The organism is Parabacteroides sp. Marseille-P3160, from assembly GCF_900162725.1.
Classification (GTDB): Bacteria; Bacteroidota; Bacteroidia; order Bacteroidales; family Tannerellaceae; genus Marseille-P3160.
This window is the reverse complement of record NZ_LT799418.1, coordinates 3,569,707-3,615,309: the sequence shown is the minus strand read 5'-3', so window position 1 is coordinate 3,615,309 and position 45,603 is coordinate 3,569,707. Positions and strand designations below refer to the sequence as shown.

Here is a 45,603-nt window from a genome sequence, read left to right as displayed (position 1 = left end):
GATTGAAACTAAACCGGGCTGCCGAAAGAACGAATCAATAACCTTAAAATACAAAAAAAACTATGGCTATTTCATTTACTATCCAGCACATCCCCGACCTTAAAAAAGGAGAGGGACATTTTTTATCCGTCGCGCACGATTTCTCATCCGGTACATACGGCACAGACACTATCTGCACACAAATTTGCGCCCGTTCCACACTTTCCCCGGCCGACGTCAAGGCGGCCCTCGATTCCCTTGCCTGGGTCATCCAACGCGGCCTAAGTGAAGGCTATCATATCAACCTGGAAGGAATCGGTTACTTTTCGCCTTCGCTCCGCACGAAAACGAAGGATGGAAACAAACGTGTAATAGAGGTTGACGGTATTAACTTCGGATGCGACAGGCGATTACTCGACGGCGTCCGCCATGTCGAGCTCAAACGCGATTACCGCCAGGAAAAAGAGCTGAGAAAGGCCGATGAAAAAGATTGGACGGAAGACGCCCTTGCGTTCGCAAAGCAACTCGGTTACCTCACGCCCAACCTCTACCGCTCCCTGACGGGCTGTTCCTGGAGGCGAGCCGCCAAAGCCCTGGCAGATTATGTCGGCAAAGGCCTCTTAGTCAAGGAAGGCCGCGGTAGCCGCACGCTCTACCACTTGCCCCCGGGCGGCGAATAACTTTGCGAAAACAGAATTCACTTTTTTTGTGAATTTCCGAAATAAATATTAACTTTACAAAGCAGAATAGCAAATTTGCTGAAAAATTGAGTAAAATCCGCAAAATAGCGACCGTACTTTAAGCCCTGATTCATTATAATATTCTTATCTTTGTGGCAGATAGAAAATCGATTATGAGACGAACAGCATTTATCGGACTACTTCTAATGGTGGCTTTCGGAATGGAAGCGCAAATGAGCTATGGCGTCCGGGCCGGCTTGTCTTACTCTTCCTTGGTGCAACGTATCGACGGTGTGTCGGAGTCGGGGAGCCGGATGGGATATAGCGTGGCCGGCGGGGCGATGTACCAGTATCACCGCCATTGGGGAGTCCAATCCGAGCTTGCTTTCACCAACCAGGGGGGGAGTTACTATTCCGCAGAAGAGGGTTTGGGGAGCAAGGCTGTCTTGAACAAATACAGGTATTATTCCCTGCAGGTCCCGATACATCTGACCTATCTTTTCTCGTTTTCAGGCGTGCGTACCGGGATCTTTGCCGGCCCGGCCGTCGACTTTTCGTTGTTCGGCAAGATGAAATCGAAAGCCCTGGAATCGGATATCGATTTCGGAATCGAAAAAGAGGATGACCTGAAAAGGTTCGATCTGGGGATGAGCGCCGGGCTGTTTGCCGAACGCCGCAATGTGTTCTTCTCCATCCGGGCCTTTTGTGGCCTTTTGGACCGGAATGCCGTCAGGAAAGCGGATGAATCGAGGCTTTATCAAAGCAACGTAACCTTCTCCCTCGGCTATGTCTTTCCGTCCCGCTAAGGATAAGGCCCCCTTTCAGAATACATGAACTCGTATAGATACCATTACCCTGAGAAATGAAGCGGGGGGGCCGTAGTAAAGGTTCATATCAGGTGAAAATTTTCGCCTATGTCTCATTTTTATAAAGATATCGTGTTTGAATAAGAATCGTTCTTTTTCCGCGTAGAAAAAGAAAGGAAAAGTTTTATTTTTCAAAGAAAAGCCATACCTTTGCAATCCGATTATTGTCAAATGTTTCTAAGAGTTTAGTTCTTAACGAATTGTTTGCTTCATGTGTCCGAGGCAATCAGGTCGGTAAGATGGTTTTTGAGTATTAATTATAAATAGTTTTAAGCAGTGGATACTTTAAGTTTTAAGACCATTTCTGCAAACAAAGCAACTGTGAACAAAGAGTGGGTGGTTGTCGATGCGACAGGCCAGTCTTTGGGACGTATCGGCTCGAAGGTAGCTAAGCTACTGAGAGGCAAGTACAAACCCAATTACACTCCTCATGTTGACTGTGGTGATAATGTGATAATTATCAATGCAGAGAAAGTCGTTCTCACGGGAAATAAGTGGAACGATCGTGTATATTTGACGTTCTCCGGTTATCCCGGCGGACAGAAATCGTTCTCTCCGAGCACATTGAATGCCAAAGGAGAAGATCGTCTTTTCAGAAAAGTAGTAAAAGGTATGTTGCCCAAAAACCGCCTGGGTGCCAAGTTGATCAACAATCTGTATGTCTATGCAGGCTCGGAGCACAAGCATGAAGCGCAGCAACCTAAGTCAATCGATATAAACTCACTTAAATAACAACGATGGAAGTAGTAAATGCATTAGGAAGACGTAAAGCTGCGGTAGCCCGTGTGTATGTGAGTGAAGGAACCGGCAAAATCTTGATCAATAACCGTGAGCTGGATCATTACTTTCCTTCCCCCATTCTTCAGTATGTGGTAAAGCAACCGTTGAACACATTGAAAGTCGACGGACAATATGACATCAAAGTCAATCTCTTTGGCGGAGGATTCAAAGGACAGTCCGAAGCTGCCCGTTTGGCTATTACCCGCGCTTTGATAAAAATCAATCCGGAATCAAAACCAGCCTTGAAAGCCGAAGGTTTTGTTACGCGTGACCCGCGTTCTGTCGAACGTAAAAAACCGGGTCGTCCGAAAGCAAGAAAGAGATTCCAGTTCAGCAAGCGTTGATGTTATTTGTGAGGTTCTTGCAAATTTCAAAGAAGCGTTTAGTATCTAAATCAGCTGGACTTCTTTTGCATGGGGATATGCCGGAGAACTACCGGATGATTGATTTAAACAGAAAGTAAACGATAAAATTTAAAAAAATGTCAAGAGTTAATTTTGATCAGTTATTAGAAGCAGGCGTACACTTCGGACACTTGAAAAGAAAGTGGAACCCCGCTATGGCTCCTTATATTTTTATGGAGCGCAATGGTATCCATATCATTGATTTATATAAAACAGTTGCTAAAGTAGACGAAGCGGCTGAAGTTTTGAAACAACTGGCTAAGTCCGGTAAGAAAATACTTTTTGTCGCTACCAAAAAACAAGCTAAACAAGTTATTGCCGATAAAGCAACCTCCGTCAATATGCCGTACGTAATCGAACGTTGGCCGGGCGGAATGTTGACCAACTTCCCCACGATCCGTAAGGCCGTGAAGAAGATGACGACAATCGACAAAATGACCAAAGACGGAACATTTGATAACCTTTCCAAAAGAGAAAAACTTCAGATCACTCGTCAACGCGCCAAATTGGAGAAGACCTTGGGATCTATTGCAGATTTGACCCGCCTTCCCTCCGCCTTGTTCGTGATTGATGTGATGAAAGAACATATCGCCGTTCGCGAAGCAAATCGTCTGGGCATCCCGGTATTTGCCATGGTGGATACTAACTCCGATCCTTCTAATATAGACCATGTGATTCCGGCAAATGACGATGCTACGAAATCAGTTGAAGTAATCCTTGGAGCCATTTGCGAAGCGATCACTGAAGGACTTCAGGAACGTAAGATCGAAAAGATCGATGCCGAAGCGGCCGGTGAAAGCGGCGAAGCTCCCAGAAGAGAACGCAGAGCCAAATCCGGTGCAAAGAAGGCAGTCGCTCCGAAAGATGAAAAAGAAGAAGACGATGAAGAAGTAAACGAAGCGGTTGCTTCCAATGTAGATGAGGACATAGAAGAAGAAAACTAAATAAATTTAAATAGATAGGACTTATGGCAGTTACGATGGCTGATATCACCCATCTTCGCAAAATGAGCGGAGCCGGGATGATGGATTGCAAGAAAGCTTTGGAAGAAGCAGATAATGATTTTGAAAAAGCAATGGAGATTATCCGCAAAAAAGGGCAAGCGGTTGCTGCAAAACGTTCGGATCGGGAAGCTTCCGAAGGTTGCGTACTTGCAGCTGATAAAGACGGCTTCGCAGCAGTGGTCGCACTGAAATGCGAAACCGATTTCGTTGCCAAGAATGCCGGATTTATAGAGTTAACGCAGAGTATACTGGATATTGCAATGGCTACAAAGCCCGCTTCACTGCAAGCATTGCTGGCTACGTCTTTGGCAGACGGACGTCCCATTGAAAATCATATCACAGACCGTGTCGGTGTAACCGGTGAGAAGATGGAACTGGGTTTCTATGAATTCGTAAAAGGGGAATCTACCGTATCTTACATTCACCCTGGAAATAAATTGGCTACTGTCGTGGCATTCAATGAAAAAGTAGAAGACCATCAGGTTGCCCGGGAAATCGCCATGCAGGTGGCGGCAATGAATCCGGTCGCCGTACGTGAAGAGGAAGTTCCCCAGCATATTATCGATACCGAAAAGGAAATCGCCCGTGATAAAGCCCGCGAAGCCGGTAAGCAGGAAAACCTGCTGGATCGTATTGCCGAAGGAGCTTTGCAGAAGTTCTATAAAGAAAATACATTGCTGCATCAGGAGTTTATCAAGGATTCCAAGTTGACGGTCGGACAGTATCTGAAACAATATTCCAAGAACCTGACAGTCGTAGCCTTTAAACGGGTAACGCTGAACGTTGACTGATTTCATAATCATAAGCGAAAGGCATTCTATACGAAAGAATGCCTTTTTTTTGCTCCCTTTCGGCTGTGTTTCTTATGTCTGGGATAAAAAGACGCTATAACATAGCTGTTTAAAAGCATACTTCTTTTTCTCTTCTTTTTCTTAAAAAAGAGGAGTGGTTTTTCATTCTCTTTAGCTACTTTTGCGTACGTAATAACGAATGTTTGGATTTTATGAAAACACTAGAAAGCTTAGTGGCTGAAAAGCTGCTAAAAATCAAAGCGGTGAAATTACAACCGGCTAATCCTTTTACTTGGGCCTCCGGGTGGAAATCGCCTATTTATTGTGACAACAGAAAGACGCTATCTTATCCTACTATTCGTACATTCATTAAAGTTGAATTGGCTAGGATAATATGTGAAAAATATCCTCAGGCTGACGCTGTTGCCGGTGTAGCTACGGGAGCCATTGCCCAGGGTGCGCTTGTGGCAGATTTGTTGGGATTGCCTTTTGTCTATATCCGTGCCACCCCTAAAGACCATGGATTGGAAAACCTGATCGAAGGAGAGTTGAAACCGGGTTCTAAGGTAGTTGTCATCGAGGATCTGGTCTCTACAGGAGGAAGCAGCCTGAAAGCGGTAAAAGCCGTTCGTAATTTCGGTTGCGATGTTGTTGGGATGGTTGCCATCTTTACCCATGGATTTCCGGTTGCCGAACAACAATTCAGAGAGGCGAAGGTCGTTCTGACGACTTTGTCCAATTATGATGCGGTGATTGACGAAGCGGTCCGTACGGATTACATCGATGAATCGGAAATTGCTATCCTGCAGGAATGGCGTAAAGATCCGGCAAACTGGAATCCTGACGCCTGATCGTATATGAACAATAGCGATATGACGGAGTTTGTGAGCGAGGTAAAAACCATTTCTCACAATGACGGGGTTATTTTTTCTTTGCTTTCCGATCTTTCCAATCTGGAGAAAATTAAAGATAAAATTCCTCAGGATAAAATTAGCGACTTTTCTTTTGATACCGATAGTTGTACCCTCGAGGTTGCTCCGGCAGGAAAGATCACTTTCCGGATAGTTGAACGGGAGCCGAATAAAACGATAAAGTTTGCTACGACCGACTCACCCGTTCCTTTGTTTTTGTGGATACAACTGAAGCCGGTTGGCGAGAACGATACAAAGTTGAGGCTGACCGTACATGCCGAATTGAATCCTTTTATTAAACCGATGGTATCTAAACCTTTGCAGGATGCATTGGACAAGATGTCCGCTCTGATAGCATCCCTGCCTTACGAATAAAAAGATGGCTCAAAAACTGTGGGAAAAGAATGTACAGGTAGACAAGGAAGTCGAACTGTTTACAGTCGGAAAAGACCGTGAAATGGATTTATACCTTGCAAAGTATGATGTGCTTGGTTCTATGGCGCATATCACAATGCTGGAGAGTATTGGTCTGCTCACAAAGGAAGAGTTGGAATTACTGCTTGCCGAGTTGAAGTCGATTTATTCCATAGCCGACGAGGGGAAGTTTGTCATCGAAGAGGGTGTCGAAGATATCCATTCGCAAGTGGAACTGATGTTGACCCGCCGCTTAGGCGATAAAGGGAAGAAAATACATAGCGGGCGTTCCCGGAACGACCAGGTATTGCTTGACTTAAAACTGTTTACCCGTGCACAGATTCAGGAATTGGTGGAGGAGATCGATTCCCTTTTTGGCGTATTGATCGCCCAGAGTGAGCGTTATAAAGACGTTTTGCTTCCCGGTTATACTCATTTGCAGGTTGCGATGCCTTCTTCCTTTGGGCTTTGGTTTGGAGCTTATGCCGAAAGCCTGGTGGACGACTTGCAGTTGCTACAGGCCGCTTATCGCATCTGTAATCGTAACCCGTTGGGATCTGCTGCCGGTTATGGCTCCTCCTTTCCGCTAAACCGTACCCTGACAACCGAATTATTAGGTTTTGATTCCTTAGATTATAATGTGGTATATGCACAGATGGGACGTGGAAAGATGGAACGTACGGTCGCTTTTGCCATGGCCGGTATTGCTGCTACACTATCTAAGCTTGCTTTTGATGCCTGTCTGTTTAATAGTCAGAATTTCAGCTTTATTAAGTTACCGGATCAATTTACTACCGGTTCCAGTATCATGCCCCATAAGAAGAACCCGGATGTGTTTGAGTTGACACGGGCCAAATGCAATAAAATTCAAGGACTGCCACAGCAAATCACACTGATCAGCAACAATCTTCCTTCCGGCTATTTCCGCGATCTGCAGATCATCAAGGAGATTTTTCTCCCTTCGTTCGATGAATTGAAAGATTGCTTGCGTATGGTAACCCATATGATGCGGGAGATAAAAGTGAATGAACATATTCTGGAAGATCCTAAATATGCATTAATGTTTAGTGTGGAAGAAGTAAACCGTCTCGTCAAGGAAGGCATTCCCTTCAGGGATGCCTATAAACAAGTGGGGCTGTCGATAGAAGCCGGCAATTTTGTACCGAACCGAAGCATCCATCATACCCATGAAGGGAGTATCGGTAATCTTTGCAACCGGGAAATAACTTTGCTTAAACAAAATATAATTGACGGATTTACGTTTACTAAAGTAAATGAAGCCGAGCGCAAGCTTTTGGCATAGCTCAAAACCGATTACAAAAAATATTTACAATGAGACTAGGCCTGTTATACATATTTCTAACATTTATCTTTCTTTCTTCCTGCTCCGATACCATAGATTCGCCGGTACCCTCTTATCCGGTATCGATGAAATTGGATTTGACATTCAATGACAAAGAATTAAAGAGCGCTGGTGCCTATAAAATATATACTACTCCGACAGCCAGTTATCTAAGTCTGGGATACGGTGGGGTCGTTGTCGTACATTCTTCTGCCGATGATAATTATTATGCATTTGATTTGGCCTGTCCGTATGAGGTCTTGCCAAGTGTTAAGATTGAAATAGAAGATGGAGGACTCTATGCTTCTTGTCCTAAATGTGGTTCTCGTTTTGATATTTCTTTTGGGAGCGGTCATCCGGTAAATGGACCGGCGACGGGTGGTTTACGTAGATTCACTGTGACTCCATCCGGTAACTATTTGATTGTTTCCAACTGATATTTTCTGTTTAGCTGAAAATATTCCTCTTGATTCCTTTGGAAAAATTAAAAAAACACATACATTTGCACACGCAAACGCGAAAGTAGCTCAGTTGGTAGAGCATAACCTTGCCAAGGTTAGGGTCGCGGGTTCGAGTCCCGTCTTTCGCTCTGACTCTGAAAGACATCAGAGAGAAAAATGAAGATAATAGCTTCCAAATCAACAGATTGGAGGCTATTTTTTTTGAATATCCATTCCAGTTTGCAGACTAAGAAAAGCCACTAACAGACACCGAATAGGTACTCGCTGGGTACCTATTCGAATTCACCTAAAATTGGTACCTATTCGCCTACTTAAGTCATTGATTTGTCGCATAATGTCCGTCAATATGTCCTTCTTTCAGGTCAAATTGAAATTATTTTTGCAATTTTAAATTAATGAGTATGAAACGAAGCACTTTTAGAATCCTCTTTTATATCAAAAGAGGTAACCCAAAGAAAAATGGGAATGTAGTTATCATGGGACGAATCACTATCGATGGAGAGCGTTCTCAGTTCAGCACCAAGTTAGAAATCAATCCTACGGTCTGGGATAACAAATCCGGCAAAGTAAAAGGCAATAACGCAAAAGCTGTAAGCATAAATAATGCGTTAGACAATTTTCGAGGTAAAGCTACCATGCATTACAACAAACAGATGGATGTAAATGGGTATGCCCACCCCGAAAAGATTAAAAATGCCTTGTTCGGTTTGGAAGAAAAGAGTAAAACGATCATGTATTACTTCAACAAATTCAATGAACAGTACAAGTCAAAAGTAGGAGCAGTTGTAACACGAACCACTTATTTGAGATATGAACTGGCTCAAAAACGATTGGGTGAATTTATGGAAGAAACACGCAAGGTAAAAGATATGCCTTACCGTGAAATTACTACGGTTTTCCTTCAGGACTTTTATTTATTCCTGCGGAATAAATATAAATCGGGAAATAATAATGCAATGAAGACTATTCAACATGTCAGAGCAGTATTTTTTTATATCAAAAACACAGGGGAGCATTTTGCAGATCCATTCGCCAATTTTAAAATCAGTTTTGAAAAAATCGAACGCTCCTACCTGACTAAAGAAGAACTGGAAATATTATACAATAAAAAATTCGGCTCGGAACGACTTGAAAGAGTCCGGGATGTTTTTCTTTTTTGCTGCTACAGCGGTTTATCTTATTCTGATCTGTATAATCTGACAAAAGAAGAAATAAAGACAGGTATTGACGGCAACTTATGGATTATGGATACAAGGAATAAAACCGGAGTGCCCTATAAAGTGCGCCTGTTGGATATACCTGTAGCTATTCTGAAAAAGTATGAGCATTTGCAGGAAGATGGTAAGTTACTACCTGTGATCAGCAATCAAAAGATGAACGAATATTTACTGGAAATTGCTAATCTTTGCGGTATAAATAAAAAAATTACCTGCCACGTAGCCCGGCACTCGTTCGCAACCCTCTGTTTAACAGAAGGAATGTCTATTGAAAGCGTTTCAAAATTATTGGGCCATACAAAAATAAAAACGACACAAATCTATGCCCGAATAATCGATAGAAAACTAAGTGATGACATGGATCAACTGGCAAAGAGGCTTAAAGGGCCAGACTCTAGTTCTTCGACTTTAGCAGTTTAAGCGAATCAATACAAATTCAATTTAAGAATAAAAGCAATGAACTTAGAAAATATTAAAGACAAGATTATCATTATCAGAGGACAACAAACCATTTTAGATAGTGATGTCGCAATGTTGTATGGCGTTGAAACAAAGCGTGTCAATGAAGCTGTAAAGAATAATCCGGATAAATTCCCTGAAGGATATATTATTTACCTGTCAAATGATGAAGCAGATTCTTTAAGGTCGAAATTTTCGACCTTAAAGAATCCTGGACGTGGAGGGCATTTTAAATATTCTCCGAAAGCATTTACAGAAAAGGCTCTATATATGATTGCCACAATCCTGAAATCGCCAAAGGCAACCGAAACAACAATATCTATCATTGAAACTTTTGCTAAAGTAAGAGAACTTTCAAGAAACATCTCTGAATTACATCAGCAGGAAGACAACAATACCCGTCAGTCCATGTTGCAGAAAAGCGGAGAGATCATTGCAGATATAATTTCAAGTGACTTTGAAACAACGGAAACAGAGACGACCGTAGAACTTAATCTTGCGATACTCTCTGTAAAACACACCATAAAGCGAAAGCCGAATAAATGAAAAATAGAGTAGTTAAAACAAAAACAATGTAGTATGAAACGAAGTATTATCACAATAGTCGAAAATTTAGCATCAAAAGCTACTGTCAGGATTATTTCTGATGCAGGCTCAGAGATATGGATGTCTAAGCCTGAAATAGCACACCTGTTGATGGTTTATCAAAATACCATAAGCAATAACTTGCGGGCAATTTTCAAGGCTGGTATTTTGAATGAAAAAGATGCTATCAGAGAGCATCGATACAAAAGGCAGAACACAGAATGTATTGCAATTTATTATAGTCTGGAAGTTATTATTGCATTATGTTACCGTGTCTGTTCATTTCCGGCACAAACAATCCGACAATACATTAAAAGTCAAATTGAACTCAAGAATAACAATGAAACAGCATTTAACCAACTTCATAAATTATCCCTTTTCTCATTAAATTAAGATTTGTGAAATATAGCTATTCTACATTATGCCTAATATTCAATGATATCGGGCATATTTATTTGAAATTTATTATTTCCATAGATGACTTCTTTTACATATTCGTTAAAGAAGTCTCCTTTCTCATCGAGGTACAAGCTGAAAATTACTTTTCATTTGTGGCTAAATAGCTTCCACCTGTCCGGAAATGATGATTATTGATGGTAATTATAAACAAAAATCAATATGTCGGAATATCCGATGAATAAAGTTACATTATACTACTTAACTACTATGATCATAGGTATTAAGGGACATTTTACCATACCTTTTAGATTATTCAAATACTTCCTTTGACGAAACTTTTGATAATTCAAGATATAAAATAGAAATTGAACAACTTGATTTTAATAGTTTACAATAAATAATTCTACATAATTCTTAAGTGTAAACTATTTAGGCGGTGTTGCCTCTTTCTTCAATTATCATTTCGCCTCCGTATACATAGGTGAGGGAATGACAGGGTATCATGGAAGTACAATGCGTGTCGTTATTGAAAAAATAACTAAAGAAGATATTGGAATATTGAAAGAATATTGAGTTTTTATAATCTTGTTCCATAATTATATGTTTCTTACAAATATAGAGTATATATTATTTACAGTCAAACGTCATTCAATGATTATATTTCAAAGTTTTCAAGAAAGAGTCCTTTCGGCTTTTATATGGATAGCCAAAGATTGTAAGATAACGTTTTGGTGACGTTGCTTATCTATTTTAGATACCATGACAGGCGTTCCTTGTCTGCCATTTTCAGACTATATAAGCAAAGTAAGTAATGTATTATATCCGCAATAGACAATTATAATCAAATGATTTAATCAAAATAGACCCTAATTTCTTTTTCGTTTAATCTTTTCATTAGCCAATTCTTTATTTTCTCCTGATCGTTCTTTGGCAGAATGCGTTTAGATGTGATCATAAATACACCAGTTTTCGCTCTATGCAAAGTATCATTCTGGGTATAGATATATGATTGGGCATACGAACAACTCTCTATATGAGGGTATAAAGGTGTCAACTCTGACAGTAATTGCTTCCCTATCTGGTATTGGCTCTGTATACTGTCTATTTTTTGTTTATAACCCGCAATCTCTACATTTAAGCGGGCTATTTGTTGCCGGGATCTCTCTTCTTCAGACTGAGCTTTTAGTCTATCTTCAGCTATATCATTATCTATGGCCAACCCTTGCTCTATTGTTATCTTAGCATCATCTAAAGAGAATAAGCTTGCCTGACCAACAATTGCATCTTTGTCTTCTTCTGTCAACGAAGATCCGCCGTATACCAAATTAATTTCTTTCCTGTTTGCAGCAACCTCATTGTTTAATAAGTAGTTCCCTTTATATATGCCTACATAACGTGTATATTTTTCGGCATTTACTCTGAATTTCTCATTCTGGGACATCCGGTAACCCAAATATATACTGGGCAATATGATTATAATAAGAACGATGGATAAGCCCTGATTGATACGATTCTTTCTTGTCTCACTTATGTTAGTATCTCTGATCGGAAACTTCAACATTTGAGAAATTAAAACCGAAGCATAAGCAATACAAACGGTGTTGATAGTAAACAGATAGAATGCTCCATAGAAAAAAGAGAGTTGGAATGTCGCTAAACCGTAACCGGCTGTACATAGAGGCGGCATAAGAGCCGTAGCAATAGCAACACCGGGAATAACATTTCCTTTCTGCTTACTGCTGATTGCTATAATACCCGCAAATCCACCAAATAGAGCAATTAAAACATCATAAATCGTCGGACTGGTTCGGGCTAAAAGCTCTGAATGGGCTGTATGAACGGGGGTTATCGAAAAATAAACAGTGGATGCTATAAGGCTGGCCAGCACCGCAAAACCAAAGTTCTTTAATGACTGACGAAGCAATCCAAAATCATGAATAGCAATACTGTAACCCATTCCATTGATTGGTCCCATCAGTGGAGAAATAAGCATGGCTCCTATTATCACAGCGGTTGAATTGGTATTAAGCCCTACGGATGCTATGATTATCGCGCAAACTAATATCCATATATTCGTCCCCTTGAACGAAATACCCTGTGTTATCGAATTATGGATTTCTTCAAAGTCTTCGGTTTGCTTTTGCAGACTAACGTAAGTGACTACTTTTCGTATGAAGTTATACATGCTATATATTATTAGTATTCAGACTATACACCTGATTTGAATAACCATGGAAAAGATACTTCTTTTTTATCAATTATATATTTACCAATCACACTTTTTCTATTTATGATTTTTGTTCTTGCTTATAAACTGTTTAATATCTTTGTTAGATCCGTAAACAACCAAGATATCATTTTTTTCTAACATGGTATCGGGTGTTGGTATACCTTGAACGTCGGCAACAACTCTGGTTTTCCCTATTATGCTCTTCTTTTCTACATTTTTGATAACAGTCAACACGAGCATATTATATTCCTTACGAAAACCGATTTCTTCGATTGTCTTTCCAATAAGAATATCCGGAACTACAATTTCTACCATGCTGTAATTCTCATTTAACTCAAAAGAATCGACCATACCGCGAAGCGTTAGTTTCTTCGCCCATCTTTCTGCGGTTTCTTCTTCCGGCCGGACAATCTCATGCACGCCGATTGCCTGTAACACATTTTCTTGCAAAGGATTCAGGGATCTTCCTATAAGTCTCTTCACATTCAGGTTTTTAAACATGGCTGTCGCCATTATATTAGCACCCTGATCTTCTCCTATACAGACAATGACCACATCTGTATTTTTCAAGGGTAATGTTTCTATTGCAGCGGCATCTGTTACATTCAAACATGCAACATGCGTTATTTTATCTTTCAGTTCATTCACCCGTTGCATCTTCGTATCGACTCCGATTACCTCATTGCCCTGTGATACTAACTTTTCAGCAAGTGAAGAACCGAATACTCCGAGTCCCACAATAATATATTTCATTTTTTCTTCTTTTTAATTAATCAGTATCTCCTCCGATGGATAAGTATAATTAGACATCCTCACTTGCTTAAAGAAAGCAATAAGCAGCGTGAGTGTTGTTACACGGCCTATAAACATCAGTATTATCAGCACCAGTTTACTGGCAGAACTTAAACCGGAAGTTATACCCAGACTCAGCCCGACTGTACTATATGCCGAAACCGATTCAAATATAATATCTAATAACCGCAAGCCTTCATCAAAATATGAAATAAGTAATGAACCTATGCCTAAAACAACAACAGAAAGTGTCATTACCGCAAAAGCACGTCTTATAGATGTTTCGGATACCTCCCGGCTATACACCTCAATATTCTTTCGCCCTTTAGCCAAACTGATAAAGTTCAGAACGGCTATTGCAAATGTACTGGTTTTTATACCTCCTCCCGTTGATGCAGGAGAAGCACCGATCCACATCAAGATGATAATAATAATCAGTGACGATAGATGTAACTGATTAAAATCAATTGAGTTGAACCCTGCTGTACGGGGCGTTGTCGCTGTAAATAGTGCTGTGACGAATTTCCCGATTCCCTGATGAGAAACCAGTATATTATTATACTCATTTATGAAAATAAGAATGGTTCCGATAACAATTAAAGAGAATGTTGTTATCAGATTAATTTTACTTCCCAGCTTCATCACCCAAGGCTTGTAAACATCTTTTTTATGATTGAAAATCTGTAAGAATGTTCTTCTGATTAAATGTTTCAGGTATTTCAATAAGTTGATTACAATCGGGAATCCTAATCCTCCGAGAACAAAAAGGAATATCAGGCTCAATTGGAATCTGTAGTTATCCACATATCCGTTTTCCATGATACCATGGGGCAATGTGGAAAAGCCTGCATTACAAAAAGCGGATATGGAATGAAATACTGAAAAATAAATCCGATCACTCAGACCAGGCATCAAAGCAGAACTTAAACTAGTAAAAATAAAGAAAGCCCCGACAGCTTCAATACCAACTGTTATAATTAATATCCGCTTTAAGGTCTTAAAAATTTCATCAATCTTCTCTATGTTAGAGATATTGCCCATCGTTAATTGATCCTCATAAGACGAGCCTCCCTTAAAGAAGTAGCTGAAATAACTGGCAAAAGTCAATATACCTAAACCGCCGGCCTGAATCATGACCATGATGACTGTTTGTCCGAACAGTGTAAAATCTTTACTTGTATCCAGTGCTACCAGACCTGTTACACAAACTGCACTCGTTGTTGTAAAAAGAGCATCTATCAGGCTGATGCTCCCGGTTGTGGATACCGGTAATAACAGTAAAATTGTCCCGATAAGAATCAGTCCTAAAAAACTGAGAACAAATAAGCGAGCCGGGTTTAATCCTATATATTTTATTCGGGATAACATTATTTATGCTTTACGGAACGGCTTAATGTGATATATCCTAATACTCCGCCAATGATAGAAGCTGCAAAAATACCAATCTTGGCTTGTACCATATATTCGGGATGAGTGAATGCCAAAGAAGTGATAAATAGCGACATGGTAAAACCAATAGATGCCAGCAAACCTAAACCAAACAGATTACGGACATTCATCCCTTGAGGGAATGGTGCGACTTTCAGCTTTATCAACAAAAGAGTAAAGCCAACCACACCTAACACTTTGCCCAATAGTAGGCCTAGAGCTACGCCTAAAGCTATATTCGTACTGAATAGTTGCTCAACATCAATATTGAGTGAAACCCCGGCATTGGCCAGAGCAAATATCGGTATGATAACAAATGTCACTAAAGGATGCATTCGATGTTCTAAGCGTTGCAATGGCGGAATGGCTTTATTGGTATCTATTTTTATTTCTTCCAACAAATGCAACTGGTCATTTGTAAGCGTCGGAATTTCGTTTTTAGGATCAACCTCCCTGAATTTATTCAGATAGTTCTTTATCCGTTCCACAAATAGATTCTCTCTTATTTTCACATCTGCAGGAATCATAAAGGCGGCAATAACAGAAGCTATTGTAGCATGTACTCCTGATAAGAGAAAAGATGTCCACACTCCGAGAATACCAAATATGGCGTAGAACAAAATACTCCGCACACCCATTTTATTGCCAACGAACATAATAAGAGCAAAGCCAAAACCAATAGCAAGGCTCATAAATGAAATATCGGATGTATAGAAAAATGCAATAACCAAGACAGCCCCCAGATCATCAACAATAGCCAATGCTGTTAGAAACACTTTCAGTGATAGTGGTATTTTACTCCCTAACAGATACAAAACACCCAATGCGAAAGCAATATCGGTTGCCATCGGTATTCCCCATCCGTGATGAACTTCTCCTGATGGATTCAGGATAATATAGATAAGTGCGGGTACGAGCATACCGCCGATTGCTGCACCGATAGGCAAAAGGGCTTTACGCGGATTGGATAATTCTCCTCCTACAATCTCCCTTTTGAGTTCTAAGCCCACTACAAAGAAGAAAACAGCCATCAGCCCGTCATTGATCCAGTGATGAATGCTATATTCAAAGAATGGAATGCCATCAAATATAAATCCCAGTTTATGCTCCAATAAATGAAAATAGTCTTCCGACCATGGGGAATTAGCTAAGATCATAGCAATGATAACACTCAGCCCGAGGACTATACCTCCGGCCTTTTCCTGTAATATAAATCGCTGAATGGGTTGAACCACCTTATCGATAGCTTCTTTTTTTTCTCCTGTCATCTATCCGGATTTTATGGAAATGTTGAATATTTTAATAAACATCAAAAATAATTTATTTTTTTCGACTAGAAAAAATATTACCGATTAACTCTATTTTAATAGGCATAGCATACTTATAATGAGTCATTAAACATAAATTAACTTTTAAACAAGCTCTAATTTTACTACTTTTGTTCCTAATACTGGAAAATCCGGTACTGTTCAGGAGTGGTTTTATTATTAGTCTATTACCTTTCTTTCTATATCCTGAACTCTTTTTTTAATCTTATATGACCGAGGAGCTATTTATATCATTTGTAATGATGAGTTCTGCTATTGAGGTATATTTTAGATGCTTTATTTAGCATATATTTTTATTTCTCTACCATAATGAATTAAATAGTCTTATTTAGAAAAACATGTCAAGATTTGTTCCCGTTATTATTTATATCTTTTTTTCTTCCAATCTTAATATTTGGGCATCGGATGGGGAGCCTCAAAAAAAAACTATAAAAATAGGTGGAGCTGTACGGTTTAATATTGCTTCAGAAAACTATGAATCTGCTGCTAGGCCTTTAGATTCTTATATTAAATTAGATACATGGTTTTTGTCAGTAGATGCAGGATATGAGGATTTTGATTTAAGTTTTCAATATAGGCTTTATCCCGGATCAAAAGCACATTTTATACATCATGCCTATGTTAGATACAGGTTAAATGATAGTTGGTATGCAAAATTAGGAGTTTTTCAAAAACCATTTGGAATAGCGCCGTCTGCATCTCATTCTTGGTGGTTCCAACTTCCATATTATATGGGACTGGAAGATACTTACGCAACCGGCATAGGTGCTGAATACAAGATCGAGAAGCTATCTGTTGATATGGCATATTTCAGACAGGCTGCACCAAAAGGTTTCTTAAGTTCAGAGTATGAAGATAATACTGTAGGAAACAGCCGTTTTTCATATGCTGTTGTTCCTACAACAGGGCTTACTGGAGCTAACAGAAGTAAAGCTTCCATCCGCGAACTAGACCAATTTAACATGCGTATATGTTATCAATTGACAGAGATCGCAGAAGTTGGCTTATCCGGACAGTTGGGTAGTATCTATAATGAGACCTTAAATAAAAGGAAATGGAACTTGTCCTGGGCGATACACTCAGTATTCAATTATCGAAGATGGAATTTAAAGGCTGAAATTATTGGGTATAATTATAAATCTCAAAATGACAAAGGAGAACTTTTAGATGCCGTACAAATGGCTGCTTATGGCTCTCCTTATGATGTGGCAAGCAAAGGATTTGTATACCTGGCAGGAATATCATATACTATTCCTATAAAAAGGAAATTCATAAAAAGTATAGAAGCATATGTAGATTACTCAATAGCTGACAAAAGTAGAGCCGGATATAACAATACTCATCATTTAATACCCGGAGTATCCATTGCTTCGGGACCTATTTACACATACATAGATATGGCTATAGGAAAGAATCATCCATGGCTTACGAGCAACTTTGGAGAAGGACTTGCACAAGATAGCGATAATGCCAGATGGAATAGCCGTTTTAATATAAATATCGGATATTATTTTTAAAATTAACACATTACAACAAGTAAAAATAAAACAATATATAATATGATAAAAAGCAAATTACCTTTTCGAACGACATTAACCAAATCAGTTGCTCTACCAGGGCTAATTGTTATACTTTTTGTATCCCTTTATTGTGGCTTCTTCCCTGAACAAGCCAATAAATCTCTGTCGGTTGTGAAAACCTATTTTTTTAACAACCTGAGTTGGGTTTATGTATTGATGGTAACTTTGTTCGTTCTATTTCTTATTATTATAGCTTTAAGTAAACTTGGTAATATTCGCTTAGGTTCGGATAATTCCCGGCCCAAGTATAGCTTCTTTTCATGGATAGCAATGCTGTTTGCAGCCGGTATGGGAATCGGGCTTATGTATTTCGGTGTGGCAGAAACAATGTCTCATTATGCAAATCCGGCTATAGACGATACGCTTCAACGAGCAAAAGAAGCCCAATTATACACTTTTTTCCATTGGGGAATACATGCCTGGGCCATATATGCTGTGGTGGGATTAGTACTGGCTTATTTTGCCTATCGTTATAAATTGCCGTTGGCAATACGAAGCGGTTTATATCCTTTGTTGAAAGATAAAATATATGGGCCAATCGGAAATATTGTAGACACTTTTGCGCTATGCAGTACATTTTTCGGAATTGCGACAACTTTGGGATTTGGTGTTGTACAGCTAAATGCAGGATTGCAAAGTATAGGATTGGTGCCAGAGAACAGTTTTACATTTCAGGCTATTATCGTTATTGTAGTCATGGGTATCGCTATATTTTCAGCTTTTATAGGCGTGGATAAAGGTGTGAAGCGATTAAGTGAACTGAATCTGTCTCTCGCTTTTATTCTGATGGTATTTATTTTGATTGCAGGACCAACAATATATATACTTAGCACCTTTAGTGAAGGTATCGGTTATTACATCAGTAATTTAACAAATCTGACCTTCAATACTTTTGCCTATGAAACAGAAGCTCAGGGCTGGTTCTCGGGCTGGACAATTATGTATTGGGCCTGGTGGATATCATGGTCTCCGTTTGTAGGGTTGTTTATTGCACGTATATCGAAAGGGCGTACCATACGTGAGTTTATTATAGCTGTACTACTGATTCCTTCCTTATTCAATTTCTTATGGATGACTATATTTGGCAGTAGTGGTGTTTGGCTGGATAAATTCGTAGCAAATGGAGAGTTGAGCCTATTGGCGAACGATCCGGATACTCTCCTGTTTCGCTTTTTTGAATATTTTCCATTTACAGGCTTATTGAATATAATAGCAATCTTGATGATTGGGGTTTTCTTTGTTACTTCAGCAGACTCCGGTATATTGGTTATGAACAGTATAGCATCCGGTGATAAAAAGAACTCGCCGAAGTGGCAAAATATATTTTGGGGTGTACTACTCATCATTCTCTCTCTTACACTGCTTCGGGCAGGAGGTCTGGCCTCACTGCAGACGATGACTCTCATTTCCGCATTACCCTTTGGGTTGAGTATGCTACTCTTATGTTTTTCTTTATGGAAAGCTTTGCAAATCGATCATTTATTTCATAATACCAAACTGCCCTATGGTAGTATTGCATGGGACGGGAGCAGATGGAAGGAACGGCTGAACAGAATATTAACATTTTCCCATAAGAGGGATGTCAAGGACTTCTTGAATGGCACGGTAAAAGAAGCATTCGGCGAACTTCAGCAAGAGTTATCCGAAAATGATATTGAAGCTGAAATAATAACTGGTAAAAACACTCCTCTATCCATAGAGTTATTTATAAGGCATGATAAAATACGAAATTTCCGATATGGTGTCGTTGCTGAGCCTCAAACGATCTCGGAGTATATGATAGAGGAAGAGAATACTCCGAATGTTGATATGGAAACGCCTTATATCCCGATTACCTATTTTAATGATGGGCGTAAAGGAAATGATATACAGTATATGACAAAAGAGGAAGTGATAGCTGATGTCCTCAGAGAATATGAAAGATTTATAAGTCTCATCTCTGATGATAAAAACGAATTGCTTATTATTGACAAGTAGATAAACCTGAAAAAGAAGGCTGTGAATAAATTGGTAGATTCAGGAAGGAATGATCGTCCTGAATCCATTTATTTGCAACCTCTTTCTTTAAACTTTGCTATTTTATTCCTGTTACAGTAATCGAATAAATGCCGACATTTCCCGCTTTGTATTTGGCTATTGTCGATTCATCCAGATGCTCCTGCAACACATCATCAGGGATTAGAACTGTTTTTGTCCGTTCAATCTTTATATCAGTAAAATTAGCCTTTTCAATCTCACCCAAATAATCGTCTTTTTGTATGGCACTAGCTATACAGCCTGCATACATGGAAGCATTATCTGTAAATTCTTTTGGAAATACACCATTCAGCACAACATCAGAAATACAGAAATGACCGCCTTCTTTCAGTACCCGATATATTTCTTTAAAGATTTTATTTTTTTCGGGTAATAAATTCAAGACACAATTACTTACTACAACATCTATGGAACTATCGTGCAAAGGCATATTCTCAATATCTCCTTCGATAAATTTGACATTCGTATATCCTCTTTTAGTTGCGTTCTTTCGTGCCTTTTCTATCATTTGTGGAGAAAAGTCAAGACCGATTACTTTTCCTTTTTCTCCGACTTCTGCCCTGGCTATAAAACAGTCGTTACCTGCACCTGAGCCTAAGTCTAAAACGATATTACCATCTTTAATACCTGCATACTCAGTAGGTAATCCGCAGCCTACACCCAAATCAGCATCGGCTTCGTATCCTTTAAGCCCGCTGTAATCTTCGCTCATGATCGTAAAGACCTTTTTTGAAGGAGTCGCAGGATTCGTTCCACAACAGCAATCGGACTTTAACGCATCACTATTCAGAGCCAATTCACTATATCTTTGCTTTACCAAAGCTTTCTTTTCTTCGTTCGTGTTCATATTAAAAGTGTTATTTTATTTATAATATTTCTTTCTTAGCCAAAAGGCAATGTTTACCAACAGTATAAGTACTGGCACTTCGACAAGCGGACCGACTACGCCTGCAAAGGCTTGTCCGCTATGCAAGCCGAAGACACCGATAGCAACAGCAATAGCCAGTTCAAAGTTATTACCTGTAGCTGTAAATGCGATTGAAGCATTTTTATCGTAAGATGCACCCATTAATTTTCCTGCGAAGAAGCTGAGGAAGAACATTACTACGAAATAGATTAATAACGGTATGGCTATACGCACTACATCCAATGGTATTTGTACAATCAGTTCACCTTTGAGGCTGAACATTAACACAATGGTAAATAATAACGCTATCAAGGTAATTGGTGATATGGCAGGAATAAACTTATCTTTATACCATTGTTCTCCTTTTATTTTAACCAATACCAAACGGCTTAGAATACCTATCAGGAAAGGGATACCCAAATAGATAGCGACTGTTTCGGCTATTGTTCCTATGGATATATTCACAATCGCACCTTCAAAGCCAAATAACGGCGGTAACTTAGTTACAAATATCCACGCATAAAAACTGTAAAAGAAAACCTGAAAAATGCTGTTCAAGGCGACAAGTCCTGCGCCGTATTCTGTATTACCTTCTGCCAGATCATTCCACACAAGCACCATTGCAATACACCGTGCAAGACCTATCAGGATAACCCCCACCATGTATTCGGGATAATCGTGTAAAAAGAGAATGGCAAGTATGAACATTAAGACAGGTCCGATAATCCAATTTAGTACTAACGAGACTGTCAGTATTCTGACAGTCTTGAAAACTTTCGGCAGTTGTTTGTAATCTACTTTTGCCAATGGCGGGTACATCATCAGGATTAGACCGATTGCCAGAGGAATGTTTGTTGTTCCGCTCGACATGGAATCTATGTAGTTGCTGAAAGACGGGATAAAATACCCCAATCCTACACCGATAGCCATTGCAAGGAATATCCAAAGTGTTAAGTTCTTATCTAAGAAACTCATTTTCTTTTTACTCATGACCTTTTATCTTATCGGTGTATAATTTATAAAATGCTGTTTTGATTCCATCCCTTACCCTGATATACTCGGATTGAACAAACTCGGGTGTTCCCGTAGCTTCGGACGGATCATCAAAACCGATATGCAGACGGTTCTTTACTTTTCCTGAGAATGCAGGACAGCTTTCATTTGCACCACCGCAAACGGTTATCACATAATCCCATTCATCATTCATATATAGCTCTACACTATCGGATGTATGGTGCGAAATATCCACTCCTGCATCTTGCATGACTTCTATTGCCTTCGGGTTTACCTTTCCGCTTGCTTTTGTCCCTGCGGAATAAACAGACAATGAAGGATCGAATGATTGTAAAAATCCGTGTGCCATCTGGCTACGGCAACTATTTCCTGTACACAGAATTAGAATTCTCATATTGTTTATAATTTCGTGTTTATACTAACAGTTCCTGTTTCGTCGAATAACGAATGCTTATCTTAAAAAAATATCAGGATAAAACTTTTGACATTTTATAGTTTGTCATGGAAATACCAATGCAAACGGTCTGTTGTTCCAAAATAACATAGCCTTTTTTTGAGAAGAAAGGTTGGGCTGTAATACTGACATCAGCAGTTATTTCTGAAATATCTTTTAACCGTGCATATTCTTCAATCTTTTTAAGTAAGAATGTTGCAATGCCCTTCCCCTGATAGTCCTTATGGATAAACATAGAATTTAAATACCCTGACAATTTTAGGGCAGCAAACCCTAATATTGTATTGTTTTCCTCGGCAAGTATAAAGTATTGCTCATTTATCCGTTCCTCCCATACACTCACGTCTTCTCCCCTTGCAGCCCAGCATCCGACCTGTTCGGGTGTATAGTCTTTCAAATTGACTGAAAGAATAGTTGAACGGAACAACTCTTTAATAGCAGGGATATCTTTTGGTGTTGCAAACCTGATGTTCATCATATCAGCAAACATCGTCTGTTTTCTGTAATTGAGTAAAAAAACCACCAAATAGTTCTTTGGCTTTATTCCAGTTCTCGTTATTGATACAATATTTCACGGTGGGTAATGTAATTGTCCCCTGAATTAATCCTGCATCTTTTAGTTCATTCAAATGCTGAGACAGCGTGCTTTTGGCAATGGGCAAAACCTCTGACATATCGCCATGATAGCAGCATGATTGATTGGCAAGCATTTCAAGTATGGCAATACGAATAGGATGTCCTAATGCTTTAGCAAAACGGGCTAATTGTTCCTGATCGGCTGTTAATTCTTTCTTTGACATAGACTCGATATTTATTGTTCGTAAATATACGAATAATAATTAAATTCGCAAGATTGCGAATATTTATTTTGTAAATTATCTTAGAGAGAAATATCCATATATTAATCTAAAGTTTTCAAAGAGTAACGAAAGAGGAAAAGTTTTTTAGTATCTTAACTTTGACTATATAGTATCATTTTTTTACTACCACATAAATTCTATTTGAAGATGAAAATCTAAGAAATTCAGTTCTCTAAAACGAAAATTTTATATCTTTACAAAAGATAAGTCGCTCTTTAGTATAGTGAGAAAATTAAGCATATCTAAGAACTAAGATGGTTTCTAAATCGTTACCTACAGAAACAAGAAAAACCTTTAATATATTGATTAATAGCTTATAAAATGTTTTAGTGTATCTTGCTCATGAAAAAAACACAAAAAAAGGCATATACGCAAATCGCAACACTCCAACAGGTAACAGTCTTGAAATTAGCCAATTTACTTAGATTTAGACAGTTTTAAAATTTGAATCTAAGCAAATCTTAGACAGACTTCAGTTAAGTTATTAATGATGATCGCATTGGTGATCCTCTTCATTGTTAATAAAGGACTACTCAAACAAGCAGTCCTTTACTGTAACCAATGTTTTTAATAAAAAGGATCAATAATTTAATATGATTTTGATACTTACTTCTAGGTAAGAAAAGAATATTAAGATGTATTTATTGAGAGAAAGGAAACTCTTGCATGGCTCCTAAGCCTTTTCTTAGTGACGAGGGAAATGATAGGTGAGGTGCTTCTCAATACCGCACAAATCGGCAATTTCCTTCAGATATTTATTCATTTTCTGATTATTATTTATTCGTACCTCCATTTTATGATTCTGTAATGAAAAGAATTAACATGGGGAATCTGCCTTCAAAAACGATGTCTTTATATAAAGAACTAATAGAGAAATAATAATAGTTACAAAATGAACAAGGAAATGCACGGATAAGCTAGGGATAGCTTAAACTATTAAGAGAGTTTTGAAGTAAGCTAATCTGAGCAATTTTCAAAGAAAAATAATCATCGTCTTTACTAAAATCATAGAGTCTCCTTGATAAATGTCTTTTTATATTCGTAACTATTGAATTACAAGGTTATGCTTTATAAGAATATGTAATGAAAAAGAGGTACTAATTAAAAATAAACTCGAACCTATACTATATTTATTTATGCAAATATGCCAGATTAATGCATAAAATCAATCATATTTTTTTAAAATAAAAGATTTTTTCAGTTATTCTTCTATGACGACTATATCTGCTTGGTGCATTTTCATGAGATATTACATAATATACCGTTTTATAAGTATAACTTTTTGTTATGGGTTATAATGATTTTATATGCATATATCTATGATTCATTGTATAACTTTGTTATTAATCAAAAGAGAAAAATTATGAAAACAATTTCTGCTGAAAAGCTGACAATTATCGGAGCTGCAGGTATGATAGGCTCTAATATGGCTCAATCCGCCATTCTCATGGGTTTAACTAATAATATTTGTTTATATGATCCCTATGAAAAAGGTCTTCGGGGAGTTACTGAAGAGTTATTACAATGTGGATTTACTGGAATTAATATTTCTTCGACTTCAGATATCAAAGAAGCATTGACTGGAAGTAAGTATATTGTTTCATCAGGAGGAGCAGCGAGAAAAGAGGGAATGACTCGCGAAGATTTATTGAAAGGGAATGCAGAGATCGCTATACAATTTGGAAAGGATATAAAAACTTTCTGTCCGGATGTAAAACATGTTGTTGTTATTTTTAATCCAGCTGATATTACCGGATTATTAACACTTTTGTATTCTGGTTTAAAGCCCTCTCAAGTAAGCACCCTTGCAGCTTTGGATAGTACCCGATTAAGAAATGAATTGGCAAAATATTTTTCAGTAGATCCAGATAAAATTGAAAATTGCAGAACTTATGGAGGACATGGTGAACAAATGGCAGTGTTCTCATCTACAGCAATTATTGATGGCGAGCCACTTGATAACTTGATTGGTACACCCTCCCTGACTCGAGGCGAATGGGAAGCGTTGCAACAAAGGGTTATTCAAGGAGGAAAGAATATTATAGATTTAAGAGGTAGATCATCTTTTCAGAGTCCTGCTTATTTATCTATAGAAATGATTAGGGCAGCTATGGGTGGAACTAAATTTGAGTGGCCTGTAGGTGTTTATTTATCTACAGATGAGTTTAACTATGTTATGATGTCTATGGAAACTATACTTGATAATAATGGAGTATTCTATAGAAAGGTTAAAGGAACAGCCGAAGAGCATGAGAGTTTGGTGAAAAGTTATTCTCATTTGTGTAACTTGCGAGACAGTCTTATCGAATCTGGGGTTATTCCTTCAATTAGTGAATGGAGTTTGATTAATTCAAATATTTAAAATGGATACTTCCATTACTGTACCATTATAAGATCAACCCGATGATCAGATAGCAGGAATACCTGAAATGTATGTGTATTTACCAAAAGCTGCAATTCATCCGGCAAAGGCGGTTGTGATTTGTGGTGGTGGAGGCTTTAATCAAGTGAATACCGATCATGAAGGACGACAGTTTGCACAGTGGTTAGCAAAAATAGGTATAGCCGGAATTGTCCTAAATTATCGTTTACCCCAAAAACATATGTATTTATCCGAGATAGACCTAAGACAGTCAATTAAAATAATAAGGTCAAGAGCCTCAGAGTGGAATATTGATAGGAGGAATATTGGAGCGGCAGGGTTTTCTATTGGTGGACATATTGTAGCAACGCTGGCAACAAGAATAGAGAAAGATTCTGAATTAGATTTTTCTTTGTTGTTCTATCCTGTTATCAGTATGTCTGATAATCTAACACATAAGCCTTCGCGAGAGAAACTATTAGATATTTCCTGCAGTAAGGAGGAAATTGATTATTATTCTGTAGAAAAACATGTTTCATCGACTTCCCCGAGATGTCTAATTATGTGTAGTGATGATGATACGGCTATATCTCCTTTAAACAGTATCGTATATTATGAACACCTCAAGCTAAATGACATTCCCTCTGCATTATATATCTTTCCATTAGGGGGGCATGGTTGGGGTATGAAGAATGAATTTATTTTTCATAGCGAAATGCTCGTCTTGGTTGAAAAATGGTTAATAGGCTAAAAGTCCTGAAGTATGACGTGATAAATATATTAAAACACTTACTTTTATCAAATTGTATGTGTTTTAATATTTTAATATGGAGAGTCCTATTATGTGTAGACTGTAAAACCGCTATGAAATACTTTTATTTTATCACTGAGATCATTAGACAATAATTTTATGGCATTACTTCCAGAACAATGTCCAGTTATTATTTGCATATTGGGATAATTGTTATTGATATACTGTCCTATATGTAAAATGTCCTCTTCCGATTCATAAATATTGCTCTCATCCGAGTTTATAAGGTGTGTACCCCCGATACAAAGAAGCACTTCTTTTTGATAATATTTTCTGCAAGTATGCAAAATATTCAAAATGCCATTGTGAGAGCAACCCGAAAAAACAATAATCTCTTTAGACTCGTTAACAACCAATGCTATCTCGTGACTAAACCTATCCGGATTTTCATTATTTGATTTTTGTACATACAAAGTACGATTGGCCTGAGGTAGCGGAAACTGATCTGTAAATTTGCAAATAAGTCCGATATCTTTATTTATCTTGCAGTTCCTATCAATGAAAATAAACCGTTTGGAATATCGCTCGAATAAGGATACGTCTAAGCTTATATTCCGTATTTTTTCTCTTCGATACGAATAAAAGGATCGGTTTCTCACTTCGGACGATATAAAAATCTTTGCTTTTGAATTTACTTCAAGGAATTTCATTAGACCTCCCCCATGATCATTATGCCCATGAGAAATTACTAAATAATCAACATCCTCTATCTCAATACCTAATTGCAAAGCATTGACGTAAAATTTGTCTGAAGCCCCTACGTCAAATAAGTATTTCTGGTCATCGATTTCAAAATAAATACATACACCGTGCTCATTATATAAGTCTAGTAGAGGATGCGGATTATTATCGATTAAAACAGTTGCTTTCATTCATTAATGATGAGTGCATTGATGACCTTCTTCATGATGATTACACCCTTCTCCTGAGTCGGTCACATTGCCGTTCAAGAAATCATTAACTAGCTCTGTAACATCCCCAGAACATCCACGATATACTTTTATCCCATGTTTTGTCAGGATATTTAATGCTCCTGTACCCATATTACCGGCAAGCATAATTGTTACATCCTTGTCTTGTAGAACCGAAGCAATATTACTTTTGCAACCGCATCCCTGAGGAGAAGCTAATGTCTCAGTACCTTCTATATTTTTATTTTCTCCGATGGTAAATATAGAATAGGATTCACAATGTCCGAAATGATCATCAACAGCATTCGCTCTTGTTGGTATTGCAATTTTCATAACTTTTGATTTTTTAATTGATTGATAATTTCACTTAATATTTTTGTTCTCTGTGGAATGATTATCTGGATGTTTTTTTCTCGTAATAAAACAGTCGTTATACTACCAAAACGACCTGATAGAACAGTATCAACATTTAGTTCAAGTAAGAAATTTATAGTTTTTATTCCCGCATTCTGTTTGGTTGATCCAGCTATATTTTCAATAAACCGCACTATCTTGGTATCCGTATTATACAAGCAGAACCATTGACTACGTCCAAAGTTTTCCGAAACTGGCTGATCCCAATTGTCTTCTTTATCTGTTGAAATCGCAATAATCATTTACTCAAATTAATTTAATGTAATTTCTTTACTCTTGCAAAGGGGACAGCTCTTTCCACCTATATTTTTCAGCGTAAATATAATTTCGCATTTATTGCACGTGTACCATTCAGCAATCAAGCTATCTCCTCCTTCATAAATAATAGGTAAGCCTTCAATGAATGCCCGTGCAATTTTAGATCGGACACTCTCATAGATACGAGTAAATGTAGGGCGTGAGATATTCATTAATTCTGCCGCTTCTGATTGAGTCAAATGTTCATAATCACATAGCTTGAGAGCCTCGTATTCTTCAATATTTATCATAACTCTGCCCTGTTTTTCATTGAGTACACCGAATGGCTTGAATCCTCCAAAACAAGGAGCCATCTGGACTAGTCTCTTTTTCTTTATTCGAGCCATAAATATTATTTGATTGCGGTTTTAAAACATTCAAAGATAATATAATTATGAACATATGTTCATAATAACGCAATAAATAATATTTTATTATATTTTCCTATGGAAATTTGTTTCTTTAGAAAATATTATTTTCCTTTGCTGTATATTTCCAATGGAAAATAAAATAAACGATAATAAAGAACATGATAAAAATGAAAAGAGCGATAATTATTACATTAAGTGTGATTTGGCTTGGCCTCTCTATCCAGGCGCAAAATTCACCATACATCACCGTTGATAAAGCTGTAGAAATAGCAGTGAAAAATAACAGTCATGTGAAAATGTCCAATTTAGATGGCAAAGTAGCGAATGCAAATTATCATCAAACAGATGCCGTTTTTCTCCCACAAGTGACGGTTGAATATACCGCTTTAAGTACAAATAACCCACTAAATGCTTTCGGATTTCTCTTGCAGCAAGAATCAGTTACAGCCATGGATTTCGATCCGTCAAAACTGAATAATCCGGGAGCAAGACAAAATTACAGTGCTCAGGTAGAAGCTAAGCTACCATTGTTAAATATGGATATGATCTATGCTCGCAAAGGAGCTAAAGCTCAAGAGGAAGTTTACAAATACAAAACGGAACGAGCCAAAGAATACATCGAATTTGAAGTGCGAAAAGCATATACTCAATTACAAATGTCGTATCAGGCTCGAAACATCCTTCAAAAATCGTTAGCGGATGTGAAACAAATACATCAATCAGTCTCCAATTTTTATAATCAAGGATTAGTTCAAAAATCAGATGTATTGAATGCTCAGGTACAAGTCAATACAATTGAAACTGCATTGGCAAAAGCTGAAAGTAATATACAGAATGCCTCAGACGGACTGCGTCTTCTGATGGGATTGGAAACAAGTAGCGATGTGTATACAACAGATTCATTGTCGCAAGAGATAAACCTATATCAAGATAGAGAGCTTTCGTCTTATCGTTCCGATATCATGGCACTAAACAAAGCTGTAGATGCGACTAACATGATGGTAAAATCTTCAAAAATGGCATTCCTGCCACGTATCAATGCTTTTGGCTCATATAGCTTAAATGATTCGAAAGCTTTCAAATTTGGGAATGATTCTTACTTGGTTGGTGTAAATCTAAGCTGGACAATATTTTCAGGCAATCAAAACCGGAGTAAAATGAAATCGGCACAATTTGAACGAGATAAAATGCAAGAAGAGCTCAACCTCCACATTAAGAAAGAAGAACTAGAGCTAAATAAAACCAAACGAGATCTGAACGATTCCCAAATAGAGATCAACAAACAAAGAGCCAGCGTGGAACAAGCAGATGAAGCATTACGTATTCTCTCCAATCGTCACCGTGAAGGTTTAGCGAGTACCACAGACTTGCTGATGGCACAGGCTCAATTCTTTCAGCAAAAACTGATGCTATCTCAATCTATTATGTCGTATAATATGACAGAAGCATATCTCAATTTTTTATCAAAAACTAAGTAACAAATAAAACCTATAAATAGATATGAAAACTTTAAGAAATGCATTTTTAGGAATAGTGGGAATATCAACTCTTTACGCCTGCTCTTCTTCCGATAAATTAGAGGATAAAGATAAGACTATAGTAAAAGTAGAAGCTTATTCTCCGGCTCAATCTACAAACGAAGGATTTTATCTTAGCGGTGAAGTCACAGCTAAGCAAACCGCTAACATCAGTACCCGAATGATGGGCTATGTAACGAAGATATATGTAAAACCGGGTGATAAGGTAGCATCAGGACAACTCCTCGTATCTATTAGCAGCGATGATATTCTGGCAAAAAGGGCACAGATACAAGCTATGATTACCGAAGCTGAAGCAGCAGCAAAGAATGCCCAACGTGACTATGAACGTTATAAAACGCTGCGTGGTCAAAACAGTGTGTCAGATAAGGAACTCGAAAATGTGGCTTTGCAGAATACTTCTATGAATGCCAAAGTACAAATGGCTCGCCAACAGATGAACGAAGTAAATGCGATGCTTTCTTACACCAATATACGCGCTCCATTTTCGGGAGTTGTAACACAAAAAATGATAGACGAAGGGAGCATGGCAAATCCGGGAATGCCTATTTTGACGATCGAGCAGAATGGAGAATTGCAGGTTACAGCATCTATCCCCGAAAACTATATACAGTATGTAAAAGTAGGTGATGTAGCCAAAATGGAATTGAAATCATTAGGGATAACGATCGATGGGAAAGTATCCGAACTCAGTCCGTCGGCCTTCCGTACAGGAGGACAATACTCGATGAAGTTGGCTATCGAAACAAAAGATAAAGAAAATATACGTCCGGGGATGTATGTAAATATATTGATACCGAATAAAACTGGTGAGAATATTACATCTAAAATCATGCTGGATAAAAATTCGATTGTTTATCGCGACCAACTGACAGGAGTATATGTAATAGACGACCAAAATCAAGCCAATCTACGCTGGATACGTTTAGGTAAAACAATCGGCAATCAAATAGAAGTACTTTCGGGCTTGAGCCAAAATGATAGGATTGTATCCAAAGCCGAAGGCAAATTATATAACGGAGTAAAAGTATCTGTAAATAAGTAAAATTATGGAAAACGGAATTTCAGGAAAAATAGCCGGAGCATTTATAAAATCCAAATTGAGTATCCTACTCATGTTTGCCTTTATGCTCTTAGGACTGTTCAGCATATATTTTATCCCGCGCGAAGAAGAACCTCAGATTGAAGTTCCTATGGCGGATATTATGATTGGTTATCCCGGAGCAACACCTCAGGAAGTAGAATCGGGTGTTGTACAACCTATCGAAAAAATCATATCAAATATCAAAGGTGTAGAGCATGTTTATTCTACTTCCATGAATGGTATGGGTATGCTCACCGTACAATTTTATGTGGGCGAAGATGTGGAACGTTCGTTAGTAAAACTTTACAACGAAATGATGAAGAATATGGATCGTATGCCACAAGGTGCGACTATGCCATTGGTAAAATCACGAGCCATAGATGATGTTCCTGCATTAGCTTTCACTTTTTGGAGTGATAAAATGGGTGATTATCAAATACGTCAAGTAGCCGAAGTAGTTGGCAACGAGATAAAGAAAATACCTGATGTAGCACAAGTGAATATTGTAGGTGGACAAAGCCGACAGATGAAGGTCATGCTCGACAAAGACAAGATGGCTCAGAGCAAGCTCGACTTTGGAGCAATAGCCCAATCACTGCAAGCGAATAATGCACAAATGCAAAGCGGAAATATCGTAACAGGGGATATGGTTTACTCTGTACAAACCGGCAATTTCTTTGCGAATGTGGATGATGTGAAGAATCTGATTATAGGAACAAATGATAATCAGCCGGTTTACCTGTATCAAATAGCAGAAGTAGAAGATGGACCTGAAGTACCCAAACAATATGTTTCGTTTGGATATGGAGCTGCGTCAGGCGATAAAAAAGCCGGCATGCCCGACGACTATTCGGCTGTAACTATTTCTATTGCTAAGAAAAAAGGTGCTGATGCAATGAAGCTGGCAGAAGTAGTCATTGATAAAGTAGATCACCTGAAAAAAGATGTTATCACAAAGGATATGAATGTGGAAGTAACACGTAACTATGGAGAGACGGCTTCACACAAAGTATCCGAATTACTGTTCCACTTATCTATTGCTATTATAGTTGTAACTCTATTTGTGATGATAGCTATGGGATGGCGTGGCGGTCTGGTAGTATTCCTTTCCGTGCCTGTAACTTTTGCCCTTACTCTGTTTGCTTATTACTTTTTGGGATATACGCTCAATCGCATCACACTGTTTGCATTAGTATTCGTGACGGGTATTGTTGTGGATGACTCCATTGTGATTGCGGAGAATATGCACCGTCACTTCAAGATGAAAAAACTACCACCATTGCAAGCTGCACTATATGCTATCAATGAGGTAGGAAATCCGACTATCTTGGCAACGCTGACTGTTATCGCTGCGGTACTTCCTATGGCATTCGTGTCGGGGATGATGGGACCATATATGAGTCCGATGCCTATAGGTGCATCCATAGCCATGATTTTCTCTTTACTAGTAGCTCTGACATTGACTCCATATTTCGGCTATTTATTCTTAAGACATAAAGATAAAAAAGGAGAAGGACTCGAAAGTGAAGAAAAAGAAACGGATTTACATGAAACAAAAATATACAAATTATATGCTAAAATAGTAACTCCGTTTCTGGAAAACAGAAAACGCCGTTGGACATTTATGATTGGCTTAACTGTTGTTTTGCTGGGATCGTTTGTGTTGTTTTATACAAAATCTGTTCCGGTAAAAATGCTGCCTTTCGACAATAAGAATGAGTTTCAAGTGGTAATAGATATGCCGGAGGGAACGACTTTGGAACGCACTGCCGCCGTGACTAAAGAATTAGCTGTACATATCAATCGGAATGATAAGGTAACCAATTATCAAACGTATGTGGGAACTTCTGCTCCTATCAGCTTCAATGGATTGGTTCGCCACTATGATATGCGCATGGGTGACAATGTAGCTGATATACAGGTTAATCTTGTTGACAAAGGAGAACGTAGCGAACAGAGTCATGATATAGCCACATCGGTACGTGCCGATTTGCAAGCTATCGGCAAAAAATACAATGCCAATGTAAAAATAGTGGAAGTACCTCCCGGTCCTCCTGTAATGTCTACAATTGCAGCCGAAATATATGGTCCTGATTATGAACAACAAATAGCGGTAGCCAAACAAGTGAAAGATATACTAGCTGCAACAGATAATGTTGTTGATGTGGATTGGTCGGTAGAAGATGCTCAGACTGAATATAAGTTTGAGGTAGATAAAGACAAAGCGATGAAATTGGGAATCCCCAATGCACAAGTTGTTCAGAATATGAGAACGGCTCTATCGGGCATGCCTGTAGGCATATTGCATCAACCTTCATCAGTCAATCAAGTAGGCATTGTACTTCAACTGTCAGAAAAAGAGAAATCAAGTATAGAAGATGTACTAAGCATGAAAGTTGTGAATCAACAAGGTATGGCAATTCCCGTTAGCGATTTGGTGAAGGTCACTAAAGGAGAAAAAGAAAAAAGCATTCACCGCAAAGATCAAAAACGTGTAGTTTACATATTAACGGAGGTTGCAGGAAGTTTAGAAAGCCCTATATATCCTATTACGGAAGTGTCGGATAAGTTATCTCAGGTAAAACTCCCTGAAGGATACACTTTATCAGAAGAATATAGTAAGCAACCAAAATATGAAGACAACTTTTCCTTAAAGTGGGATGGAGAATGGCAAATAACATACGAGGTGTTCCGTGATTTAGGATTAGCATTCTTATTTGTATTAATTATTATTTATGTTCTAATTGTCGCTTGGTTTCAAAACTTTATCACACCGTTGGTACAGTTGGCTGCTATACCTCTATCATTGATTGGTATTATTTTCGGACACTGGATTATGGGAGCTTACTTTAGTGCCCCGTCTATGATTGGGTTTATAGCATTAGCCGGAATTATGGTGCGAAACTCTGTACTACTTATCGACTTTATCGACATACGACTCAAAGATGGTATTCCATTAAAACAAGCTGTGATTGAAGCCGGAGCTGTACGCACCACGCCTATCATACTGACTGCCGGAGGGGTAGTCTTGGGAGCAATCGTCATTCTATTCGATCCTATTTTTCAAGGTCTGGCAATTTCTTTGATGGGTGGAACAATAACCTCTACTGTACTGACACTGATTGTTGTGCCGTTGTTGTATTTCAAAATGTTGAAAAAGAAAGTAAAATGATTATGAAGCTATTAGTTGTATTAAGTATAAAGGAATATCAGGAGCAGGTAGGAAGTCTGCTCCATGAGGCCGGAGTGAAGCGATTCAGCGTAACAAATATTACAGGATATAAAAAGAAAAAAGAAAGCTTGGGATGGTTTGCTGCGAATGGCAATAATGCAAAAACAAATTCAATTATGCTCTTCAGTTTTGTAACAAAAGAAATAGCAGACAAGGCTATCGTAGAAATTGATAGTTGCAATATTGAAACCAAAAATCCCTTTCCTGTACATGCTTTTATCCTAGATGTAGAGAATTTTTCTAAACTTATTTAATTATGAAACGTGAATATATTGTACGGATAGTAGCGGGAACAATGGTGCTGATAGGTATATCCTTAGCTTACCTTGTATCTATAGGATGGCTATTGTTACCTGCATTTGTTGGTGTGAATCTTATACAATCTTCGTTCACTAAATTTTGTCCGTTGGAAATCCTGCTTGATAAACTGAATATTAAACGGTAAATTGATTAATTAAACTTGAGAGAGCAAAACCGAATACAGAAATCGTCTTTTGCTCTCTTTTTTAGATTATGAAAACAATATTTTATACAATAGTCATATTCCTTATCCTCATCATACACATCCCAAGTGCTTACTCACAAGAGAATACCATCTTACAGGTGGATAGTCTTTCTCTTCGAAATAACTATCTGAATGAGATGCAGTCATTAAATGTGTTGAAACATAAGCCAATTGAAGTTTCGGAAGATCTTGTAAGGTCTGTGCTCGATAAGCAAGCTCCTTTTGCAGTATACAAGGATAATTATATGGTAACCGGAATCCCTTTAAACAAATCGGTAACCCGAAAAACGGCAGATGCATTTTTTCAGTTTAGCATTCGTCACAGAGTTACCAAAAGTGTACTCCCTTTCAACTCATTCTTATACATTACGTATTCTCAGAAATCATTTTGGGATATTTACGATGAATCAAGTCCTTTCAGCGATACAAATTACAATCCGGGAATAGGCATAGGCAGATATGTAATAAAAGACAATAAACTGAAAGGGGCAATGATGATTTCTCTGGAACATGAATCGAATGGTAAAGCTGGAGAAGACTCCCGTAGTTGGAATTATATAAATCTATCAGCCAAATACTTTTACAATATGCGATTATCGGCTAAAGCGCAAATATATCTGCCGTATGTGGATGGGGGTAATAATAAAGATTTATTGCGCTACAAAGGATATGGCATTTTTTCGGTCAATTATATAGATAAGGAAAATTTATGGTGGTTTAGCCTTAATATAATCCCTCGAGATAAGATTATAAACCCTAATTTACATACATCTTTATCATTTAGAGTATCTAAAAATTCAAATCAATACTTAACTTTGGATTATTATGCCGGTTATGGAGAAGGGTTGCTGAATTACAAGAAATATACAAATCAGGTAAGGATAGGATTTACGATAAAGCCGGATTTCTTCAGTGCATACTAATTAAAAAAAGAATGACTATGAATAATAAATGGGACGAAAGTTACAATATAAAAGAATACCGCTATGGAGAAACACCGAATCTGTTCTTCAAGGAAACCATCGATACACTTCTGACAGGAAAAATTCTTCTTCCTGCTGATGGAGAGGGACGAAATGGTGTATATGCAGCAACAAGAGGATGGAGTGTAGATGCTTTCGATCAAAGCCAACAGGCTAAAGAGAAAGCTCTACGATTAGCAAATAAAAATAGTGTCGATATTTCATATAAGGTAATGAATTTCGAAGATATTGCACAAAACTATATACCTGATTCTTACGATGCAATTGCTCTTACCTATGTTCACTTACCGGAACAGTTAAAAGCAAAATATCACAGATCATTACTGCCTTTTTTGAAAATTGGAGGGCATATTATTATCGAAGGATTTAGCAAAGAGCATGTAAAACACCAGCAACAAAATCCATTGGCTGGAGGTCCTCCACATGTGGAGATGATGTATTCGAAGCAAGAAATTCTCTCTATCTTTGATTCTTTAAAGATCGATCTTTTAGAAGAAATAGAAATAGAATTGGCAGAAGGTATAGGACATAATGGAAAAGCCTCTGTAATACGCTTTATTGGGCAAAAGATATAAAAAACAAAGGCAACAGTTATAATTTACCGTTGCCTTTGTTTATTTTATAGATCAATATATCTTCTGAAATTTTTCCTGAAGTTCTTTTTCTGTGATTTCTTCTGTGTGATCAATCACAATAGCTTTATTCGCAATATCCACATTCACACCATATACTCCGGGAATAATACCAATTTCTTTACCTATAGACCGTGCACAGCTACTACACTGTATATTTTCTACATTTATAGTTGTCTTCATAGCCTAATATTATAGTTTGACTACAGATCTTAGCGTTTCGGGAATATCAAACTCAGCACATTTTATCGATTCAAGTTTTTTCTTACCCAAATCAGTCAAAGCAAAATACATCTGGCGCTTATCTTCCTTACCTACAATACGTCTGATAAGCCCCTTTTTTTCCACCGACTTTATCACTTTCGATGTATTCGAATTACTCAGCCCCAATACACTCGCCAATTCATTTGATGAATATTTTTGAGTATTTAGCGAACATAGTAGCATTCCTTCATTCAGGCCAAGATCATATAATTGTTGAAAGTTTAGCTCAAAGTCATAAATCGCCCGATACACATCTCTGATCTGACATAATGTTCTTACTTGCGAATTATTTATACTGTCTGCCATTTTAGTCTAAATTTATATTTACTGTTACTCTTTTAATAAAAGATTATCAACAGCCTCCTTCAGTTGCTGTTTTGGTAATGCTCCTGCAGCCATTTGAGGTTGTCCGGTCATCGGAACAAACAGTAAAGAAGGTATGCTTCTTATCCCAAACGCAGACGCTAGTTCAGGTTCAGTTTCCGTATTTATCTTATAAATATATATACGACCTCCGTATTCTGCGGCCAATTCATCCAGCACCGGAGCTATAGCTTTACAAGGGCCACACCAATCAGCATAGAAATCAATCAATGCCGGTTTATCCCCTAAATATTTCCATTCAGTAGGATTTGTTTCAAAATTAGCAACTTTTGACAAGAATTCAGCTTTTGTTAAATGTATTGTTGTCATTTTATTTTCTTTTTTAATTGTTTCTTCTATTTGATCTTTTGTTTCTGTCTTGTTATTACAAGAAATAAGCAATAATGCCACGAGTGAAAATAGTATTGTATACTTCATTTTTAATCCGGTTTATATTTTTTTATCTGATCACCATAAATATTTTCTTTGTACTTGGTATCCGTGTAGCAACGAGCAGTGCCACAACAGGAAATATTCATAATTGCCTGAAAAAGTAGCCATCCTCCAAAAACCAAAAATATATAGTTCTGCGAAGATATTGAATAGATGGCTATCAAAACACCCAATAGCAAACGAACGATCCGGGCAAAATCCCAATTCTTCAATATGCGATTCATTCTGTTACTCATTAAAATTAAACCAGCTTCCGCCATTATATACTTCCTGAAAACCTTTATTCTTTAAGAGAGTCACCGCACTGCGACTACGCATACCACTGGCGCATATAGCAATAATCGGTTTATCTTTTTTTAGTTTCGATAAATTACTATTCAAACTATCCAGAGGAATATTGACTGAGTTTGTTGCTGCTCCCTGTTTATATTCTTCTTTTGTTCGGACATCCAGAAGTATAGCTCCATTCTCTAAGAGAACTTTAAAATCAGCTTTGTCCTCCAATCCGAGTAATCTGCTAAAAAATCCCGCCATATTATTTATTTTATTACTGTTTCTTTTCTTTATTTCTTTTAAAAATACCTCCGAATAAGCCGCCCAGCAATACTCCGTATAGAGTACTAACTGTAGGAGATGAAGTTATGGGACAAGTACCGGTACTACATCCGATGTACCTCCAATACATATATCCACCTATTGCTCCGATAAGTGCTCCTAAGAGATATGGCCAATTGTTTTTTATAATTTGCATATTTATTTGCATTTATATTTCTTACAAAGATAATATATTATTTCCATTAGAATATAGTTCCATAAGAAATAATATATTTAAAACTCTAATTTTGTTTAAATACGGAGTGATAGCTGAATTTTTCTATTATAAAGAGTATTCTGCTATTGCTGTTGCATAGGTTGTATAACCTCCTGACATATTTAGAACATTAGAAAATCCATATTGTGCTAATATCCGGGAAGCAATATACCCGCGTAAGCCAACAGCACAATAGATTAAAACGTCCTTCTCTTTTGGTATTTCTTTAATCCGGGAACGCAGTTCATCTAGGGGGATGTTCATCGCACCATTGATATATCCTTCGCTATATTCTTCTGAAGTACGGACATCTAACAGGGTCGTTTTGGCGAGATTTATTTTTTCAATATCCCGCCATTGGGCTATTCTCATCTTTCCTTTAAGAATATTATCAGCTACAAAACCAGCCATATTGACAGGGTCTTTAGCCGATGAATAAGGCGGGGCATATGCATGCTCAATATCCATCAGATCGTAAATTGTACCTCCTTTTTTTATAACCTCAGAAAACAACTCAATTCTTTTATCTGCTCCTTCTCTTCCTACAACCTGAGCCCCCAGAAGCTTTCCATTTAAGGGAGAGAAATTTATCTTTATTGACAGTTGAGATGCTCCGGGATAGTACCCTGCATGCGAACTCCCATGGGTAAAAGATGATATATGCTCAATACACTCTCTGTTCAGCATTTTGGATGAAAGTCCTGTCGCCGCAACGGTTAAGTCAAACACTTTGGCAATAGATGTGCCAATAGTTCCCGAGTACATATATTTATTGTCCTCCAGTATGTTATCTGCAACAATACGGGCTTGTTTATTGGCCGGACCTGCCAGAGGAATCAGCATTTGTTTGTTTATTACCGGATTCAATATTTCTACGGCATCGCCTAACGCGTAGATATTATTCTCACTGGTCTGCATATAACTATTAACTTTAATCCCTCCTGTAGTTCCAAGTTCTAGCCCTGCATCTTTTACAATCTTAATATCAGGGCGAACACCAATACTGAAAATAACCATATCGGAGATAAGTTCTCTACCACTTTCCAGTCCGATTCGAATGCCGTTTTCTTCTTCGAGGAAAGAGGTTACTCCTTCTTTCAGATAAAGCCGTACCCCTTTCTGTCTAAGATACTGATGAACTATTGCGGCCATAGAAAAATCAATCGGAGCCATAACCTGATCTGCCTTTTCAACTAACTGCACTTCGAGTCCTGCATGATGTAAGTTTTCTACCATTTCCAGCCCAATAAATCCACCGCCTATGACAATTGCTCTTTTCGGCTTGTGAGTTATAAGAAAATTTTTGATTTTATCGGTATCAGGTACATTACGAAGTGTAAATATCTTTCTACTATCGATGCCCTTGATTGGAGGTTTCACCGGTTCTGATCCGGTAGATACAATGAGTTTGTCATAAGATTCAGTATATTCCTTATTTGTAACAAGGTTTTGTATGGTTACACTTTTCTTTTCCCTATTAATGCAGATTACTTCCTGTAATACCCTGATATCTATCTTGAATCGCTTAGAAAACCCGTCTACAGTTTGGACGAAAAGATTATCTCTGTTCGCTATTGTACCTCCGATATAATATGGTAAGCCACAATTGGCATAAGAAATATATTCACCTCTTTCAAATAAAATAATTTCAGCCTGTTCATCCATTCTCCTTAAACGAGCTGCAACAGAAGCTCCTCCGGCAACCCCACCTATGATAAGTATTTTCATATATTTGTTTTTATTATAATTGATATAATCTTATGGTGTAATGATTTCTTTTATCATTTTAACTAATCGAATTATAAACTCTGTATATTTATTTTCTCTCGACTGTATTTCTTTTATTTTCTCTCTACCTTTATCTGTTAAGGAAAAGATCATCTTTCTTTTATCTGGTTTCCCGATTCTTCTTATAATGTATTTTTTTATCTCAAGATTTTCCAATATTCTGGATGTTCGAGAGTTTGATAAACCAATCTGATTGGATAGATAGCTGGCACAAGAGGTCTTTTTATTATACAGGGAGTATAAGATAAAAGCTTCATTTAATGTGACACTATTATCCTCTAAAAATTCTTTATCAAGTGTATAAAGAGCTTTCTGTATATTTTTTAATCTGATTAGATAAATCATAATTCCAACGGAAATAATAAACAAAAGAAATTAATATTTTGATATAATCAAATTTAATTGAGATTAATTATCAAATCAGGACTTCTGTGCTACATCCTTCAACTACTACTCATCGACAGTTGAATGAGAAACAACTTCTTGAAATTGGAGTTTATGAGGGATTAGTTCGAATATCCTTTGGACTAGAGCATATTGAAGATATTTTATCTGATTTAAGACAAGCGTTACATAGATTGTAAAAATGAAGAATTTTAATGGCTGAGAGTCGATACATCGGGAAATCATTTAGTTTTTGAAACCTATATTATTAAAGTTAAATACAAAAGGGAAAATAACTACGATTATCAATATTTATATGTATATTCACAATATCTCTGTTAGGGGTGTTCTTTTATAAGAGCTGAGATTAAACCCTTGAACCTGATATGTTGTAATCGACATCGTAGGGAAACGGAAAAAGTGAAAACTAAACAGTACTGTATATATAGTATTAATCAAGCCGTTTCGTAAATACGAAACGGCTTGATTATTGTAAAAAAATGAATGAAAGTTTTGATAAGTATGCAGAGAAATATGATTCATGGTTTCTCGAAAACAAAAATGTATTATACTCCGAAGTTAAACTGGTAGCTCACTTTTTAAAAGATAGTGGGCGAGTTCTATCTATTGGTTGTGGTAGTGGATTGTTCGAAATGATTTTAAGAACAGAGTATGGAATCACAATTGAGGACGGGGTTGAACCATCAACAGATATGGCAGGTATTGCAACTCTGAGAGGGTTGAATGTTGTGGTTAGTTCGGCAGAGGAGTTTTTATGTGAAAACGAGGTCTACGATACAATCCTTTACAATGGTTGCCCAAGTTATATCTCCGATTTAGGAAAAGCATTACGAAATAGTTTTGATAAACTTCGTGATGGAGGTAAAATTATCTTGATAGATATACCTAAAGAAAGTTCTTACGGCTTGCTTTATAATTTGGGCAAATCAACAGGGACATGGAATCATGCTCTACTGGGAAGTGTATATCCTCGAAATCCATATCCGATAGAACTGGCAAATCAAGCTAATTGGCGTACCGCGGAAGAGAAGATAATGTTGATGAAACAAGTTGGATTAGTTAAACTAGAATATGCTCAAACCCTGACAAAACATCCCATCTATTCAAATAATATAATAGAAGAACCAATTTCCGGATATGATTGTGGAGATTATGTTGCAATATGTGGGTATAAAAATAAATAATTATGATAAATGTCGAATATTTCACTAGAGATCTTAATCTTATCTGCAATCAATCTCCATTAATACATAATATTACTAATTGTGTGGTAATGAATAATACAGCTATTTTGTTGCTGAACTATTGAATCTATTGAAAGCTAGTAATAATATGAATATACCATCTAAAGCTATCTTAAATATTACATTATCTCTACTCTATAAAATACTGCTGAAATAATGTAATATTTATCAAGACAAAAGAGCATTACAGTTCCCCTCTATAGTTGTCCATAATAGCAGAAAATAATTCTCCTGTCGTAGGTGGTGTATAAGTAATCAAATTCGCTCCAGCTTCGATCGTACGCAATATACTTTCCGGTGTAGGGCCTCCCGTTGCTATTATAGGAAAATCAGGATGCATCTTTCTGATATTACGAACAATATTTGCTGTGTTCGCTCCTCCTGAAACATTAAAGATTGATACTCCGGCTTCAATTCTTGATTCAAAATCTTCTTTTTCAGACACTACTGTTATAACAATAGGGATATCTAGTCTGCTTTTCATCTCAGAAATCAGACTATTGGGAGTAGGCGCATTCATAACCACACCATAAGCCCCGTTTAGCTCTGCATTGATTGCAATATCAATCGAACGTTGTCCACTTGTTATTCCTCCTCCCACACCACAAAATACAGGAGTCGATGATATTTCTATAATAGCTTGATTAATGGATATTTGAGGGGGTGAAAGGGTAAACTGCAATCACCCCATCTGCATTATTATTCTTAATAATAGCCAGATCGGTCGAAAAGACCAATGATTTCAATCGTTTCCCAAAAATATTAATGCCACTGGCATTGTATATTTCTTCCGGCATTTTGATGGGTTTCTTACGTAATGCTGATTCAATTATTGGGATAGGTATTTTATTCATAAGGCATAAATATAATCGGTTAGAAATTCTTTATTATGATAAAACCTAAATCGAATAAAAGATGTTTATTGCTGTAGTGCATAATTCTTTATTTTTAAGAGTAATTAAACCGCATTTAATAGAATTCAGATAATAATGGAAACTATTGAATTACATGTACAATATAACTACCAGAGACAAAACGGAGATAAATGTCCATAACAATACCCCTTGTATCAAAGGCTTGATTCCTATCGATTTTAATGCTTCTTTTGAAAGACCGGCTCCAATTAAAAATAACGTAAGAGTAAGCCCACGTTTCGAGACAGTTACTATGGATGGACTAAGAGTTTCAATTTGAGGAATAAAAGTATTCATAAACATAGCTATGACATACAAGAATATAAAATAAGGTATTGCTATTTTGTTTCCATTTTTTTTATAAAAGGCAGCTGTTATCACAGAGATAGGAATAATCCATAATGCCCGTTCCAATTTTACCGTTGTCGCTATTTTCAAAGCTCTGTCTCCATATTTCTGGGCTGCCCCTACTACAGAACTCGTATCGTGAATTGCAATTGCCGACCACAAGCCAAATTGCTCTTGTGTCATATGTAGTAATTCTCCCAGTAGAGGAAATATAAATAAAGCTAAAGAATTCAGTATGAAGATAATTCCTAACGAAACTGATGTTTCATCTTCATCGGCATCTATTACCGGAGACATTGCTGCTATCGCGCTTCCTCCACAAATGGCTGTACCGGAAGAGATCAACAAGCTCGTCTTTCGCGGTGTAGATAAAATCTTTCCGAGTATAAGTCCAATACTAATAGTAGAAATAATACTTACAGCAGTAAATACAATGCCTTCCTTTCCTACCGCAGCAGCTTCATATATATTCATACCAAAACCTAAACCTACAACAGATATCTGAAGCAGATATTTTATAGCCTTTTTACTAGCTTTCGGATACGGATGACCGATACTAAATGAAAGAATAAAACCAGCAAGTAAAGCTATAGGAGGTTGAACAAATGGAAAGAGACACAGCAATATAGTTACAATAAAAATACTTTTTCTCAAAATAACCAAATTTGATTTAATATACTCCATAGTGTTTTTTGACCTCAAAGATCTGCCAAAAACGAATAGAGTATATATCAAAAATCGTTATAAGCTATAACCGTTAGTTATAGATTTTTGAGTGAAATGTAGAAACATCTCCGACAATCCAGTCAGTTGTCCATGTGTATGAATAAAATAAAAGATACGATTAATTTCCAGATTGTTAATATCTATAATTTTAAATTCTCCATTTGCTATTTCCTTTGTTACAGCATGAATAGATATCAACGCCATAGTATTAGAATGAGCCAAATACGATTTAATGCTTTCTGTACTTCCCAAATGCATAACTATATTCATATCTGTGAGTTTGACTTCATATTCCTTCAGTTTATCAGTGATAACCGCCAGACTACCTGAGCCCTCTTCGCGTAAGACCAATGGCATTGTCTTCAATTCTTCAATACTAATCTCTTCTTTCTGAGATAAAGTTTGCGAGGTATGTACTATTGCGACAATCTCATCTTTGATAAATGGAATATATTTGATAAGACTATTCTTAGACGATCCTTCCACAATGGCTATATCGATCTCATTCTTTAGCAAAGCTTTTTCTGTTTTTTCCGTATTATCATTCAATAACGAAAGCTCAATATCCGAGTGTTTTTCATGAAAACGAGCAAGTATAGAAGGTAATATATACTGTCCGATTGTAGTACTTGCTCCTAATCTCAAACTACCTGAATATTTTTGTTTCAAGGTTCCTAAATTAAAAGATAATTTCCTCTCTAGAGCAAGCACTGATTCCGCATATTCAAATGTAATACGACCGGCATCCGTCAGTTTAACCCTTCCGGCAACCCTTTCAAATAATTTAATGTCTAATTCTGTTTCCAGTTCTTTGATATTTTTACTTATAGCAGGCTGAGAAATATATAACAACTCAGCAGCTTTAGAAAAATTGAGATGGATGGCAACTGTATGAAATACTCTTAAACGGAAATTTTGCATATTTGAAAAATTAATTCTACTGACAAAAATAAATAAATAGCTTATAAATATATTTCTAATTGTAGAATATAATCTTCTTCTATAGAATCAGCTAAGTGTACTATTGAGAAAAATGCTGGTATTTTTGAGAAAAAGTATTTATAACCTTAATATTACTCATTAATTTGCGTAAAATAATTCTGTAATATTTTGAAGAGCTAATCTTTTAAATTTAAAAAGAGCTAAACTTTATCTGACCGTAGGTGTTTCACCAATATGGTCAATGAATATAATCATGCGTAAAAATATTGTCACTCTTCTATATCTGTTGCCATTAGCAATCCTCATAAGTCTGCCCTGTTCTGTGAAACAAGACATTAAGCAGCTATTGGGTATTCCTGTTAATGCATCTGTACAAGTAGAAAAGAGCAGCAATACTATATGTGTTTATACATCTGTTCATAGTAAGAAAAACAAAAAGAAGAAACAACAGTTTAATGTTAAGCATACCTTCAAACAAACTTCTTCGTTTTTCTCTATACCAACCGATCTTGCCCTGTATCACAGTACTGGCTCTGATCCAAGCTACTTCTCCTCAGTACCTATATTTCTTATATACAGGAAATTGATTATTTGATTTTGAGTGCATTTTTTAATGTCTGATAGAATGATTTTTATTTTATCAGCAGTTGTTATGTATTCAATTTTAAATAATTAATCTATTTATGAAATATAATAATCAAGAATTACAACAGAGCTATCTTCTATCTGGAACGTTTACACTAGCCTTGCGTTTAGTCGTAGGTTGGACTTATTTCTCAGCTTTCTGGAGACGATTAGTTCTCGAAAATAAACTGATAGAAGACCAAGCCGGATATATCGGTGAAAAATTTAATCATTTTCTCCCCAATGCTTTGGGTATAAAACCTATGATAGAGTATCTTGTATCTAATCCGGATGCTTTATGGTGGGCTATGGTTATTTTTACTATTATAGAAGCTATTGTAGGCTTATTCATAATGTTGGGACTGTTTACCCGATTAATGAGTATTGGTGTATTAGCATTAGCTACCGGGATCTTATTAGGCTCGGGATGGCTCGGAACAACCTGTCTGGATGAATGGCAGATTGGTATTTTGGGTATGGCTACTGGCTTTGCTATTTTCTTTACAGGGGGAGGTAGATATTCACTCGACTATTATCTTCAGAATAAAGCTCCATTTGACCGATTCAAATATTCTTCGTGGTTTATGTCCGGAGTATTATCTATTGGCGATACGCTAATGAAAAAAATTGTAATAGCAGGCACGGCCGTTATATTCTTT

At 37.2% G+C, this 45,603-nt stretch carries 51 protein-coding genes, 1 tRNA gene, 1 pseudogene and 1 riboswitch (1 of these 54 only partly in view); of the genes and pseudogenes, 28 read left to right on the top strand and 25 right to left on the bottom strand.

The window, feature by feature from the left end; all coding sequences use genetic code 11:
- Nucleotides 1-62: 62 nt before the first annotated feature.
- From BQ8014_RS14605 to BQ8014_RS14540, 14 genes are all read left to right on the top strand, one after another.
- Nucleotides 63-659, top strand: coding sequence for an HU family DNA-binding protein (locus BQ8014_RS14605; protein ID WP_080904988.1), 597 nt, complete (start codon nt 63-65; stop codon nt 657-659).
- Between the two features lie 173 nt (nt 660-832).
- Complete coding sequence (locus tag BQ8014_RS14600; protein WP_080904987.1) at nt 833-1,465, top strand: porin family protein; 633 nt, start codon at nt 833-835, stop codon at nt 1,463-1,465.
- 336 nt (nt 1,466-1,801) lie between these two features.
- Nucleotides 1,802-2,257, top strand: a complete 456-nt coding sequence (gene rplM, locus BQ8014_RS14595) for a 50S ribosomal protein L13 (RefSeq protein ID WP_080904986.1) — start codon at nt 1,802-1,804, stop codon at nt 2,255-2,257.
- 5 nt (nt 2,258-2,262) lie between these two features.
- Nucleotides 2,263-2,649, top strand: a complete 387-nt coding sequence (rpsI, locus tag BQ8014_RS14590) for a 30S ribosomal protein S9 (protein ID WP_080904985.1) — start codon at nt 2,263-2,265, stop codon at nt 2,647-2,649.
- Nucleotides 2,650-2,786: 137 nt separating this feature from the next.
- The gene (rpsB, locus tag BQ8014_RS14585) at nt 2,787-3,653 is read left to right on the top strand and encodes a 30S ribosomal protein S2 (RefSeq protein WP_080904984.1); all 867 of its coding nucleotides are present in this window, start codon (nt 2,787-2,789) and stop codon (nt 3,651-3,653) included.
- A 23-nt stretch (nt 3,654-3,676) separates the two neighbouring features.
- Nucleotides 3,677-4,504, top strand: coding sequence for a translation elongation factor Ts (gene tsf / locus BQ8014_RS14580; RefSeq protein WP_080904983.1), 828 nt, complete (start codon nt 3,677-3,679; stop codon nt 4,502-4,504).
- 212 nt (nt 4,505-4,716) lie between these two features.
- Nucleotides 4,717-5,355 (top strand): orotate phosphoribosyltransferase, encoded by a 639-nt coding sequence (gene pyrE / locus BQ8014_RS14575; protein WP_080904982.1) that lies wholly within the window; start codon nt 4,717-4,719, stop codon nt 5,353-5,355.
- Between the two features lie 21 nt (nt 5,356-5,376).
- Entirely contained in the window at nt 5,377-5,790 is a 414-nt protein-coding gene (locus tag BQ8014_RS14570) for an SRPBCC family protein (protein WP_080905986.1), read from the top strand.
- Between the two features lie 4 nt (nt 5,791-5,794).
- Nucleotides 5,795-7,132: an argininosuccinate lyase gene (gene argH, locus BQ8014_RS14565; protein WP_080904981.1), complete on the top strand. Its 1,338-nt coding sequence runs from the start codon at nt 5,795-5,797 to the stop codon at nt 7,130-7,132.
- 29 nt (nt 7,133-7,161) lie between these two features.
- On the top strand, nt 7,162-7,608 hold the full coding sequence (locus BQ8014_RS14560) for a Rieske (2Fe-2S) protein (protein ID WP_080904980.1): 447 nt from the start codon (nt 7,162-7,164) through the stop codon (nt 7,606-7,608).
- Between the two features lie 79 nt (nt 7,609-7,687).
- Nucleotides 7,688-7,760: transfer RNA gene (locus tag BQ8014_RS14555), tRNA-Gly, on the top strand.
- Nucleotides 7,761-8,033: 273 nt separating this feature from the next.
- A complete protein-coding gene (locus BQ8014_RS14550; RefSeq protein WP_080904979.1) occupies nt 8,034-9,269 on the top strand; it encodes a site-specific integrase in 1,236 nt (411 codons plus the stop codon).
- Between the two features lie 36 nt (nt 9,270-9,305).
- Nucleotides 9,306-9,854 carry an ORF6N domain-containing protein gene (locus BQ8014_RS14545; RefSeq protein WP_080904978.1) on the top strand — a complete coding sequence of 183 codons (549 nt, stop codon included), beginning with the start codon at nt 9,306-9,308 and terminating at the stop codon, nt 9,852-9,854.
- A gap of 33 nt (nt 9,855-9,887) precedes the next feature.
- Nucleotides 9,888-10,286 (top strand): hypothetical protein, encoded by a 399-nt coding sequence (locus BQ8014_RS14540; protein WP_080904977.1) that lies wholly within the window; start codon nt 9,888-9,890, stop codon nt 10,284-10,286.
- 856 nt (nt 10,287-11,142) lie between these two features.
- Here the strand turns inward: BQ8014_RS14540 and BQ8014_RS14535 are convergent.
- The 4 genes from BQ8014_RS14535 to nhaA form a co-directional block, all read right to left on the bottom strand.
- Nucleotides 11,143-12,477, bottom strand: a complete 1,335-nt coding sequence (locus BQ8014_RS14535) for a TIGR00341 family protein (RefSeq protein ID WP_080904976.1) — start codon at nt 12,475-12,477, stop codon at nt 11,143-11,145.
- Nucleotides 12,478-12,576: 99 nt separating this feature from the next.
- Nucleotides 12,577-13,275: a potassium channel family protein gene (locus BQ8014_RS14530; RefSeq protein WP_080904975.1), complete on the bottom strand. Its 699-nt coding sequence runs from the start codon at nt 13,273-13,275 to the stop codon at nt 12,577-12,579.
- Between the two features lie 12 nt (nt 13,276-13,287).
- On the bottom strand, nt 13,288-14,682 hold the full coding sequence (locus tag BQ8014_RS14525; RefSeq protein WP_080904974.1) for a TrkH family potassium uptake protein: 1,395 nt from the start codon (nt 14,680-14,682) through the stop codon (nt 13,288-13,290).
- Nucleotides 14,682-16,010 carry a Na+/H+ antiporter NhaA gene (gene nhaA, locus BQ8014_RS14520; RefSeq protein ID WP_080904973.1) on the bottom strand — a complete coding sequence of 443 codons (1,329 nt, stop codon included), beginning with the start codon at nt 16,008-16,010 and terminating at the stop codon, nt 14,682-14,684. Before nhaA ends, BQ8014_RS14525 begins: the two co-directional genes overlap by 1 nt.
- A 398-nt stretch (nt 16,011-16,408) precedes the next feature.
- Here nhaA and BQ8014_RS14515 point away from each other — a divergent pair, with 398 nt between their 5' ends.
- Nucleotides 16,409-17,587 (top strand): hypothetical protein, encoded by a 1,179-nt coding sequence (locus BQ8014_RS14515; RefSeq protein ID WP_080904972.1) that lies wholly within the window; start codon nt 16,409-16,411, stop codon nt 17,585-17,587.
- 42 nt (nt 17,588-17,629) lie between these two features.
- The gene (locus BQ8014_RS14510) at nt 17,630-19,627 is read left to right on the top strand and encodes a BCCT family transporter (protein ID WP_080904971.1); all 1,998 of its coding nucleotides are present in this window, start codon (nt 17,630-17,632) and stop codon (nt 19,625-19,627) included.
- Nucleotides 19,628-19,724: 97 nt separating this feature from the next.
- Here the strand turns inward: BQ8014_RS14510 and arsM are convergent, their stop codons facing one another.
- From arsM to BQ8014_RS14485, 5 genes are all read right to left on the bottom strand, one after another.
- Entirely contained in the window at nt 19,725-20,534 is an 810-nt protein-coding gene (gene arsM, locus BQ8014_RS14505) for an arsenite methyltransferase (protein WP_080904970.1), read from the bottom strand.
- A 15-nt stretch (nt 20,535-20,549) separates the two neighbouring features.
- Nucleotides 20,550-21,584 (bottom strand): ACR3 family arsenite efflux transporter, encoded by a 1,035-nt coding sequence (gene arsB, locus BQ8014_RS14500; protein WP_080904969.1) that lies wholly within the window; start codon nt 21,582-21,584, stop codon nt 20,550-20,552.
- A complete protein-coding gene (locus BQ8014_RS14495; RefSeq protein ID WP_080904968.1) occupies nt 21,577-22,002 on the bottom strand; it encodes an arsenate reductase ArsC in 426 nt (141 codons plus the stop codon). The genes arsB and BQ8014_RS14495 overlap by 8 nt, the downstream gene beginning before the upstream one ends.
- Before the next feature lie 73 nt (nt 22,003-22,075).
- On the bottom strand, nt 22,076-22,552 hold the full coding sequence (locus tag BQ8014_RS14490) for a GNAT family N-acetyltransferase (RefSeq protein ID WP_234998057.1): 477 nt from the start codon (nt 22,550-22,552) through the stop codon (nt 22,076-22,078).
- Complete coding sequence (locus tag BQ8014_RS14485) at nt 22,542-22,862, bottom strand: ArsR/SmtB family transcription factor (protein WP_080904967.1); 321 nt, start codon at nt 22,860-22,862, stop codon at nt 22,542-22,544. Before BQ8014_RS14485 ends, BQ8014_RS14490 begins: the two co-directional genes overlap by 11 nt.
- Before the next feature lie 1,423 nt (nt 22,863-24,285).
- Here BQ8014_RS14485 and BQ8014_RS14480 point away from each other — a divergent pair.
- Together BQ8014_RS14480 and BQ8014_RS14475 are read left to right on the top strand one after the other, a co-directional pair.
- Complete coding sequence (locus BQ8014_RS14480) at nt 24,286-25,284, top strand: malate dehydrogenase (protein ID WP_080905984.1); 999 nt, start codon at nt 24,286-24,288, stop codon at nt 25,282-25,284.
- Nucleotides 25,285-25,351: 67 nt separating this feature from the next.
- Nucleotides 25,352-26,035 carry an alpha/beta hydrolase gene (locus BQ8014_RS14475; protein ID WP_080904966.1) on the top strand — a complete coding sequence of 228 codons (684 nt, stop codon included), beginning with the start codon at nt 25,352-25,354 and terminating at the stop codon, nt 26,033-26,035.
- A gap of 89 nt (nt 26,036-26,124) precedes the next feature.
- Here BQ8014_RS14475 and BQ8014_RS14470 read toward each other — a convergent pair whose 3' ends face one another.
- From BQ8014_RS14470 to BQ8014_RS14455, 4 genes are read right to left on the bottom strand one after another with little or no spacing between them, the layout of a single operon-like run.
- The gene (locus BQ8014_RS14470) at nt 26,125-26,967 is read right to left on the bottom strand and encodes an MBL fold metallo-hydrolase (protein WP_080904965.1); all 843 of its coding nucleotides are present in this window, start codon (nt 26,965-26,967) and stop codon (nt 26,125-26,127) included.
- Between the two features lie 3 nt (nt 26,968-26,970).
- A complete protein-coding gene (locus BQ8014_RS14465) occupies nt 26,971-27,339 on the bottom strand; it encodes a NifB/NifX family molybdenum-iron cluster-binding protein (RefSeq protein ID WP_080904964.1) in 369 nt (122 codons plus the stop codon).
- On the bottom strand, nt 27,336-27,662 hold the full coding sequence (locus tag BQ8014_RS14460; protein ID WP_080904963.1) for a NifB/NifX family molybdenum-iron cluster-binding protein: 327 nt from the start codon (nt 27,660-27,662) through the stop codon (nt 27,336-27,338). Before BQ8014_RS14460 ends, BQ8014_RS14465 begins: the two co-directional genes overlap by 4 nt.
- A gap of 9 nt (nt 27,663-27,671) precedes the next feature.
- Nucleotides 27,672-28,064 carry a DUF134 domain-containing protein gene (locus BQ8014_RS14455; protein ID WP_080904962.1) on the bottom strand — a complete coding sequence of 131 codons (393 nt, stop codon included), beginning with the start codon at nt 28,062-28,064 and terminating at the stop codon, nt 27,672-27,674.
- A 191-nt stretch (nt 28,065-28,255) separates the two neighbouring features.
- Between BQ8014_RS14455 and BQ8014_RS14450 the strand changes: the two genes are divergently transcribed.
- From BQ8014_RS14450 to BQ8014_RS14420, 7 genes are all read left to right on the top strand, one after another.
- Nucleotides 28,256-29,566 (top strand): TolC family protein, encoded by a 1,311-nt coding sequence (locus BQ8014_RS14450; protein ID WP_080905983.1) that lies wholly within the window; start codon nt 28,256-28,258, stop codon nt 29,564-29,566.
- Between the two features lie 22 nt (nt 29,567-29,588).
- Nucleotides 29,589-30,671: an efflux RND transporter periplasmic adaptor subunit gene (locus tag BQ8014_RS14445; RefSeq protein ID WP_080904961.1), complete on the top strand. Its 1,083-nt coding sequence runs from the start codon at nt 29,589-29,591 to the stop codon at nt 30,669-30,671.
- A gap of 4 nt (nt 30,672-30,675) precedes the next feature.
- Nucleotides 30,676-33,882, top strand: a complete 3,207-nt coding sequence (locus BQ8014_RS14440) for an efflux RND transporter permease subunit (protein ID WP_080904960.1) — start codon at nt 30,676-30,678, stop codon at nt 33,880-33,882.
- Nucleotides 33,883-33,884: 2 nt separating this feature from the next.
- On the top strand, nt 33,885-34,196 hold the full coding sequence (locus BQ8014_RS14435) for a hypothetical protein (RefSeq protein WP_080905982.1): 312 nt from the start codon (nt 33,885-33,887) through the stop codon (nt 34,194-34,196).
- 2 nt (nt 34,197-34,198) lie between these two features.
- Nucleotides 34,199-34,387 carry a YgaP family membrane protein gene (locus tag BQ8014_RS14430; protein ID WP_080904959.1) on the top strand — a complete coding sequence of 63 codons (189 nt, stop codon included), beginning with the start codon at nt 34,199-34,201 and terminating at the stop codon, nt 34,385-34,387.
- A 197-nt stretch (nt 34,388-34,584) separates the two neighbouring features.
- Nucleotides 34,585-35,370: a phospholipase A gene (locus BQ8014_RS14425; protein WP_234998056.1), complete on the top strand. Its 786-nt coding sequence runs from the start codon at nt 34,585-34,587 to the stop codon at nt 35,368-35,370.
- A 17-nt stretch (nt 35,371-35,387) separates the two neighbouring features.
- Nucleotides 35,388-36,005 carry a class I SAM-dependent methyltransferase gene (locus tag BQ8014_RS14420; protein ID WP_080904957.1) on the top strand — a complete coding sequence of 206 codons (618 nt, stop codon included), beginning with the start codon at nt 35,388-35,390 and terminating at the stop codon, nt 36,003-36,005.
- A gap of 51 nt (nt 36,006-36,056) precedes the next feature.
- Here BQ8014_RS14420 and BQ8014_RS14415 read toward each other — a convergent pair whose 3' ends face one another.
- From BQ8014_RS14415 to BQ8014_RS14380, 8 genes and pseudogenes are all read right to left on the bottom strand, one after another.
- Nucleotides 36,057-36,245 (bottom strand): heavy-metal-associated domain-containing protein, encoded by a 189-nt coding sequence (locus BQ8014_RS14415; RefSeq protein ID WP_080904956.1) that lies wholly within the window; start codon nt 36,243-36,245, stop codon nt 36,057-36,059.
- A 9-nt stretch (nt 36,246-36,254) separates the two neighbouring features.
- A complete protein-coding gene (locus BQ8014_RS14410) occupies nt 36,255-36,632 on the bottom strand; it encodes a MarR family transcriptional regulator (RefSeq protein WP_080904955.1) in 378 nt (125 codons plus the stop codon).
- A gap of 24 nt (nt 36,633-36,656) precedes the next feature.
- Nucleotides 36,657-37,127: a thioredoxin gene (gene trxA, locus BQ8014_RS14405; protein WP_080904954.1), complete on the bottom strand. Its 471-nt coding sequence runs from the start codon at nt 37,125-37,127 to the stop codon at nt 36,657-36,659.
- Nucleotides 37,128-37,129: 2 nt separating this feature from the next.
- Nucleotides 37,130-37,366, bottom strand: coding sequence for a hypothetical protein (locus BQ8014_RS14400; protein WP_080904953.1), 237 nt, complete (start codon nt 37,364-37,366; stop codon nt 37,130-37,132).
- 4 nt (nt 37,367-37,370) lie between these two features.
- The gene (locus tag BQ8014_RS14395) at nt 37,371-37,676 is read right to left on the bottom strand and encodes a rhodanese-like domain-containing protein (protein ID WP_080904952.1); all 306 of its coding nucleotides are present in this window, start codon (nt 37,674-37,676) and stop codon (nt 37,371-37,373) included.
- A 13-nt stretch (nt 37,677-37,689) separates the two neighbouring features.
- The gene (locus BQ8014_RS19780) at nt 37,690-37,893 is read right to left on the bottom strand and encodes a DUF6132 family protein (RefSeq protein ID WP_080905981.1); all 204 of its coding nucleotides are present in this window, start codon (nt 37,891-37,893) and stop codon (nt 37,690-37,692) included.
- 138 nt (nt 37,894-38,031) lie between these two features.
- Nucleotides 38,032-39,681: pseudogene (locus tag BQ8014_RS14385) on the bottom strand (CoA-disulfide reductase); the annotation flags it as partial.
- A 30-nt stretch (nt 39,682-39,711) separates the two neighbouring features.
- Nucleotides 39,712-40,086, bottom strand: a complete 375-nt coding sequence (locus BQ8014_RS14380) for a MarR family winged helix-turn-helix transcriptional regulator (protein ID WP_080904950.1) — start codon at nt 40,084-40,086, stop codon at nt 39,712-39,714.
- A gap of 86 nt (nt 40,087-40,172) precedes the next feature.
- On the opposite strand from BQ8014_RS14380, the gene BQ8014_RS20110 reads away from it, so the two are divergent.
- Complete coding sequence (locus BQ8014_RS20110) at nt 40,173-40,325, top strand: PLP-dependent transferase (RefSeq protein ID WP_369808803.1); 153 nt, start codon at nt 40,173-40,175, stop codon at nt 40,323-40,325.
- Between the two features lie 130 nt (nt 40,326-40,455).
- A riboswitch (TPP riboswitch) is annotated at nt 40,456-40,552 on the top strand.
- Nucleotides 40,553-40,625: 73 nt separating this feature from the next.
- A complete protein-coding gene (locus BQ8014_RS14370; protein WP_080904948.1) occupies nt 40,626-41,330 on the top strand; it encodes a class I SAM-dependent DNA methyltransferase in 705 nt (234 codons plus the stop codon).
- Between the two features lie 244 nt (nt 41,331-41,574).
- Here BQ8014_RS14370 and BQ8014_RS19775 read toward each other — a convergent pair whose 3' ends face one another.
- The 4 genes from BQ8014_RS19775 to BQ8014_RS14355 all read right to left on the bottom strand — a co-directional run bounded on the left by BQ8014_RS19775 (nt 41,575) and on the right by BQ8014_RS14355 (nt 44,299).
- Nucleotides 41,575-41,991 carry a hypothetical protein gene (locus BQ8014_RS19775; protein WP_234998055.1) on the bottom strand — a complete coding sequence of 139 codons (417 nt, stop codon included), beginning with the start codon at nt 41,989-41,991 and terminating at the stop codon, nt 41,575-41,577.
- Between the two features lie 43 nt (nt 41,992-42,034).
- On the bottom strand, nt 42,035-42,244 hold the full coding sequence (locus BQ8014_RS19770) for a hypothetical protein (protein WP_234998054.1): 210 nt from the start codon (nt 42,242-42,244) through the stop codon (nt 42,035-42,037).
- Between the two features lie 150 nt (nt 42,245-42,394).
- Nucleotides 42,395-43,336 (bottom strand): YeiH family protein, encoded by a 942-nt coding sequence (locus BQ8014_RS14360; protein WP_080904947.1) that lies wholly within the window; start codon nt 43,334-43,336, stop codon nt 42,395-42,397.
- 57 nt (nt 43,337-43,393) lie between these two features.
- Nucleotides 43,394-44,299 (bottom strand): LysR substrate-binding domain-containing protein, encoded by a 906-nt coding sequence (locus BQ8014_RS14355; RefSeq protein ID WP_080904946.1) that lies wholly within the window; start codon nt 44,297-44,299, stop codon nt 43,394-43,396.
- A gap of 704 nt (nt 44,300-45,003) precedes the next feature.
- On the opposite strand from BQ8014_RS14355, the gene BQ8014_RS14345 reads away from it, so the two are divergent.
- Nucleotides 45,004-45,603 carry the 5' portion of a TQO small subunit DoxD gene (locus tag BQ8014_RS14345; protein WP_080904944.1) on the top strand. 429 nt of this gene lie beyond the right edge of the window, so the window shows 600 of its 1,029 coding nt (coding positions 1-600); the start codon lies at nt 45,004-45,006; its stop codon lies beyond the right edge, outside the window.

What these genes read in the sequence shown, in the direction of transcription:
- BQ8014_RS14605 (WP_080904988.1), top strand. Translation starts at nt 63, where the DNA reads ATGGCTATTTCATTTACTATCCAGCACATCCCCGACCTTAAAAAAGGA.
- BQ8014_RS14600 (WP_080904987.1), top strand. Translation starts at nt 833, where the DNA reads ATGAGACGAACAGCATTTATCGGACTACTTCTAATGGTGGCTTTCGGA.
- rpsI (WP_080904985.1), top strand. Translation starts at nt 2,263, where the DNA reads ATGGAAGTAGTAAATGCATTAGGAAGACGTAAAGCTGCGGTAGCCCGT.
- rpsB (WP_080904984.1), top strand. Translation starts at nt 2,787, where the DNA reads ATGTCAAGAGTTAATTTTGATCAGTTATTAGAAGCAGGCGTACACTTC.
- tsf (WP_080904983.1), top strand. Translation starts at nt 3,677, where the DNA reads ATGGCAGTTACGATGGCTGATATCACCCATCTTCGCAAAATGAGCGGA.
- pyrE (WP_080904982.1), top strand. Translation starts at nt 4,717, where the DNA reads ATGAAAACACTAGAAAGCTTAGTGGCTGAAAAGCTGCTAAAAATCAAA.
- BQ8014_RS14570 (WP_080905986.1), top strand. Translation starts at nt 5,377, where the DNA reads ATGACGGAGTTTGTGAGCGAGGTAAAAACCATTTCTCACAATGACGGG.
- argH (WP_080904981.1), top strand. Translation starts at nt 5,795, where the DNA reads ATGGCTCAAAAACTGTGGGAAAAGAATGTACAGGTAGACAAGGAAGTC.
- BQ8014_RS14560 (WP_080904980.1), top strand. Translation starts at nt 7,162, where the DNA reads ATGAGACTAGGCCTGTTATACATATTTCTAACATTTATCTTTCTTTCT.
- BQ8014_RS14550 (WP_080904979.1), top strand. Translation starts at nt 8,034, where the DNA reads ATGAAACGAAGCACTTTTAGAATCCTCTTTTATATCAAAAGAGGTAAC.
- BQ8014_RS14545 (WP_080904978.1), top strand. Translation starts at nt 9,306, where the DNA reads ATGAACTTAGAAAATATTAAAGACAAGATTATCATTATCAGAGGACAA.
- BQ8014_RS14540 (WP_080904977.1), top strand. Translation starts at nt 9,888, where the DNA reads ATGAAACGAAGTATTATCACAATAGTCGAAAATTTAGCATCAAAAGCT.
- BQ8014_RS14535 (WP_080904976.1), bottom strand. Translation starts at nt 12,477, where the DNA reads ATGTATAACTTCATACGAAAAGTAGTCACTTACGTTAGTCTGCAAAAG.
- BQ8014_RS14530 (WP_080904975.1), bottom strand. Translation starts at nt 13,275, where the DNA reads ATGAAATATATTATTGTGGGACTCGGAGTATTCGGTTCTTCACTTGCT.
- BQ8014_RS14525 (WP_080904974.1), bottom strand. Translation starts at nt 14,682, where the DNA reads ATGTTATCCCGAATAAAATATATAGGATTAAACCCGGCTCGCTTATTT.
- nhaA (WP_080904973.1), bottom strand. Translation starts at nt 16,010, where the DNA reads ATGACAGGAGAAAAAAAAGAAGCTATCGATAAGGTGGTTCAACCCATT.
- BQ8014_RS14515 (WP_080904972.1), top strand. Translation starts at nt 16,409, where the DNA reads ATGTCAAGATTTGTTCCCGTTATTATTTATATCTTTTTTTCTTCCAAT.
- BQ8014_RS14510 (WP_080904971.1), top strand. Translation starts at nt 17,630, where the DNA reads ATGATAAAAAGCAAATTACCTTTTCGAACGACATTAACCAAATCAGTT.
- arsM (WP_080904970.1), bottom strand. Translation starts at nt 20,534, where the DNA reads ATGAACACGAACGAAGAAAAGAAAGCTTTGGTAAAGCAAAGATATAGT.
- arsB (WP_080904969.1), bottom strand. Translation starts at nt 21,584, where the DNA reads ATGAGTAAAAAGAAAATGAGTTTCTTAGATAAGAACTTAACACTTTGG.
- BQ8014_RS14495 (WP_080904968.1), bottom strand. Translation starts at nt 22,002, where the DNA reads ATGAGAATTCTAATTCTGTGTACAGGAAATAGTTGCCGTAGCCAGATG.
- BQ8014_RS14490 (WP_234998057.1), bottom strand. Translation starts at nt 22,552, where the DNA reads ATGTTTGCTGATATGATGAACATCAGGTTTGCAACACCAAAAGATATC.
- BQ8014_RS14485 (WP_080904967.1), bottom strand. Translation starts at nt 22,862, where the DNA reads ATGTCAAAGAAAGAATTAACAGCCGATCAGGAACAATTAGCCCGTTTT.
- BQ8014_RS14480 (WP_080905984.1), top strand. Translation starts at nt 24,286, where the DNA reads ATGAAAACAATTTCTGCTGAAAAGCTGACAATTATCGGAGCTGCAGGT.
- BQ8014_RS14475 (WP_080904966.1), top strand. Translation starts at nt 25,352, where the DNA reads ATGTATGTGTATTTACCAAAAGCTGCAATTCATCCGGCAAAGGCGGTT.
- BQ8014_RS14470 (WP_080904965.1), bottom strand. Translation starts at nt 26,967, where the DNA reads ATGAAAGCAACTGTTTTAATCGATAATAATCCGCATCCTCTACTAGAC.
- BQ8014_RS14465 (WP_080904964.1), bottom strand. Translation starts at nt 27,339, where the DNA reads ATGAAAATTGCAATACCAACAAGAGCGAATGCTGTTGATGATCATTTC.
- BQ8014_RS14460 (WP_080904963.1), bottom strand. Translation starts at nt 27,662, where the DNA reads ATGATTATTGCGATTTCAACAGATAAAGAAGACAATTGGGATCAGCCA.
- BQ8014_RS14455 (WP_080904962.1), bottom strand. Translation starts at nt 28,064, where the DNA reads ATGGCTCGAATAAAGAAAAAGAGACTAGTCCAGATGGCTCCTTGTTTT.
- BQ8014_RS14450 (WP_080905983.1), top strand. Translation starts at nt 28,256, where the DNA reads ATGAAAAGAGCGATAATTATTACATTAAGTGTGATTTGGCTTGGCCTC.
- BQ8014_RS14445 (WP_080904961.1), top strand. Translation starts at nt 29,589, where the DNA reads ATGAAAACTTTAAGAAATGCATTTTTAGGAATAGTGGGAATATCAACT.
- BQ8014_RS14440 (WP_080904960.1), top strand. Translation starts at nt 30,676, where the DNA reads ATGGAAAACGGAATTTCAGGAAAAATAGCCGGAGCATTTATAAAATCC.
- BQ8014_RS14435 (WP_080905982.1), top strand. Translation starts at nt 33,885, where the DNA reads ATGAAGCTATTAGTTGTATTAAGTATAAAGGAATATCAGGAGCAGGTA.
- BQ8014_RS14430 (WP_080904959.1), top strand. Translation starts at nt 34,199, where the DNA reads ATGAAACGTGAATATATTGTACGGATAGTAGCGGGAACAATGGTGCTG.
- BQ8014_RS14425 (WP_234998056.1), top strand. Translation starts at nt 34,585, where the DNA reads ATGCAGTCATTAAATGTGTTGAAACATAAGCCAATTGAAGTTTCGGAA.
- BQ8014_RS14420 (WP_080904957.1), top strand. Translation starts at nt 35,388, where the DNA reads ATGAATAATAAATGGGACGAAAGTTACAATATAAAAGAATACCGCTAT.
- BQ8014_RS14415 (WP_080904956.1), bottom strand. Translation starts at nt 36,245, where the DNA reads ATGAAGACAACTATAAATGTAGAAAATATACAGTGTAGTAGCTGTGCA.
- BQ8014_RS14410 (WP_080904955.1), bottom strand. Translation starts at nt 36,632, where the DNA reads ATGGCAGACAGTATAAATAATTCGCAAGTAAGAACATTATGTCAGATC.
- trxA (WP_080904954.1), bottom strand. Translation starts at nt 37,127, where the DNA reads ATGAAGTATACAATACTATTTTCACTCGTGGCATTATTGCTTATTTCT.
- BQ8014_RS14400 (WP_080904953.1), bottom strand. Translation starts at nt 37,366, where the DNA reads ATGAATCGCATATTGAAGAATTGGGATTTTGCCCGGATCGTTCGTTTG.
- BQ8014_RS14395 (WP_080904952.1), bottom strand. Translation starts at nt 37,676, where the DNA reads ATGGCGGGATTTTTTAGCAGATTACTCGGATTGGAGGACAAAGCTGAT.
- BQ8014_RS19780 (WP_080905981.1), bottom strand. Translation starts at nt 37,893, where the DNA reads ATGCAAATTATAAAAAACAATTGGCCATATCTCTTAGGAGCACTTATC.
- BQ8014_RS14380 (WP_080904950.1), bottom strand. Translation starts at nt 40,086, where the DNA reads ATGATTTATCTAATCAGATTAAAAAATATACAGAAAGCTCTTTATACA.
- BQ8014_RS14370 (WP_080904948.1), top strand. Translation starts at nt 40,626, where the DNA reads ATGAATGAAAGTTTTGATAAGTATGCAGAGAAATATGATTCATGGTTT.
- BQ8014_RS19770 (WP_234998054.1), bottom strand. Translation starts at nt 42,244, where the DNA reads ATGAATAAAATACCTATCCCAATAATTGAATCAGCATTACGTAAGAAA.
- BQ8014_RS14360 (WP_080904947.1), bottom strand. Translation starts at nt 43,336, where the DNA reads ATGGAGTATATTAAATCAAATTTGGTTATTTTGAGAAAAAGTATTTTT.
- BQ8014_RS14355 (WP_080904946.1), bottom strand. Translation starts at nt 44,299, where the DNA reads ATGCAAAATTTCCGTTTAAGAGTATTTCATACAGTTGCCATCCATCTC.